The sequence below is a fragment of the Vibrio sp. 1249-1 genome, assembly GCF_033340495.1.
This window is the reverse complement of the sequence record NZ_JAWOWJ010000020.1, coordinates 1-54,090: the sequence shown is the minus strand read 5'-3', so window position 1 is coordinate 54,090 and position 54,090 is coordinate 1. Positions and strand designations below refer to the sequence as shown.

Genomic DNA, 54,090 nt, shown 5'->3' with positions numbered 1-54,090 from the left:
GGTTGAAAGCACCGGTCTTGAAAACCGGCATACGTTAATAGCGTATCTAGGGTTCAAATCCCTATCTCTCCGCCACTATTAAGAAGCCTCGCTAGAAATAGCGAGGCTTTTTTCATTTCCGCACATCTTTATTACTCTATCTGTGCTTGCCAAAAATCAATTCCATATGCGATCTACTTTTCGACAAAGTAATATTGGTATCGGTCTTGGTTGTGACGTTTTGATTTTTGCTAAGAAGTGCAGTTGCCTCTAAAGCTGTTCATCCTCATCACTGCATGCTGTCCCGATAAGGTTGTTGGAGATGCTTTGTTAAGGTGTTGAACCATCTATTGCCTTATCGTTCTCTTAAAGCACTACCATTGCTTCTCTAGCCCCTTTTACTGGATAGACCGAACAAATAAGCATACTCAAATAGCCACTGTTTCACTGATGTATCTTTTTGTTTTGCTCAGTCTAGCGATGCGTGTGCTCTATTGCCTAAATCTAGCTACGTCTTAAAACCATACATCAACAGGCTAAAGTTACGTATTCCTGCATCTTTTAAAATTGTTTTGGATTCTGCTGGAATGACAGGATCAGAGTAGTCAAAAGAGAAGAGTGAAAGTGAAACGATAGTGAGTTGCTAGGAAGTTGGAAATTACTTGGGAACCAATGAATTTGATAAACATATTGATGTAAGGACTAAAGGGTTAATAGCAGGCAATAAAAAAGCCGACAGGTAAGCTGTCGGCTTGGTTAGGTCATCTTAAGTTAGTCATTCTGTACGAGCGTGAGAGCTTTACGAGAGACTTCGTGAGCAGCTTTGGTTAGATTTTGCTTCTCTAGTGTGTCTGCTAGGAATGCATAGTCAGAGACGTCAGAGCGAAGCTTTAAGGCGATCTCAAAGTGATCCTGGGCTTCTTGCCACTTCTCTTGACGGAAATAGAAGTGCGCTAATGCGCTATGGGCAGCGGCGTTATCCGGTTCTTTCTTCACTACTCCCTCTAAGAAGACCACGACAGGGTGGGTATCTGGCAGATTTAGATCTGGCAGTAGTTGATAAAGCTCTGGGGCTGGTTGTTTTTTTAATGCTTCTTTTAGCACGGTAAAGGCTTCTGCATCAGCTTTTCGTGTGATGAGTTCTCGAGCAAAACAGGCAACGAGGTGTGTGTCTTGTTTCACTTTACGTGAGAGGCTATTCCAATGGGAGATTAGCCCTTCGCTACCCTGTTGCTGCGCTACTTCATGGAGTAAGCCGCACTGCGCCTTTTGAATCAGCTCTGCATGTTCTTCGTCCGAGATGAGTTTTGCTTTGGTTAGTTGTGGCAAGAGGTCAATAAGAGGTTGCCACAACTTTAGCTGCATGTACGTTGTTTTCAGCAAGTTCAATACAATAGAGTTACTCGCATACTGACTTTTTAACGATTGCAAGGTATCGAAAGCGGACTCGAACTCGTTGTCGCGGATAAATTGTTTCGCTCGAGTCAGCTCTACTGCGAGATGGGCGTTCTCTTGTTGGCTCGCTAGCTCTAGATAGTGATCTCGTTTTGCTTTATCACCTTGACCTTGTGCGGCTTCAGAGGCAACTAAGTAGCAAAGCAGCGGCATATCGTGATGATTTGCCCAGCGAGTTACTTTTTTCTCAGCACCTTTCCAGTCACCTTCTAGAAGTTTAATAATGCCTTCATTGGTGTATCGGCGGGAATGGCGCATTTTGCGAACACTGAAGTAGTTCCATGTTGTAGAACTAGCATAAACTAACTTCTTAATCAGGTACTCAAGCAGAAAAAGACCTGCGAGTGCTGCGATAACGAAAACCACTAATGTCGTTACGCTCATCTCGATCGTTTTCTCGGCAATGGAGATGAGTACATAGCCTTGCTGACCAGAAAGCTGGGTGCCAACAAATAGTCCTGCGCCTAGTACAACAAATAGGAAAATAAGACGAAACATTACTTATCCTCCATGCCTGTCATCGTTGTGACTTCACGACGTAGGCGTTCACGGATGACATCTGATAGTTGAGACTGACTTTGCAGTTTTGTTGGGTATTCCACTTGAATATTTTGCTGACTTAGCAGGTTAACCGTTTTGTTGAACTCTTTAACGGAATTATCGTCTTGGTTGAAGAAAGCTAATGCCCATTTGTCGGCTGTTTTTAGAGATGTGGTGTAAATTTCACCTTGTTCTTGGTACACCGCTTTTATTGCCGTTTCCAATTTGGCTTTGATGTTTTCTTTCAGGTAAAAGTGTTGCTCAGGAGAAAGCAGTGGAATGACGTTACCATCGCGCGTGCGGAAGGTAATGAAGTTTTCTGAAAAGTCCTTCAAAGAGGTCATTAAGTTATCTTGCCAGTTTGCGATATCTTCAGACACTTCAGTGTTTTCTACGGCTTCAGCTTCAGGTAGCAGTGCATTGGCGAGAGGGAGCTTGTCTACTTGCTGTTGCAGGGCAGTTAAGCGTAGTACCAATCCATCACGGTCAATTAGCGGGATAGTGCGAAGTTTGGTGATATCGTTTGCCATTGCTTTACGTAGTTTGACGAGACTAGGGTCATTCAGCGCTGCAATGCGTTGGTCTGCACTTTCCATCAGTTGAGTCGCGCTTTCTACATCGTGCTCTAAGAACAATTTACGGCCGGCTAATTTGACGAGGTAATCGGCTTCCGCCAATAGCCAGTCGTTTGGTCGACGACCTTTCACATCGGCAACGGCGAGCTGTAAGCTTTCAATGCTCTTCTGTTGCTGTCCAAGTACCACTTCCGCTTTGTGTGTCACGGTTGTTGCTTTCTCGATGGTTTCTTCTTGTACCCGGCTGAGCTCTTGCTTCATGGAAGCTTGAGTGCTTTCTAGCTGACTTTTTAGTTGGGCGATCTGCGCTTGGTAATCGGCTTGCTGTTGATGCAGCTTGTACGCGAGGCCACCACCAAAAATAATCGATAAGATGATAGCGACCGTGCCTAGTTTGACACCGCGTTTACCTTGTTTTTCTTCAAACTCGACTTTGGTTGGCTCTGCTGTTTTTGGGGGCTCGGCCGCTTGTGGTTGCTCTTTTTTAAGGTCCGCATCCTGCTGCGATGTGGTTTTTTCGACTAGCGGTGTCGATGAGGTTTCTTCGGAAAGGTTTTTATCGTTATTTTTTTGGTCGTTATTTTTACTTGTCATGCCTATATCCTGTGTAGCTAGGGCTGGAGAGCCGCCAGTAATTCTTGGTTGGATGCGCTTCCCGTGCATCTCACGCGAGTGAACCCCCTTTGAATTGCGATGTCAGCGATACGCTGACTGGGGATATACAACTCTTGTTGATTAAGCCAAGTCAATTGCTCCGACGTCAATTGGCTGCACAAATAATCCAGTTGTTCACCACTGGTGACAATAATCTGGTTAATTTGTAGGTTTTTCCATAGTGAGATACAGCTTACTGGATCGAATGGGATGAATTCTCTCTTGTAAGTCTCACTATAGTGAACTTTTGCGCCACGCCTCACCAATGCATCTTTGATCAGCTCTCTTCCGCCGTTACCACGAAGGATAAGAACTTGTTGTTGTGCCACATTGTTGAGCTCTGGCAGTCGCAATAAGTGTTCACTATCACTGACTTGGGGATAGTGTACTTTCTGTTGGGTACATTTGCTTAAATAGTGTGCTGTTTTTTGACCAACGGCAAGGTAAATAGCTTGTTTCGGCCATGACATCCCGTTGCTGGCTAAGATTTGCTGTGCACATTGCACTGCATGTCGACTAACAGCGATAACAATTTGAGCTTGATGTAGATGTTTAGAGAGGTGCGTGTCCGTGAGATCGGCGACAATGTCGATCAGAGGATGGTGATATGCGGAAATGCCGTGCCTTTCGAGCAGAGAGCAAAGCGCGTTGCCTTGCTCTCCCGGCCGAGTGACCAACACTGCCATGGTTATTCGTGATCTGCGTACAGCTTAGTTAGGATTTCACGAGCGCCGTTATCTAGCAGCTCATTGGCTAGCTGCACTCCTAATGCTTCGCCGTCTTTACGATGGCCACGAATTTCACCACGCACAATTTCGCTGCCATCTGGTTCGCCAACTAATGCGCGTAGCCAAATGTTGTCGCCGTCTAGCAGGGCATAGCTGCCGATAGGTACCTGACAGCCGCCTTCTAGCGTAAGGTTCATTGCGCGCTCACACAAAACGCGGTCTACGGTGTCTTGGTGGTTAAGTGGCTCAAGCAGCTTAAGCAGTCTTTCATCGTCAAGGCGGCACTCAATACCGACAGCACCTTGCCCTACCGCTGGTAGTGATTGCTCTGGTTCGATAAAGCTACGAATGCGCTCTTCAAGCATCAATCGTTTGAGGCCAGCCGCAGCAAGAATGATTGCATCATACTCACCCGCATCTAACTTACCAAGGCGAGTGCCCACATTACCGCGAAGCTCTTTGATGATGATGTCCGGACGATATTCTTTCAGTTGGCATTGACGGCGCAAACTGCAAGTACCAACCACGGCACCTTGAGGGAGCTCATCAATGTGGCTATAGGTATTAGAGACGAAGGCATCACGAGGATCTTCACGCTCACAAATGGTCACGAGGCCAAGGCCTTCTGGGAAATCGACGGGTACGTCTTTCATTGAGTGAACGGCGAGGTCTGCACGTCCTTCTAGCATCGCGATTTCAAGCTCTTTTACGAACAAGCCTTTGCCGCCAACTTTTGCTAGTGGTGTATCTAAAATCACGTCACCTTTGGTCACCATGGTTACTAACTCGACTTCCAAGCCAGGGTGAGCGGCTTGAAGGGCGTCTTTAACAAAGTAAGCTTGCCATAAAGCAAGAGGGCTTTTTCGAGTTGCAATGCGAATCGGTGTGGATTGTGTCATGATCTTCTCAATGCTGTTTGGATTTGGGTTTATCCTACCATTCTCATCAAGAAATGCTTACTGTTAGTTCGTTATCTCTGAAGGCTATGAATGGAATTACATGACGTTATGAAAATAGTGTGACTGGATTCTCAATTAGACTAAGGACTATTATTAGTAATAGGTAATAAGAGCGAAACTACCGCGCGATTAATTTTGTGACTAAAGTATGGTTTTGTATCCAGAGTGATACGCGGGCGTGAAGCTTTACCCGCACCAATAAAAGTGTTAAATTGATCACGTTTTTAAGCCATTTTGGTTTAAAACGTCAGCAGATTTTCGTGATTGTTCAACCAAGGAATTCCCCTTGCAGGCTTACACCCAAAAAATCATCCAGCGACTAGATAATTTGAATCAGCAGCGAGTTGATCGCGCGCTGGCGCTTATGGATTCGCAAAGCCAGCAAGTCTTCCATTTGATTCCTGCCTTGTTGAATTACAACCATCCTGTAATTCCTGGCTATTATGATGCCGATGTCCCTTTTGGTGTGCATGGGCTTGAACTAAATAGCATTCAGCAACAATTCATAGATGATATTCAACTTGCCATTGGTCAGCCGCTCAAGACGGTAGAAAAGCCCGCTATATTGGGTTTGTACACCATGGGCAGTACCTCCTCGATTGGTCAAAGTACTTCCAGTGATTTGGATATTTGGGTGTGTATCTCACCAGAGATGGATTGTGACGAACGCGAGTTATTGACCAATAAATGCTTACTCATCACGGATTGGGCACAAAGCAAAGGCGTGGAAGCGAACTTTTTCTTAATGGATAAAGAGCGCTTTAGAAGCAATCATTCTGAGGAGATGACAGGTGATAACTGTGGTTCATCTCAGCACTTACTTTTGCTAGATGAATTCTATCGTAGTGCGGTGCGTATTGCCGGACAGCGTTTGTTATGGCAAATCGTGCCGCCAGAAATGGAAGAGTGTTACGACGAGTACGTTTCTCAACTGTGCAGTGATGGTTACATCGACTGTAGTGAATGGATCGACTTTGGTAAATTGAACTGCATTCCTGCTGAAGAATACTTCGGCTCGAACTTGTGGCAGTTATACAAAAGCATCGACTCTCCCTACAAATCGGTATTAAAAGCCATCTTGCTAGAAGCTTACTCGTGGGAATACCCGCATACTCAATTGTTAAGCATCGACACTAAACGTCGTTTCTTTGCCCATGAGCCTGATCTCTATGGCATGGATGCGTACTACTTAATGTTGGAAAAAGTAACCCGTTACTTAGAGCGAATTCAAGACGATACACGTTTGGATTTAGTGCGTCGCTGTTTCTATCTCAAAACCCATGAAAAATTATCTCGTGAGCCGAATGTTGGCTCAGTAGCTTGGCGTCGTGAAGCGCTGAGCGATATGATTGCAAAATGGAATTGGGATGCCAGTGTCGTTGCAGAGCTCGATGACCGCCGTAATTGGAAGGTTGAACAAGTAAAGGTGGTACATCATGCATTGCTGGATGCGTTGATGCAAAGCTACCGTAACTTGATTCAATTTGCGCGTCGTAACGACATCACTTCTGCTATCAGTCCGCAAGACATCAGTATTTTGGCCCGTAAACTTTACGCAGCTTTTGAAGTATTGCCGGGCAAAGTAACGTTACTAAACCCACAGATTTCACCTGATCTGCACGAGCCTGACTTGAGCTTTATCGAAGTGAAAAAAGGGGGGGTAAACAAGTCTGGTTGGTACCTCTATAAACAACCGCTTATTGCGCACCGCATTTTGGGGCAACCATATCTAGAGCATCATGAATACTTGAGTAAGTTGGTTGCTTGGGCATTCTTCAATGGCTTGATTACTGAATCGACTCGTTTACATGCCGTGGTACGTGAAGCGCAGCTAGATATTGATAAGTTTTACCAAATGGTGAGTGACTTACGAAATACTTTTGCGTTGCGTAAGCGTCGTCCATCTATGCAGGCGCTAGCGAGTCCTTGTGAAATAAGCCAGCTTGCGATGTTCATCAACTTCGAAAATGATCCGACGTCTGAACTTTCTGGTCGTTCGTTGAAAGTGGATGTTAAGAACACCGATATTTTTAGCTTTGGTCCAGAACATAAAAATTTAGTCGGCAGTGTTGACCTTGTTTACCGTAACTCTTGGCATGAAGTGCGTACGCTGCATTTCAAAGGGGAAACGGCGATGCTGGATGCACTGAAAACCATTTTGGGCAAAATGCACCAAGATGCGTTGCCACCAGAATCAGTGGATGTGTTCTGCTATGCGAAGAACATGCGTGGTGTGATGCGTAATATGGTTTACCAGCTTTTAGCTGAATGTATCGACTTACGCTTAAAACCAGTAGAGCAAGAGAAACGCCGCCGCTTTAAAGCGATGCGTCTTGGTAACCAGACTTATGGGTTGTTCTTTGAACGTCGTGGTGTGTCGGTGCAGAAGCTAGAAAATTCCATCGATTTCTACCGCAGCATTTCCACTAACAAACTCAAAGGCTCGCCGCTGTTAATGCTCGATCGTGAGCAAGAATATCAAATGCCTGAAGCGGTGGATGGGTTTGCCAGTGAAGGTCTAGTGCAGTTCTTCTTTGAAGATAACGAAGATGGCTTCAATATTTATGTGTTGGATGAGTCAAATCAAGTGGAAGTGTATCACCAATTTAGCGGCTCTAAAGATGAAATGATTTCGTCTGTAAACAGCTTCTACACGTCGGTAAAAGACGATAGTCGCGTCGCGTCTAAGTTTATTAACTTTAACCTGCCTCAGTACTATCAAATTATTCACCCTGAAGAGGGGAATGCGTATATCATTCCTTACCGTAATGACGGTTGTTCACCGAGTCGCCCGACCAAAACTGTGAACGCGTAATTAAACCCGTATCAATAAACAAAAAGAGCACTTCGGTGCTCTTTTTGTTTTGGTGACGATTGACCAGAATTATGCCCAATCAATGGCTTCGCCTGCGTGCTTTTCACATTCTTGCTTCACCATTTCAAATAGCTCCATACCCGTTTTTGAGCAGGTCCATTTACCTTCAATAAGTTTGAAGTGGAAACCACCAGATTTGGACGCTAGCCAGATCTCATGCATCGGCTCTTGGCGATTAATGATGATTTGGCTGCGGTCTTCAAATTCCAATGTCATTACGTTGCCAGTGACTTCGTAATCAATGTCTGCGCCTGAATCATCGATGGATTCTTCGATGATTTGCATCTGCGCATCCACCAGTTGATGAAATTCAGTATCGTTCATCCGTCTATCCTATTGCTTTTCCTGAGTGTGGTGCGATTATAGGGGGCATTGATTCAATAATCACGATATGCGAAATGAAAAAATTAGTTACTGTGTTGTTTGTGATGGTTGCCGCGACCTTAGCGGGGTGTGGTCAGTCTGGCTCACTATACATTCCAGATGACACTCAACAGAATGAGCAATCACAATAAATAACCGCACCTTAGGGTGAAATTAGGGTTCAGCAGTCGAATAAAATAAGGGAAGCGAATTTTGGATTACTTCAACTATCAGGATGATGGCCAGCTTTGGGCCGAAGACGTCCCACTTCAAGCTCTTGCAGAGCAATATGGCACTCCTCTTTACGTATATTCTCGAGCCACGCTAGAGCGCCATTGGAAGGCGTTTGATAGTGCTGTGGGTCAGCATCCTCACCTAGTTTGCTACGCGGTGAAAGCCAACTCAAACTTAGGCGTATTGAACACGCTAGCGCGTTTGGGATCGGGTTTTGACATCGTGTCGGGTGGTGAACTTGAGCGTGTGATTGCCGCAGGCGGTGATCCGAAAAAAGTCGTTTTCTCTGGTGTTGGTAAAACATCGGCAGAGATGAAGCGCGCTCTTGAGCTAGGTATCAAATGTTTCAACGTTGAATCTGAGCCAGAGCTAGAACGTTTGAACAAGGTTGCGGGTGAGCTTGGTGTGATTGCACCAATTTCTCTGCGTATCAATCCAGATGTCGACGCGAAAACACACCCTTACATTTCGACTGGTCTTCGCGACAATAAATTCGGCATTGCGTTTGATCGTGCGCCAGATGTTTATAAATTCGCGCAAAGCCTGCCGAACTTGAATGTGCAAGGCATCGACTGCCACATTGGTTCTCAGCTGACCAATATAGACCCATTTATCGACGCGACAGACCGTTTATTAGCTCTGATTGATGATTTAAAAGCACAAGGCATTAACATTCGTCACCTTGATGTCGGCGGCGGTTTGGGTGTGGTCTATCGTGATGAATTACCACCTCAGCCTTCTGATTACGCCAAAGCGTTACTAGGCCGTCTTGAAAATCACCAAGACTTGGAGCTGATCTTTGAGCCAGGCCGTGCAATTGCTGCGAACGCAGGTATCTTGCTAACGCGTGTTGAGTTTTTAAAACATACTGAGCATAAAAACTTTGCGATTATCGACGCTGCAATGAACGACTTGATGCGTCCTGCGCTATACCAAGCATGGCAAGATATTGTGCCAGTTTCACCGCGAAAGGGTGAAGCTCAGACTTACGACTTGGTTGGTCCTATTTGTGAAACCGGCGACTTCTTGGGTAAAGATCGCGCACTCGTTTTGCAAGAAGGTGATCTACTCGCGGTTCGTTCAGCAGGTGCCTATGGTTTTGTGATGTCTTCGAACTACAATACTCGTACCCGAGCGGCAGAAGTGATGGTGGACGGTAAACAAAGCCACTTAGTTCGCCAGCGTGAGGAGCTGACCAGTTTGTGGCAGCTGGAACAGATTCTACCGGAGTAACACACAACAAATGCATTTCCACTTTTCCAAAATGCACGGTTTGGGCAACGACTTCATGGTCGTCGACTGTATTACCCAGAACGTGTTTTTCTCGCAAGACCTGATCCGCCGCTTGGCGGATCGTCATACTGGCGTTGGTTTTGACCAATTGCTTGTGGTAGAGGCCCCTTACGACCCTGAAACCGACTTCCATTATCGGATTTTTAATGCCGATGGTAGTGAAGTTGAACAGTGTGGTAACGGTGCACGCTGTTTTGCCCGCTTTGTTCGCTTGAAGGGGCTGACCAATAAATACAGCATCAGCGTGAGCACCAAGAAAGGAAAGATGATTCTCAACATCGAAGATGATGGGGAAGTGACGGTCAACATGGGCGTGCCAGAGTTTGAACCGAACAAAATTCCTTTCAAAGCGAAGCAAAAAGAGAAAACTTACATCATGCGAGCAGGCGACAATACCTTGTTTTGTGGTGCTGTGAGCATGGGTAACCCGCACGTAGTGACCGTGGTCGACGATGTGGATACGGCAGAAGTGGAAACTCTCGGTCCGCTGCTTGAGTCGCATGAGCGTTTCCCAGAGCGCGTCAACGCTGGCTTTATGCAGGTGATGAGTCGTGACCATATTCGTCTTCGAGTTTACGAGCGAGGCGCAGGAGAGACACAAGCTTGTGGTAGTGGTGCATGCGCGGCAGTCGCGGTTGGGATTCTGCAGGGCTTGTTGGATGAAAACGTTAAGGTTTCTCTACCTGGTGGTGAATTGCGAATTGCATGGCAAGGTCCTGGCAAGCCGTTGTTTATGACCGGACCTACAACGCATGTATTTGATGGTCAATTGTCTTGCTAGTTGAAGAAAAAGGAAACGGTTTGTCTCAAGTAGAAGCAGATGCCTTAACGGCTGAAGTAGTGGCCGAGTACCTCAAAGATCATCCAGACTTTTTTGTGCAACGTCCGGAGCTTGTGGATCGTTTATCTTTCCCACACTCAGACTTAGGCGCGGTATCTTTGGTGCACATCCAAATGAATCGTCAACGTCAGCGCATTGAAGAGTTAGAGGAAGAGATCACTACACTAATGTCGCTTGCGGCGAACAATGATCGCACCTTTTACGAATTTATGGATTTGCAGGGGCAGATTCTAAAGTGTGGTGACTTTAAACAAGTCATTCATTCTATCGAAGAGAAAGCCAAAGCATTGGGCTTACGTGCGTTTGTTCGATTGTTTAGTCAGTGCGACGCATCGATTCAATTGAGTAAGGAAAGTTATCAACGCTTTGCGACCACTCACTTAAATGGCAAAGATGCGTACTTAGGACGTCTTCGCAAAGTGGATCGTGAAGCTTTGTTTGGCAACATGGAAGTGCCGGAAATGGGGTCCTATGTGGTACTGCCGCTCGTGAAACAGCAAACACTGGGCGTGCTTGCTTTTTCTAGTGAAGATGGCGGCCATTTTCAGCCAGATATGGATACCTTGTTTTTGCGTCACCTATCATTAGTGGTGGCACATCTCGCTCAAACACTGGTATGGCAAAGTTACGATGACGACAACTCCCAACACTCCTCTGCCAAATAGTCTGCAAAAGCCTCTTGAGCGCTTCTATGAATTCTTACGAAGCGAAAAGGGGCTTAGCCTACATACTCAGCGCAATTACAAACAGCAGCTAGAAACAATGGCGCAGCACCTAGCTGAAATGGGGCTCAAAGATTGGTCTCAAGTGGATGCTGGTTGGGTGCGCCAATTAGCAGGTAAGGGTATGCGAGAAGGCATGAAAGCCAGCAGTTTGGCAACGCGACTCTCATCGCTGCGTAGCTTTTTCGATTTCCTTATTCTGCGTGGCGAGATGTCGGCTAACCCAGCCAAAGGGGTTTCAGCACCTCGCAAAAAACGCCCGTTGCCCAAAAACCTCGATGTTGACGAAGTGAGCCAATTACTTGAAGTCAACGAGGACGACCCGTTGGCTGTGCGCGATCGCGCCATGATGGAGCTGATGTACGGCGCCGGTTTACGTTTGGCTGAGTTGGTGGGTGTGGATGTACGTGATGTACAACTGCGTAGTGGTGAGCTTCGTGTTATTGGTAAAGGCGATAAAGAACGTAAAGTGCCGTTCTCTGGGATGGCAACCGAGTGGGTTGGGAAGTGGCTACGCGTTCGTGGTGATTTAGCCGCTCCAGGTGAGCCCGCCTTGTTTGTATCTAAGCTCGGAACGCGTATTTCGCATCGTAGCGTGCAAAAGCGCATGGCTGAATGGGGGCAGAAACAGTCTGTCGCAAGCCATATTAGTCCGCATAAATTGCGTCACTCATTTGCGACACATATGCTCGAATCAAGCAATAACTTACGTGCGGTGCAGGAGCTTTTAGGGCACGAGAACATTTCGACGACCCAAATCTACACGCACTTGGATTTCCAACATTTGGCGCAAGCCTACGACCAAGCCCACCCACGCGCACGCAAAAAGAACGGGGAGTGAGCCGAAGTATGAAATTTTATCGCCGTATCGAGCCTATTAAGGCAATGACCTTTGACCTAGATGATACCCTCTATGACAACTATCCTGTGATCGTTCGCATGGAGCGTGAGTTGCTATCTTGGCTCAAGCACCATCATCCAGCGGTTGCTCATATGAACAAAGCGGATTGGTTTGCTCTCAAACAGCGAGTTGTGCAGCAACAACCCGAGCTGAAGAGCGATGTCACTTTATGGCGTTTAGTGCAACTTCAGCAAGCCTTCTCCCAAGTAGGCTACGACGAAGACGCAGCACATGCCGCCGCGAAAGCCGCAGTAGACGTTGCGTTGGACTGGCGTAGCCGTTTTGAAGTGCCGCAGCAAAGCCTCGATGTACTGGAGGAACTCGCGCAGCACTTCCCGTTGGTGGCAATCACCAACGGTAATGTGGATTTAGACCGCATCGGTCTTACGCCTTATTTCCAACAGGTACTTAAAGCAGGGCCAGATGGATTGGCGAAACCCGCAACCGATATGTTTACTAAAGCGAAGCGATTCTTGGATATTCCTGCGGAGAATATTCTGCATGTCGGTGATCATCTAACCACGGATGTGCATGGTGCAAAGTTGGCTGGTTTTGCAGCCTGTTGGTTTAATGATATGAATAAAAATGTCATTAACCATTCAAAAACACGTACTTTACCTGATATTGAAATCAATAGTTTGCAGCCGTTACTCACACTTTTTTAATTGCTTTCGCATTAATCCATTCTAATCTCATTTTGTGTCTAGAAAAGCAGCGCAAAGCCACGTAAATTATTCTCTATTAAATAAAAATAGTAACGCCACAAGTCGTGGTGAAGATAGTGTTACGGCAGTGGTAGGTCCATGCGAGCTTTTTCAAAACTGGTTCACGATGTCAGTCAACTGAATGACTTTTTAGTCACTTTTCCGACTTCCTCAGATAAACAATATTTAGTACAAATATTGTCGACGCAATCGCGCGAAATTACGACCACACTTGCAGACGCCGTTTTGTCGTCGCTGCCGAATGCTCATGTTATGGGGCATAGTACGCGTAATGTGATTCTGGAAGGGGAGATATTTACCTCTGGTTGCCTAGTGAGTGTGATTGAATTTGAGCAAACCACGCTGACTTCTGCGGTACAAACATACTCTTACTCCCCTGACATTGATGGCGGGGAGCTCAAGCGCTCTCTTCTAATGCAGCATAATTCACAGGTGATCCTCAGCTTTGCTGTGCAAATTGAACGACGTGACTATCCCTTGTTTCAAACCTTCGCCAGTGAAGAAGTAGTGATTTCTGGAGGGTTGGCGCAGAGTATTGACGATGGCTGCTGGGTGCTATATCAAAACCGAGTTTACGATAACGCTGTGGTTGCCGTAGCTTTGCACAGTGATACTTTGAAGCTATGGACTGATGCGTATTCGGAATGGAACCCGATTGGCATGCCACACAAAGTCACTCATGCAAAAGGAACGCGCTTGTATTGTTTAGGTGAGAAGAAAGCGCTGGAAGTATACAAGCGTTACTTGGCGGATGGCCATGACGTGACGCTGAGTCAACTGCTCAGCTTTCCTTTGTATCGAGAAAGCTTAGGGCGAAAGGAAGTTTGTACGGTAACGGAGCTACACGCTGATGGCAGTATGAGCTTCGACAGGCCCTGGTGTCTTGGTGACGAAGTGCAATTTTGCTATAACCATCCCTCGTTAACGCTCGAGCAAGTGCGGCATGGTGTGGTTGAGTTAGCCATGCACCAACCTGAAGTCGTGATGATTTTTAACTGCGCGTCACGGTTAGACTTTATTGACAGCAGCGACGAAGTCCAAGCCTTTAAAGATATTGCGACGACGTTTGGTAGTTACTGTATGGGGGAACTGCATGGTGGTATTGGTCAGCCCGAAATTCTTCATCACAGCCTGACGTATTTAGCGATGCGAGAGGGAGACGAAGTGCAAACATTGAACTTGCCTAAGTCGCCCGTTAGCTCCTCTATTTCACCGTTGTTTAGCTTGATTCGAAATGCGATCGGCGATCTCAACCATATGAACGCGCATATGGGATATCAACTCGATCGCCAAACGCGCAAGTTACAAGAAAGCTATCGACGCGACAGTCGCACGGGGTTACAAAACCGGGTCGCATTGCAAGAGCGGCTGAGTAACATCGATTTGGATGAGCATTTGTTGACTCTAAAGCTACTTAACTTTAGTCATATCAACGAAAAATACGGCTACCGAGTGGGAGATCAATTACTCAAAGATCTCTCAATGCACTTTACGAATCGATTACGAAAGCGTTTCGGCATGCCAACGGCTTTGCAGCTTTATAGTATTGGGGTTGGTGAATGGGCGTTCATATTTAAAGCTGATCAAAGCAGCGAGACCATCAAACAGCACTTTACGCGTTTTGCTGACGCGGTAGAACAAACTAATTTTGAGCCAATTGGCCTACGTGAAATAGATTATCTTTCTATCTCGCTATGCGGCGGCTTAGTGAGTCGTCGAGACTTTCCATCCGCTTCAGTAGATGAGCTCTTACTCAAAGGCATCGAAGCGAGGCGCTCTGGTGTACGCAGTAATACCCATATCTGTAATGCGAAAGATATTGAAGTCAGTGAGGATGTGCGCAAAGAGCAACTTGGATGGCTAAGTTGCGTCAGTAGAGCCATTCTCAAACAGAATATCATCACCTATAGCCAACCGATTGTGCATGCGGGTAGCCACAAATTGGCAAGCCAAGAATGTTTGGTTCGTATTCTGGAAGCCGATGGAACGGTGATTGCGCCAGGGCGTTTTCTGCCAATTATCTCTGATACGCATCTTTACACTCGACTAAGTCGGCACATGATTCATTCTACGTTGCATTACATGCGAGATAAGCAAGGTGACTTTTCTATAAACTTATCGCCGCAAGATTTGCTCAGTGATAAAACTTTAATACTTTTAGAGCATGAAATTAGCCAGCTAAATGACCCAAGGCGAATTGGTTTAGAAGTGCTGGAATCTGAGCAGATCAAAGACTATGGCCGAATGATAGAAGTGTGCAGTCATTTTAGAAGCTTAGGGGCGCGTATCATTGTTGATGACTTTGGGTCCGGCTATTCGAATATCGATGAAATCCTAAAGTTGGAGCCAGAAGTCATAAAGCTCGATGGCAGCTTGATTCGTGATATTGATAAAGACTTAAAACAGCGCAAGATCGCTTCCCAGTTGGTGCGTTTGTGCCAGGTGTTTAACGCGGAGACGGTGGCGGAGTTCGTCCACAATCAGGAGGTGTGTACCATTGCACAAGACATGGGGGTGGATTATTTGCAGGGTTACTATCTTGGCGAGCCGACTCGACTGTTTTAATGATGTTTCACGTGAAACTTCTTGTCGTAAAAAACGCAGCGTAGGCTGCGTTTTTTGTTTGATTCTTCTACTAAGCTTAATGTTTACCGCTTAAGAGCGTGTCCACTCTTTTCAGCTTGGAACAAAGCGAGGTAATGGGCAAAAAAGCGCTGCATTTGTTGTTGGTTGTTTTGTTCTCCAAGTTGCCCGAGCAAATGTGCAGCGACTTCAAACGTGCACAAGTTACCTTGTTGTTGGTTGCGTCGCAGCTGATATTGTGAGTCCGCCGACGCAGACAATCCCATAGTAGGGATACCTTCTAACCAAAGGCTCTTATTGATCATTTTGCGCGCCTCTTGCCAGGTGGCATCCAAAATAATAAACAGCGGAGTTTTGGTTTGTTGCTGGCTTTGGAGTACCACATGTTCGAGTGTGATACTTTCTTCACAGGGGAAGAGCAACACCGGATACCGCGACGGATCAGTTAATAGAGTGAGCAATTCTGCTGGTGGCTGTTTGCGATCCCAGATTACTCGCTCAATGTTGAGTTGGCACTGCTCTAGTAGCTGGCCGGTATTAGTATCACGCTTCAGTTCATTCGGATGCATTAACAGCAGGATGTTGTGCTCACTGTTAAGTTTCGGCATTAGCGAGCACATACAATTGAATTGAAAACCGCAGGTTGGACACGGTTGTGACATTACAGACGAACTCCTTCTCGCACCGGGCTTATCCCATCAGAGAACAGACGCACGCCACTGACTTGGTTCGGCGTTGCCGTTGGCGCCATGCTTGGGTTGAGTGGGTAGCTAACCCCAGTGTATTGCATCACGTGTTGAGCCGCTTTAGCTCCGCCACCGCTGACATTAAAAATCAGATCTCGCCAACCATGAGAGGTTTGTTGGCCGAGCATAATCGGGCTTTGCACTAGTGTAATGCGGCTATTAAATCGCCATTCCTTTTCGTGATGTTCAAATATCAGCAATGTACAGCCTCCGGAACCACACCAATCCAACTGTACCAATAGCTCTTCGTTACCATCGCTGTTGAGGTCGTAAGTTAGCCAACGGTATTGGTTATTGTTGGGGGTGGTTTGATGGATAAAGAAGTAGTTGCGCACCGCGGCATCTACTTTTGAATCAAACTCTGCACTAGAAGGGACGTCAGCACTACCGATGGGGTTGTTGGTGCGTTTTTCGGCTGGTTGCATGATGCCTTCATCACGAACGGTGGCAGGATAAAGGACTAAACCACCATCGGCGATTGGGTATACTAAGTTACCGACTTTTTCTTTGGTCGCTTTGAGCTGATTGCCTTCTCGAGTAAACAGTCGCTCTGACATTAGCCTTTGCTGTTGATGATGCGTCATGACAACTTGAACCTGAGACGGACTTAACTGTTGCCAGTAACCACGCTCGATTAATGGTGCTTGTCCATTGGAGTAACGGTATTTTGTTGTGGCGCTGTGGTCTAGGTTTAAGGTCATTTGTACTTCAAAGCCTTGTGATTGAGTTGAGGTCGCGACATAGGTATTAGCCCAGCCAAGCGTTGCATCGACGTTTGCAGCCATACCACAACCTTGATACGTCTCGCCATCATGTTTTAGTGTTGCTTTCCAGCCATACAAAGAATCGCTCATTGTGTCTGAGCAGAGGTTTTCTGTTAAGTGAAGCTCACCATCTTGTAGTTGATAAGTGCGCTGGCGAGGTTGAAGCTGACTGCTTTTAATCGCTAATTTTGTGGTTTGTTTGCCGATTTGCTGGAATGTTAGTCCATTAGCCTCAAAGCTTGCCGACCAAGAAGGCTCATTACCAAACACGCGAGTTGGTTTGTTTGGTTGCTGACAACGGTTTGGATTTTCCGTTGTGAGGAAGTTCACTTGTTCCACGACAAAGTTAGCATCGAAATCAGCAGAAAACCCATCGATGCCCGGTGGGTTGAGGTGGCCGATAACCTCGCCATACATGGTCTGGTAAGGCTCGTTATTTAACTGAATTGCTCGTTGCATTTGCTGTGGTGATAGTTGCAACCAATATTGCTTGTCGCTGCCACAAGGCATGATGTATTGGCTCTCGTGACCGACGATCACTTTTCCGCGCAGCATAAAAGTTTGAGGTTGAATGGTTTCAGGCTTATCTAAGGTTGCTGGTGGAGAGGTTGGGTTAGCAGCACCAGATTGTGGCGGCTGTGAACTACATGCTTGCAGAACCAGCAGGGTGGCAAGCGCCACTGGGTTTTTCAAAGCCTTCATGTTATATCTTCCTCATTATTGTTACTCAATCGGCATCGGATGGCATTATGGCATATTGGTTATTTAAAACTGAACCAGATACCTTTTCTATTGACACGCTTCGAACCCAAAAGGTTTCATGTTGGGAGGGAGTTCGTAATTATCAGGCGCGCAATATGATGCGTGACCAAGTGAAGGTGGGCGATTTAGTCCTGATTTACCACTCTTCTTGTAAACATGTTGGCGTGGCAGGTATTGCTAAAGTTGTGAGAGAAGCCTATCCCGATCATTTCCAATTCGATCCCGAAAGCGATTATTACGATCCAAAGTCAGACCCAGACAACCCGCGTTGGATTATGGTAGATGTCGAGTTTGTACGTAAAACGGCGCGAGTGATTCCGTTGTCGGTGATGAAAGCGATGCCAGAACTTGAGAACATGCCGTTGGTGAAACGTGGAAATCGCTTGTCGATTATGCCCGTGACAGAAGAAGAATGGGACGCGATTCTTGGCAAAGAGAAGCTGCCAAGTCAGCGATAAAAGAAAAGGGCTGCGAATGTGCAGCCCTTCATTATTTGGAGTATTGAAGCTTACAGCAAGTGTTCTTGTAGGTAGTGTGCAACCGCATCTTCTGCATTGCTGCCAATCACTTCATTATTTGGTAGAGCTTTCATCACTTTTTCGTGTGATGTACCCATAACTAGCCCTTTACCTGCCATCGACAGCATTTCTACGTCATTCATGCCATCACCAAATGCTACGCAGTTTTCTAACGTGAGGTCGAGTTTTTTCGCTACCGCTTCAAGAGCATGACCTTTAGACACGCCAGCGCTCATTACTTCCAAACACCAAGGCGTTGAAAATGCGATGTTCAGCTTATCACCAAACTGCTCACGTAGTTTGTTTTCAAATACGACCAAACGTTCGTGGTCTTCTCCTGGATGCGTGAAGAAAACTTTCGCAATACCGTCAGTTGGGGCGTGGTCTTCATCAAATAAGACGTAAGTGAATTCATCGTGGAAGTCACGTAACGTTTCATCATCCTTGTTCATCAACCAGCTATCATTTTGATACATGTGAATAAGTATTTCTTGATCATGTTTGATCGTGTCGATCACGCCTTGTACCAGTTCCGCAGGGACATTCTCGCTGTACATTAGCTGATCTTCCTGGTCATGCACTCGGGCACCATTCGACGTGATCATATAAGCTGGAATGCCAACTTGGCGACGGATGCTCGCAACGTCTACGTGGTGACGGCCGGTTGCAAAGACAAAGGTATAACCCTTTTCATGCAGCGCTTTTAGCGTCTCTTTTGAGTAAGCACTGAGCTGATGGTTAGGTGCGAGTAACGTGCCATCCAGATCAGAGGCAACGATTTTGGTGATCTCTTTGCAAGGTAGCGATGTGCTCATGAAGTCCTCGTAAACGGTTTGGATAGTGTGGAACAGGTGAATTGCAAACGGAGTACAGCAGACTGACTAGATCGTACTGCTCCGAATGCGGGGGGAACTTGGGCTCGTAGCACTATGCGGTTAAACACAGTGTCAAAGTAGCCAAGTTCAAGCAGTGTACGTCAAAATGAGGATGAAAAAGAGGGTAAATCGATGTGTAGACATTTCCTCTTTAATCTTAGTCGTGAAATGGTCGCCTAGAGTTCTTATTGTGCTTGTTCGTTTGATGGCGATTTAGGGTCATTCATAAAGCGGAAAATCGCATCGAGCGCTTGATTACGATACTTATCGGTCTCGAACAAGATTTCATGCTGTGCGCCTTCGATAGAAAGCAGCTCCGCGTGCGGGTTGGTTTTCCGCAATTTATCAATAAAACGCTTTTGCGCGAGGTTGCTAACAATCCGATCGTTTCCGGCTTGGATTAGGATGACTGGTATTTTGACTTGGCGAGTTAATAAAAAGCACTGCTTAGCGGCCATGAGCCCTTGCCAAACCCAGCGAGTGCTTGGCCCACCGACTTGCAGTTCCGGTTTTTCCGTATATAGGTTTCGGAACCATTGGTAGCGGCCGTAACTTTGGCTAAGTGGGTTATCTTCAAAGGGCTTAGGGAAATAGGCCTGATGTCCTGGTGCATAGCGTGGCAAAGTCGATACCGCTGACATAATTTGTGTGACCGGAATCGCTATTGGTGATAGGTACCATGGCAGGTTAATGCCAAACATGGGGGCACTTAGAATCAAACCAGTAAAAGGGTGTTCTGGGTGAGTTTGCAGGTAACGTGTCGCGATCGCGCCGCCCATAGAGTGCGCGATGATGAAGCATTGTTGATATTCGCTAAGGTCGTGTTTTTTTACGACGATGTCCATATCATCAATATAATCAGTAAAGTCATAGACGTGACCCATATCTGAGTCAGATAATAAACGATCTGATAAACCTTGACCGCGGTGGTCAAAGGAATAGACATCGAAACCTTGGCGGTAGAGATCGTAAAACAGCTCTTGGTATTTCCAGGAAGACTCAATGCGTCCATTTACGATGAGCACGGCTTTTTTATGCTCTGGGTTGGTTAGCTTGCACCAGTAAATGTTCTTTTTCTCAGTCCCTTTAACAAAGCCCTCTTGGCGAGTTTGCCAAAGTGCTGCGATCGGACCACCAATTGCTTGCTCAAATAATGTCTCTTGAGTATAAGTCAAAGGTGAATGGTTAGTCGCCATTAGTTGATTACCTGAAGATACGTTGTTTACGCGATGTATCATCGAAGAATTAGTGAGGAAATGCAATGGATACCCATGTCTGGTTAGCTTATGTAGTAACAGCAATCGTTTTTAGTTTGGCTCCGGGCTCTGGCACGGTGAACTCAATCAGTAATGGTTTGAGTTACGGTACCCGTAAATCACTGGGTGCCATTATTGGCTTACAAATTGGTTTAGTTATCCACATCGCGCTGGTGGGGGCGGGTATTGGTGCGCTTGTCGCGCAGTCAGCAACCGCATTTTCTGTCATTAAATGGGTTGGTGCCGCTTATCTGGTTTGGTTGGGGATTCAGAAATGGCGCGACACATCAAGCTTAGTCGCAGCTGAAAACCACAACGAGATGTCAGGCACGGCGCTGTTGTACAAGGCAGTGTTAATTAACCTCACCAACCCTAAATCGATTGTTTTTCTGGTGGCGTTGTTCCCGCAGTTTATTGACCCGGCAAAAGACCAAATCACGCAACTGTTGGTGCTTGGCGTCACTACAGTCGTGATTGATGCGTGTGTAATGTTGGGTTACACGAGCTTGGCAGCACAAATGGGACGCTTTATTCGCTCCGATAAAATCATGGGAAAAATAAACAAAGTATTCGGTTCAATGTTCATGGGTTGTGGTGCATTATTAGCAGCTGCAAAGTCATAAGCCATTTATAGGTCCTTCTTTAGCATGAATACAACGTATGTCGCTCGCCAGCCGATCTTTAACCGAAAAAGACAGACGCTGGGTTATGAATTGTTGTTTCGAGACGGGGAGAGTAACGCATACCCTTCACATATTGATTCAAATCGAGCGACATACCGACTGATTGTCGAAAACTTCCTATCGCTGGGTACTAACCCAGTAATTGCCTCTTCTAGATGCTTTATTAACTTTCCTCATCAAAGCTTGGTGCGACGTTTGCCGCGCAGTTTGCCGAAAAACAAAATTGTCATCGAAGTGTTGGAAACGTGCCAACCTACGGATGAGCTTCTTGATGCGATTCGTGAGTTTTATCGAGAAGGTTACTTGATCGCTTTGGATGACTTCACCCTAACACCAGAATGGCGTCGTTTTTTGCCATATGTGCATATTGTGAAGCTCGACATTATGGCGATGGGGCTCGAAAAGGCCTGTGAACTGGTCAAAACACACCTTGCCAAACGCGTCAAATACCACTTTTTAGCAGAACGTGTTGAAACCGCAGAAGAGTTTGAGCAAGCGAAAGCGGCTGGCTTTAAATTTTTCCAAGGTTATTTTTTTAGCAAGCCACTCGTCTCGCAGACTAAATACGTCAGTCCTGAGCAAGTGTTGGCATTGCAACTGTTTCGTGAAGTTTGTGCTCCTGAGCCTGACTTTACTCGTATCGAGTCCATCATTACGCAAGATGTCGCGTTGTCATATAAATTATTGCGTTTTGTAAATACGCAAGCGCCGAATTTGGCTGTCGAAATCAGCTCTTTTCGTCAGGCATTGATTTATCTTGGCCAGGATAACCTTAAGCAGTTTGTCTCTTTGGTTGTGGCATCGTATATCTCCAGTAACAAGCCTCGAGAGCTGTATCACCTTTCATTGCAACGAGCTCAATTTTGCCAATTGATGTCGCGCTATCAGCCATTCTCTCACCTCAGCGAGCAAGGTTTCATGGTTGGTTTGCTGTCGATTCTAGATGCGCTGCTGGATCTTTCGGTGGAATCCTTAGTTAGGCAGTTACCGCTTAGTCATTCAGTACAACAAGCGCTATTACATCGCAAAGGGGTTTATGGTGCACTTATTTCCCTCGAAGAGTGCTACGAGCGTGCCGATTGGTCAGGGGTTGAAAAAATCACGATGCAATTGGGGTTGCCTTTAGAGGAAGTGAAGCTCTCCTTAGGTGAAGCGGCTCGCTGGAGTCAAAGCATCGCGACTGCATAATTTCTTGTCTTATCTTTTATCTCTTTGAATCTCTCTCTTTACAATCAAGCTGTTCGTTAGATGTGAAACTTTTATGACGATGGACGGTTTCCTCTTGACGATATATCTTAATTAAATAAACATATACGCATATCCATATATAGGTATGTTCATTATGCTTCCACATCAGTTTTTTAAGCTGTTATCCGATGAAACACGCGTACGTTGTTTAATGCTCGTGGCCCGTGAAGGTGAAACTTGCGTTGGCGATTTGGCGTTTGCTCTACAAGAGAGCCAGCCGAAAGTTTCTCGTCATCTTGCTCAGTTACGATCCAGTGGCATCTTGGTGGATAAACGCCAAGGGCAATGGGTGTATTACGAGTTATCACAGCAATTACCAGGTTGGATGCGAAAGTTAATTGAAGACTTAGTGGCATCAAACTGTTTGAAGCAGGAATACCAAGACGACATCACACGCTTACACGATAAAAGTCGTGAGGCTTGCTGTTAACAGCGAATAGAGATTCAAGGTAGAAGATTAGAGGGTAAAACTATGACAATTAAAGTAGGAATTAATGGCTTTGGCCGAATTGGTCGCTTAGCGCTGCGAGCGGCATTTGATTGGCCAGAATTGGAGTTTGTGTTAATCAACGATGTCGCAGGTGACGCCGCTACGCTTGGTCACTTATTAGAATTCGATTCAGTGCAAGGTCGTTGGCATCATGGAGTTCAGGTCGAAGGCAGTGAGCTCGTCATCAACGGCAAGCGTGTCGCCACGACTCAACAACGCGATATCGATGCGGTGAACTGGTCTGATTGTGATGTTGTGATTGAAGCGACAGGCGTACATCGCAAAACATCATTCCTAAACAAATACCTAGAGCAAGGTGTGAAACGTGTCGTGGTAAGCGCACCTGTGAAAGAAGAAGGTATTGCGAACATTGTGGTGGGCGTGAACGACCATATTTTCGACCCTGAAAAACATCGTATCGTGACAGCAGCTTCGTGTACGACTAACTGTATCGCACCTGTGGTTAAAGTCATTCATGAGAAATTGGGTATCGAACAATCTTCTTTTACGACCATTCACGACCTGACGAATACGCAAACTATTTTGGATGCGCCACACAAAGATCTACGCCGTGCAAGAGCATGCGGCATGAGCCTTATCCCGACCACGACGGGGAGCGCGAAGGCGATTGTCGAAATTTTCCCAGAATTAAAAGACAAAATTAATGGTCATGCGGTTCGCGTACCTCTAGCAAACGCATCGTTAACAGACATCATTTTTGATGTGAAGCGTGATACCACAGCAGAAGAAGTGAATGCACTGTTAAAAGAAGCATCTGAAGGTGATTTGAAAGGCATCCTTGGCTTCGAAGAGCGTCCTTTAGTTTCTATCGATTATAAAGGCGACCAACGTTCAACCATCGTTGATGCGCAATCAACCATGGTTGTGGGTTCTCGTATGGTTAAGATTTACGCTTGGTACGATAACGAAATGGGTTATGCAACGCGCACAGCAGAGCTGGTTCGTAACGTTGGTTTGGCTTAAAAGGGGGTCACAATGTCTCATCCTACATGGCAATTAGATTTGGACTCCGGTGCTTTAATCTTAACACCGTGCCCAGGAACGAAAGGTGTCGATTTGCATGCGTCGTTAGAACAGTTGAAAGAGCAGGGTGTTCAAGCGGTCGTTACTGCATTAGATGATAGTGAATTAGCTGCGAAGAATGTCTCTGCATTGGGTGAAGCCACTCAGCAACTGGGTATGAAATGGTTCCAGATCGAGATTGAAGACGACTGCGCACCAAATGAAGAATTTGCGACGAAGTGGCAACAAGCCAGTCCGGAACTGCACGCGATTCTTGCTCAAGGTGGCAAAGTTGCGATGCATTGCATGGGTGGTTCGGGGCGCACAGGTTTGTTCGCTGCTCACCTACTCCTAGAAAAGGAATGGCAGTTAGAAGATATCGTGCGAGAAGTACAGGCATTGCGCCCTGGTGCATTTACAAAACCTGTGCAAGTTGAGTACATCGAACGCGTGGCTCAAGACGCTTGATCAGCTTAAATAGCTTTTGGTTCATTATGATCCAAAAGCTAAATTCGAGCTTCTTCAGGATACGACTGTTTACAAAAAAAGCCATTAATATTAACTAATACATTGTTTTTAAGGTGTATTTTTCTTTTTATTGATGTTGGGGCATTTTTTGAAAATCACAGCAACATTGTATTGGTCAATGTTGCTGTACAGGTTAGGAAGTATTTAGAACATGATGATCTAAATGCTTCTATCGCTGTACATATGAGGTCAATATGATTTCTCAATTAAGCAAAAGTATTCGTCAGTACATGTTAGTGACGTTTAACTATTGGAACTTTACGGTGACCGATGGCGCACTGCGTATGCTGGTGGTGCTCTATTTTCATGACTTAGGTTATTCCACGTTAGCTATTGCGTCACTGTTTCTTTTCTATGAATTTTTTGGTGTGGTGACAAACCTGGTTGGTGGTTGGTTGGGCGCAAGGTTAGGCCTAAATAAAACCATGAACATTGGTTTAGCGATGCAAGTGTTTGCGTTGCTGATGCTCGCAGTACCAAATGCATGGCTGACCATTCCTTGGGTGATGGCAGCGCAAGCTCTGTCGGGGATTGCCAAAGATCTGAACAAAATGAGTGCTAAGAGCGCGATTAAAACGCTAGTACCAGACGAACAGCAAGGTGCGCTCTACAAATGGGTAGCGATTTTGACTGGCTCGAAGAATGCACTCAAAGGAGCGGGCTTTTTTGTTGGTGGCTTGCTGCTGTCTTGGGTGGGTTTTCAAAACTCGATGTTTATTATGGCGGGTGTACTTACATTAGTGTTTGTTTGCAGCATGATCTGGCTAGAAGCGGACATGGGTAAAGCAAAGAGTAAACCTAAGTTTCGCCAAATATTCTCCAAGTCTGAATCGATAAACATTTTATCCGCAGCACGCATGTTCTTGTTTGGTGCTCGTGATGTGTGGTTTGTCGTTGCTCTGCCTATTTATCTTGGTAGCGTGTTTGGCTGGGATCACTTGTGGGTTGGTAGCTTTCTCGCAGCGTGGGTCATTGCTTATGGGTTTGTGCAAGGCTTTGCGCCGCGTATTACTGGCAAAGCGCAAGGTCGTGTGCCTGATGGTAGTGCAGCATTGGTGTGGGCAGGAATCCTAGCGTTAATTACGGCTGGTATTGCTTATGGTGTGCAAATCGGTTGGCAGCCTGAATTGGTGATTGTGGTAGGTTTGATGATTTTTGGCGCTGTGTTTGCCATTAACTCTTCGCTGCACTCGTACTTGATAGTGAGCTACGCTAAAGGCGATGGCGTCTCGTTGGATGTCGGTTTTTACTACATGGCCAATGCGATGGGACGTTTGATTGGCACGGTATTATCGGGTTGGATCTACCAAGAGGCTGGTCTTGCAGCGTGCTTATGGGTTTCTTTTGCTTTCTTGGCACTGACGACGCTGATTTCAATTAAGTTGCCAAAAGCTAATGTTGCTACTGCGTAACTACCCCCAGTATCGCTATCTGTAGATGGTATAAATGGCTCCAAATCGGAGCCATTTTTGTTTCTTATGCGCCGTTTGCTGTAATCAGATTGTTTCGGTTTGGCATCGAGAGTGAATACTGATGCTTGGTTTTTGGTTCTCGTTAAGTGATTAGAGTGGTGATGAAATCCCCGTTGTAGGTCATTGTTGAGTTAAAAATAAGCAAAAACAGATTGTTAACTATTTCACTGGTTGAGATTTACCCTATGCTATAAACGATAAGCGACTCAAAGTAGGGAAAGGTATGAGAGAAAGGGTTCTGTTTTTTGATTTATTGCGCTGCTTCGCAGCGGTAGCAGTGATCGCCATTCACGTCTTGGCACCGTATCGAAATGAGTTAGGAGTGATTCCATTTGACCAATGGCTGACAGCGGTAGGCGTGAATAGCGTAACCCGCTGGGCAGTGCCAGTTTTTATTTTGATCACCGGAGCGCTAATGCTCAGTGACACTCGACCATTTGACGGTAAGTATTATATCAAAAGGCGTTTGGGCAAAGTTTTAGTTCCATTTCTTATTTGGTCGATGTTTTATGCATACCTTTCAGGCTGGACGTCTCAAGGCTTTGATTTTGAAACCGTAAAAGAGGTATTAAGCAATAGCCCATTCCACGCAACGTATTACCATCTCGGCTTTTTCTATTACTTTATACCACTGTATTTTGTGATTCCGCTGTTTCAATGGATGGTACGCAACGTGGATGACAACGTCTTGTATACCTATCTCGCATTTTGGCTTTTCACCAGCACTCTGTTCTTGTTCAAGATTGATGGCCCTTGGAGTAATCAGATGTGGCTTTATATGGGTTACCTTCCACTGGGGTATGTTTTATTTCAAAAGGTACCTTTGAATCGCTCTATGGTGACCTTATTTGTTGGGCTAGGACTCGTGGCGTTGGCAGTGACCTTTACGATGGTTGTGACAAATAGCTTAGAGGCGGAGAAGTATACGGTTGGGCGCTGGCTCTCTTATAAAACACTGAATGTGATTCTAGCGGCTTCGATGATTTTTATGATCGGGCGTTACTTTGGTGAAGGCTTATCACCAAAAGTACAAAAAGTGGTCAGTGTGATCAGTCAGCACAGCTTGGGGATTTACTTACTTCACCCTATTTTCTTATGGCCGATGAAAGAGTTCGGTTGGTACACAGGACATCCTGCGTGGGTGATTCCAGTCTGGATCGTTCTAAGTGGATCTGGAGCCTTGACGATGAGCTATCTCTTTTCTCGTTCTGCCAAGACTCGTTGGTTACTGCCTTAACGTTTGATAGCGAAGTGAAGGAACTTGTTGCCGCGATAGGTCAATGTTCCCTTATCTCCAGGGTTGAGTGCATGGTAGTAATGCACTCCAATTTGGAATTCACGCTTTGGACCGATAGAACCACGTTGAACGTAAATCCAATACTCTTGATCGTCTTGACCTGGTGGTGCGTTTGGTATGTCTATCGCTTGTTTATCTAAAACCGTTACCTGCGCGCTTTGCTCTGGAGCGTCTTCGCCCACATAGTGCTTACTATAAAAACGGAAAAACACCCACGCGCCCAAGGCAATAAGGGCGAATAGGGCGAAAATAAGTGAGATTGGCATATTAACCTCCAATGTTTTATCGGGTCCCATTCTACAGAACTCGCTGACGAAACGATGAGTTGAGGTAACTTATTCATAATCTAATGAAAGGGATATGAATTTTATTCGGCGCACTTCACGGTTTATCTTAATGGGGACGCGATGAAATTGTTGCTTCATCTGTAAGCTACGTCACTAAAGCTGAACTAAGCAGCTTTCACTTGTCTGGCTATATGAGCTCAAGGGCACAAATTGAAAGTAAAATTGCACTTAACGGCTCGAAAAAGCTCTAAATTTATAGAAGAATAAAAATAATGAACATAGGAAGGGTCTGGTAAGGAGGGTTACGATGTCAGATATTGAAAAAGTAGTCATGCGTACCCGAACGATCGAAAAACTTTTGCGTACTCAGTACCATGCAGAAGGGAAAGGGTTGCACCAACTTATTAATAGTTGTGAAGAACGTTTACCGCATGACGTGATAGCAAAGCTTCGATTCATCGCAACCGTGCGTAACAAAGTGGTGCACGAAGACGATTACAAGCTGGATGATCGTAAAGGCTTTATGGCGGCATGTGATGCTTGTGAAAAAGAGCTGACACCAAGAAGCTCTCGCTTTATTTGGCGTACAGCAATTTTGCTAATGACGTTGATTACGCTGGCAGCTCTTGGTTTTTACTATATGCACTGGGATATTTTGTCTAAGCACATTCAGTAGAGCTATACAGATAAATAAAAAAGGACGCATTTGCGTCCTTTTTTATTTTAAATCATTGGGTTAGTACATCATTGGCAGTGTCATTAAACCCACAACCACTGCAATCATAACCAGCCCTTGTTTTTGAGAAGATGAAATCATAACACTACCCCTTAATCTTTGATGAACTCGATGAATTTAATATAGCACTGTTTTTGGGGTTTGATCAACATATGCTCGTTAATCTTTTCAAAAACCACACTTAACTTGTCTGGTTTTACGTGATTCTGACTAATGAAACTATGTTTTTTGTGCTGTATTTAAAGTGTTCACATTGTTTTATTTCTATCCTTTTTTGTTTTAAGTGTATGATTTTATAATGTTAAATGGTTTGTGATGTTGGCTTTGTAATTGTTTTTTGTTTCGAATGGTATGTTGGGTGTTTATTTTGTCTGTATTTCTCAAAAATTGAGAAAATTAAAAAATGTGCTATGAGGTTGCATCGTCAAATCGAAAGCATGGAGTGAGATTTTCTTACCTTATGAGAAAATATGGGCTTCAAAAGTGTTTAGTGATTTTATGGTTTATGAAGTCCGCACTTTTATCTGTTATTGAAATTATGGTTTTATTTATCATTGACTTACTTTTCTTGTCTGATGTTTTTTTTACTGAATTAAGGTCGGTTTTCTTAGTTTTTACCCCTAGTCATCAGTGGTTTCTCCTCTCTTAGAGCGCTACTAAGACTATTTTCTATTTTGTGTCTGTTATTTATGCTTGTTGCCTGCATTACATACATCCTGGTGGTTTAATCGTCAGTTTGTGAAATGGCGGCTTACCTGGAGCACTTATCTGTTTTTCAGTTAAATAGTTTTAGAAAGCGTTGGTTATTGTGTCGTGTGATTTGATGGGTTCGGCTGATGAGCAAAGCTTGGCCCCAATGTTTAGTGGCATCATTCAGGCTCATCGGCTTTATTATTACGTAGGCTGAGGGTTACAAAATGTTTCGAATCGCTAGCGAGATCCAACTTTCGTAGATTGTGTCTTTACATCAAAACTGGTCTACCTAGACTAGCGGCGAGTTTAAGTAAAAGGTGTATACTGCATGTGGAGTTGGCTGGCGATAGGGCTATCAGGTGTGTATTCCGTGTTGGGAGCAAAGCAAGCTAACCCGACACAATCCCTCGTGTTTAAAATCTTTACTCTGCTACTTCTTCTTGTGTTGGTGTTAACTCAAGGTGCATCCGCAACATATACCTACTGGATTGCGGGTGGGCTTATTGTGTCTATGGTGGCAGATACGCTGCACTCGTTTAAAACTCGTAAGCTAATCTATTTTACGGCTTATCTGGTTGCCCAGGTATGCTACAGCAAGTCATTTTGGGTGCAGCTTAATGGTGAGATTGTCTGGTGGCTGTTGGCCCTGCTGCTTGCAGCGAGTATCGTGGCGTTCTTTTTGTTGCTACCTCAACTCGACTCTCTGGTATTCCCTGTTGTGATCATGGGGATGATGCTGGTTCAACTTGCTTGGGCAGCCGGTGAAGTTTGGTTACAAGTGCCGAGTTACGCCAATGCTATCGGTTTTAGCGGAACCTTAGTTCTGATCTATTCGGCGCTGGCATACGCGATACACGGTTATCGAAAACCGATGAAACACGCCTATTTGTGGGTGAGTGGCAGTTACTTTTTTGCTCATGCCCTCATTGTTGCCTCAATCATTTACTAATTTAAGTCAAAGCAGCTCTTGAGGATTTCAGTAAACTGAACGCATTGTTCTTAATAACTGGAGTCAATAATGAGTGAAATCCATGCTCACGAGCTGCTAAACCTACTTAGAGAAACACCAATGGATCGCGAAGCCCTCACACAGCACTTTGGTGCTAGCGTTCGCTTTCACACCTGTAAACTGAATGATCTAGACTTAGATGCATTACTAGCATTTTTGCTCAAGCGCGACAAAATTCGTGAGCTTGAAGGTAAGTTTGTGGTCAATATGGCGCGAGTTTGCAATCACTAAACGGCGGCTAAGATCGAGGGTGACTATGGTGTTTTCGCCCTCAGTCATATACTCATGTTGTCAGTTTGCTATACACTGGCCGCCATTTTTTAGGTGAGGCCAGAATATGGACATTCTTTCTGCAGCGACCATGCTGTTTCTAATCATGGACCCCCTCGGTAACTTGCCGATTGTGTTGTCTATTCTCAAACATATCGATCCCAAGCGTCGTCGTAAGGTATTGATTCGTGAACTACTGTTTGCCTTACTGATCTTGATGCTGTTTCTGTTTGCAGGACAAAGCATCTTAAGTTTTTTGCATGTCCAGCCAGAAACGCTCAGCATTTCAGGTGGCATTATTCTCTTCATTATTGCGATTAAGATGATTTTCCCGAGTGCTGGCAGCATCACTGGACTGGCAGCAGGCGAGGAGCCCTTTATTGTTCCGATGGCCATTCCTATGATCGCGGGCCCTTCAGTGATTGCAGCCTTGCTTTTACTGTCTTCGCAACATCCAGAGAAAATGTTGGAAATGTCAGCATCAGTCGTAATTGCGTGGGGCGCAACATTTTTTATACTGATGTTTTATGGCTTCTTTAATCGCTTGTTGGGTGAACGTGGCTTGAAGGCGGTAGAACGCTTAATGGGCTTGTTACTGGTGATGATCTCCACTCAAATGTTCTTAGATGGTGTAAAAAGTTACATTGGGTGACGAACGAAACGCAGAAAAAAGCCGCTCACAAGAGCGGCTTTTTCGTATCTGAGCGATTACATCATGTGTTTACGACGAATATCGAGTAGGGCAAAAATACCAAAAATCAGGATTGAATATTTTTCCCAACTGCTCATTTTTATTTTGTCGCCAAATGCACCAATGAAGATGGCCATTTGTAAACCGTGCATGATGAACAAAAAAGCGGTCATGATGTATAGCGCAATCGCGGCATTGCCGGGGAAGGGCATAAAAATATTTAGGATTAATACTAACCAAACAAAGGCGATAGCCGCTTTGGCCAGCATAATTAGTGCTTTCATTTAAGTATCCTTTTAAATCGAGGCGTTATGCGGAGGTACGTTCGTACAGACGATAGCTCACTTGGCCTGCTGTTTTTTCTCGATGTAATTGCCAGTTTTCTGGTAAGTCGGCAATATTGAGTTCTTTTTCTGTTTCAATATAAATCATCGCATCTTCCGCGAGCCAGCCATTTTGTTCTAGCAGAGCCACGGTCTCATCCAATAGACCTTTGCGAAACGGTGGGTCAATAAACACCACATGGTGAGCAGAACCCGGTTGCTTCAAAAAACTCAGTGCGTCGGTATTTACCACTTGGATGTTGTTCGCGTTAAGAGAGGCAACATTCTTTTGTAACTGTTGGAAAGCTTGTGGGTTTAGCTCAACCATGGTCACTTGCTCTGCTTGGCGCGAAGCTGACTCAAATCCCAAGCCGCCAGAGCCAGCAAACAAGTCGAGACATTTTGCCTGTGGTACATCTTGAGCTAACCAGTTAAACAGCGTTTCTTTGACGCGATCGGTCGTGGGGCGTAAGCCTTCAGCATCGTGTACAGGAAGTTTTCTGCCTCTCCATAAGCCACTAATAATGCGAACAAAGCCCGTTGTTGGCTTTTTTTGTGATGAGTTTTGCTGGCGACGTCTTACCATAGATTTTTTGACCGCTAATAAAGTGATACTATATCTAATCGCCCAAGCAATGAGCTTGGAGCTTGGATACAGCCCAGAATATTCAAGATGACAGAGTGTAACACTAATAAGATTAGAATTACCTAATCGGAAAGTTTTCAGAACTTTGTCATTAGCCTTTTTTAGACAGATAATAATCTTGTCAAAAAAGAGTCATTAATAGATAAAAGAACAATCTAGGATAGCCCCAGATGACGGAAAAAAAGAAGCGCGGATTACTTTCGTGGCTAGGTTTTGGTGACGAAGAACAAAGCCCAAAACCAAAAACTGAAGAAACAGTAAAAGAAGAAGCAGTGGAAGCGCCTTCTGAAGAGCAGCAAACCGAAGCGGTTGCTGAGCAAGCGGAAGCAACGCCAGAACTTGAAGAAGAAGAGAAACAATCAGAGGCTGCCCCAGCAGAAGCAGAAGCAGAAGCAGAAGCAGAGGAGCCAGAAGTCGTATCGGCCGCGCCTCGTGTTCAAGAACAAGAAAAGCCAACAGAAAGCTTTTTTGCTCGTCTTAAACGCAGCCTAAGCCGAACAAAAGCAAATATTGGTGCTGGCTTCTTCGGTCTGTTCAGCGGTAAGAAAATCGATGAGGACTTATTTGAAGAGCTAGAAGAGCAACTGCTTATTGCTGATGTGGGCATGAATACCACAACAAAAATTATCAACAACCTGACAGAAAAAGCCACACGTGGCGATCTGAAAGACGGCGAAGCCCTTTATGGTTTGTTGAAAGAAGAAATGGCTGAGATTCTTTCTAAAGTCGAACAGCCACTAGAAATCGATAGCAACAAAACGCCTTACGTCATCTTGATGGTGGGTGTAAATGGCGTGGGTAAAACCACGACCATCGGTAAGCTTGCCAAGCAGTTCCAAACTCAAGGCAAAAAAGTGATGCTTGCAGCGGGAGATACTTTCCGTGCCGCAGCGGTTGAGCAGCTACAAGTGTGGGGTGAACGTAATAATGTTCCTGTGATTGCTCAACATACTGGCGCAGACAGTGCCTCTGTTATCTATGATGCGATTGAAGCGGCAAAAGCACGTGGTGTGGATGTGGTGATTGCTGATACAGCAGGTCGTCTACAGAACAAAGCGAACCTAATGGAAGAGCTGCGTAAGATTGTACGTGTGATGAAGAAAATTGATGACTCTGCACCACATGAGATCATGCTAACGCTTGACGCAGGTACAGGACAAAATGCCATTAGCCAAGCGAAACTTTTCAGTGATGTTGCCCCTCTAACCGGGATTACTTTGACTAAGCTGGATGGTACAGCCAAGGGCGGCGTAATTTTCGCTATCGCTGATCAGTTCGGTATTCCAATTCGTTACATTGGTGTGGGTGAAGGTATCGAAGACTTGCGTCCATTTGAAACTCAAGAGTTTATTGACGCACTGTTTAGTCGTGAAGAATAAAAAGAGTTAGAGGAAATCAACGGTGATCAAATTTCAGCAAGTAAGCAAAGCTTACCGAGGTGGTCGACAAGCACTGCAAAAAGTCGATTTTCACCTGAGGCGCGGTGAAATGGCGTTTTTAGGCGGACATTCCGGGGCTGGTAAAAGTACCTTGCTGAAATTGATCTGCGCGATAGAGCGACCAACCGATGGCAAAATCCATTTTAATGGCCACGACATCACGCGTATTCCAGGCAAAGACATCCCTTTTTTGCGCCGCAATATTGGGATTGTTTTTCAAGATCATCGCCTATTGATGGATCGCAGTGTGTACGACAATGTCGCTCTGCCAATGCGTATCGAATCGATTTCTGAAAACGAAATCAAACGCCGTGTTTCTGCGGCGTTAGATAAAACGGGCTTACTCGATAAAGCTCGTTGTCTACCTAGTCAACTTTCTGGTGGTGAGCAACAGCGCGTCGGTATTGCCCGTGCTGTGGTTAATCGACCAACGTTGCTGGTGGCTGATGAGCCTACGGGTAACCTTGACCCAGAATTATCCAACCGTGTGTTGCGTCTATTCGAAGAATTTAACCGTGCGGGCGTGACAATCTTACTTGCCACGCACGATGTGGGGTTAGTAAACACTCGCCCACAGTATCGTCATTTTGAATTGAACCAAGGCTTCCTAAGTGAGGTAGAAGACTATGGCAGGTAACAAGCACTCCCAAAAGAAGGGGAAAGGCCGCAGTGCCAAGCGTGCGAATACCGATGGTTTTTTCTCTGTCCACGCAAAACAAGCTAAATCCTCTTTTAGCGCCTTATGGCAACGACCACTAGGCAACATTCTGACCCTAGCGGTCATCTCCATGGCACTTGCCATGCCAGCTTGTTTGTATCTATTGGGGAAAAACGTTGCAGGGGCAGCGGAAGATGTCGCTTCTCCTTCACAAGTTAGTGCTTACTTAGTTGAAGGCATGCCGGATGCGCGAGTGATGGTTCTCAAAGATCAAATTGAAACTTGGCCTTTGGTAAAAGAGGTAGAATATATTTCACCGCAACAAGGTCTATCTGATTTAAGCCAATATGCAGGGTTCGACCAAGCTATCAGTCTTTTAAGTGGCTATGCGCTTCCTGGTGTGTTGGTGATTACGCCAGATTCGGAGCTAAAAAGTGATATTCAGTCATTAGCCAAAGACGTTCGAGAGCAACAAGATGTGACCGACGTGAGACTTGACGAAGACTGGCTGGCGCGTCTTGATGCAATCAAAACTCTCGCGAGTATTATTGTCATTACCCTGACAGTGCTGATGCTCGGTGCGGTATTTTTAATCGTTGGCAATACATTGCGATTTAATGTGCTGGCGAATAAAGAAGAGATTCAAACCATGAAACTGATCGGTGCGACGGACAGTTTCATTCTGCGCCCTTACTTGTACACAGGTATGTGGTTTGGCGTGTTAGGTGCCACTATTGCGTGGTTGGTAACGGCTTTAGTGACCATTGTCATGAATAGTGCGGTGGAAGACCTTGCTGCGTTGTACGATAGCCAGTTCCGCCTGATTGGTCTAAGTTGGGATGAATCTTTGTTACTAATCATCATTGGGAGTCTTTTGGGATGTATTGCGGCGCGCTTTTCTGCGCAACGACATTTAAAAGAAATTGAACCAGTTTAAGTGATGGCGGTCTTATTACTTGGATTTTATTAGCACTAGCTAATTTTGAACCCTTGCTTAGACCAAATGTTTATGGATAATTGCTTCCCCTTCTTGAAACTTGTTCATTTTGAGTTCAAGATATCGAAGCTAAATTGCAATGTAATGCTCCAGATCAGAGATTGATGAGGAATTGAATGACAAAAGAAGCGTATCCGATGGCTCTAGTCACGCAAGATAGCCTTGATAGCTATATTCGCTCAGTAAACAGCTACCCAATGCTGACTGCAGACGAAGAGCGTGAGCTGGCAGAACGATTACACTATAAAGGTGAGATTGAGGCTGCAAAAGGTCTAATTCTTTCGCACCTACGATTCGTTGTTCACGTTGCTCGTGGTTACTCTGGCTACGGTTTGCCAATGGCGGATCTTGTGCAAGAGGGTAACATCGGTCTAATGAAAGCCGTTAAGCGTTTTAACCCAGAAGTAGGGGTTCGCTTGGTTTCTTTCGCTGTCCACTGGATCAAAGCAGAGATCCACGAATACGTGCTACGTAACTGGCGTATCGTGAAAATTGCGACCACTAAAGCGCAACGTAAATTGTTCTTCAACCTGCGTAAGTCGAAAAAGCGCTTGGGTTGGTTTAACAACGGTGAAGTGGAAACCGTTGCGCGCGAGTTAGGTGTTGAGCCTTCTGAAGTTCGCGAGATGGAATCACGCTTAGCGGCGGTGGATTCAACCTTTGATATGCCAACTGATGAAGACGACAGTTCAAACGCTTACACAGCGCCGATGCTATACCTAGAAGACAAATCGTCTGATGTGGCCGACAACATTGAAGCCGCCAACTGGGAAATGCATACCAACAATCGCTTGGGTCATGCATTAGCGAGTTTGGATGAGCGTAGTCAGCGCATCGTGCGTTCTCGTTGGTTAGATGATGAGAAAGCAACATTGCAAGACTTAGCTGATGAGTTCGGTGTTTCCGCCGAGCGTATTCGCCAGCTAGAAAAAAATGCAATGAAGAAACTAAAATTGGCCGTGGGTGAATTTTAATTTCCACTGCTAATTGAAAGTAAGATTTTCATAGAAAGCCGAGATCATGTGATCTCGGCTTTTTTATTGTCGATCGAAAATCGATAGCGTTTGCGATCCGGATTTTATGTGCTACCTGTGTATAACTCTGTGAAGTAATTATTTATCAACTGTTCGAAACCCGGACAAAATAAGGGATTCAAGCACTTTTCCATCTGGGGATAGTTATAGATATACACACAGTTAGATCAGGATCATCACTACATATTGTGGATCAAAAGATCCAAATACACTTTATCAACGCAATTCACAGCTTTATCCACAAATGGTTGGAATGTGTACACTTTTGGAAAACCTGATTATCCATGTGTCTAAGTTTGCCGTTGGATAGGTTACAATAGCGGCAGTATACCCAAGCAGCTTCAAATATGGATTTTATGCTGTACCACGGGTGCTGATTAGTACGTTAGGTTCGAGGTTGCTTGGGTATATTAATAAGACAATGAGAAAGTAAATGGATCAGTTTAAGCATATCGATGTACAAGGTGCGCAAGCGCTGCTCGAGCAGGGTGATGCGAAGCTTGTAGATATCCGTGACCCTCAATCGTTTGCCGTTGCGCATGCGGAGTCCGCGTATCATTTAACTAACGATACGATCGTTGCGTTTATGGATGAAGTGGAGTTCGAACAACCTATTCTGGTGATGTGTTACCACGGCATTAGTAGCCAAGGTGCGGCGCAATATTTAGTTAACCAAGGCTTTGAACAGGTGTACAGTGTAGATGGTGGCTTTGAAGCCTGGCATCGAGCAGAACTACCGATAGTGAGAAGTTAATGAAGAGATTGGTAACGTTAAATAATCCACGTATGGCGCAAGCCTTTATTGATTATATGGCCTCTCGCCAAATTGACATCGAAATGATGCCAGAAGGGGATGGGCAATTTGCGCTGTGGTTGACTGATAGCCAGCATGAAATAGAAGCGGAAGCCGAACTTAAGCTGTTCCTTGCTAACCCGTCTGATTCAAAATACAGCGCCGCCTCGTGGGACGTTGCCGATACTCGTAAGAGTACATTTCATTATTCCAGCCCGAGTATCATAAGCATGGTCAAAGCGAAAGCTGGCCCCATGACTTTGCTGATCATGACAGTCTGTATCATCATCTACTTGTTACAAATGTTTGGCTTTGGCAATGGCGTGTTTAAGTTGTTGCACTTCCCGGCTTTTGAGGGGCAACAATGGCAAGTGTGGCGATGGCTAAGTCATGCGTTACTGCACTTTTCAGTAACTCACATCGTGTTTAACTTACTATGGTGGTGGCAGTTGGGTGGCGACATCGAACGTCGTCTCGGTTCCGGTAAGCTATTGCAACTCTTTGTGGTGTCGGCAGCGTTTTCAGGGGCAGGCCAGTTCTATGTTGAAGGGGCTAACTTCGGCGGCTTGTCTGGCGTGGTCTATGCACTGCTTGGTTATTTGTGGATATTGGGTTACCGCTTGCCACATTTAGGCCTTACGCTACCCAAGCCAATCATCGTCTTTATGTTGGTATGGTTAGTTCTTGGTTTTGTGCAGCCATTTATGGCGATTGCAAACACCGCTCACTTAGTTGGGCTACTGTCGGGGATGGCGATTGCGCTGTTTGATTCAGGCAAGATGAAATACCAACAGCAAGCCTAAAGCAGATGAAATGAAAAGACCGCTCAAGAGCGGTCTTTTTTTATGTTCAAAACGGATTTGGGTTTATTGATAAAGGTATTTTGTAAACAACAAATCGGCAATGATGGTTTTACCTGTTTCAGGCAAAAGTGTTTCGTTGAGGGTCGTCACTAAGGTTTTGCGCAGATCTTCTCGGCCAGACAGGGACTTAATCGTATCTTCTGTTTGCTTACCCAGTAATTCAATCACTGCATCGCGAATCAAAGGTTGGTGATGCTCAACAACTGATAAATCTTGTTGACTCATTACCATGATGTCGATGCGCACTTGCACATAACCTAACTTTTTGCCTTTGGTGTAAAAGTTAGTAGTGAGGTCAGGCTCTAGGGTAAAGTATGCCAACTTAGGTCCAGCTTCTTCCGTTTCAGCCCAACTTGGTGCGGCGAATAGTATGGTTAACGCAAAAATAATTTGGGCTATATAACGTTTGTACATATTTCTAACTTTTCTTTCTCTGGATCGCGATATTCGAATCGCTTCAGTCTTGATACAATGGGCCGTCTATAACAAATAACGGAACTTACGGTTACATACATTACTATGGACGGTAAGTTGTTGCTTTATTGTACGCATAAAGCCTCCAATTGAATACTAGTATGAATCAGCCAACATCACTCTATCTTGCTTCTTTATTGGAAGTAGAGTGGCAAAACCCCGAAGAATTCGAATTTCCAAATGAATTTGCCAAGCATTGGCTTGAAGAGCAAGGGTCTTTGTCACGTCGTTTAAAACAGCACTGCCAAGCGTTAACGGTAGAATTGCTACAAAATCAGATCGTCACTGCAGCGACATTAAAACAGGACGAAAGCCAGTTATTGTCCGAACAAGATTGCTTACTGAGAGAGGTAATTTTGTGCGGTGACAATAATCACTGGGTTATTGGGCGGACATTGATTCCTCGTTCAACCTTAGTTGATCAGCAGTATGATTTGGCTCAACAAGGGGATATCCCATTAGGACTAACTGTGTTTAGCGCAGATAACGTTGAGCGGGACTCTTTGCAAATGGGATGGGTAGCCGTACCAGAAGGACGTTTGTTAGCACGACGCTCAAGGTTGTGGATGAATCACAAACCGATGCTAGTCGCCGAGTTATTCTTATCTAATTCACCAGTTTACGCTAAGGAGACAGTGTAAATGTCCGCAGAAAAAGCCAAAGCATATTGGCAACTGATGCGCATGGATCGCCCGATTGGTTCACTGTTACTGATGTGGCCAACGATTTGGGCGCTAATTATCTCAGCCCAAGGGATGCCAAGTTGGGATGTATTCATCGTGTTTGTATTGGGTGTTTTCCTAATGCGTAGTGCGGGGTGCGTGATTAATGATTTTGCAGATCGCAAAGTCGACGGCCATGTAAAGCGTACTAAGCAACGTCCACTGCCATCAGGGAAAGTGACAGCAAAAGAAGCGATTGGATTATTTTTGGTTTTGGGTATCAGCTCGTTTTTGTTAGTGCTGACCATGAACCCGCTGACGATTCAGCTATCCTTCGCTGGCATTGTGTTGGCGTTCATCTATCCATTTATGAAGCGTTACACTCATATTCCACAGCTATTTTTAGGCTTGGCTTTTAGCTGGGCGATTCCAATGGCGTGGGCTGCACAAACTGGGGAATTACCATTGATTGTTTGGTTTTTGTTCCTCATTAACGCTTTGTGGACCATTGCGTACGACACTCAATATGCGATGGTAGACCGAGATGATGATCTAAAGATTGGCATTAAATCGACGGCAATTCTGTTTGGTCGTCATGACAAGCTTATTATTGGTGTGTTGCAACTGATTACACTCGCGATGTTGGTTTGGTTAGGGCAGTTCTACCAATTGGGACAAAGTTACTACTGGACCCTTTTGATTGCAGCGTCGTTGTTTGTTTATCAGCAGCACTTAATTCGTCACCGTGAGCGTGAGTTGTGCTTTAAGGCTTTCCTTAACAACAATTATGTTGGCATGGTGATAGCGATAGGGTTACTGGTCGCATTTTGGTAAGCGAAGAAATAGAAAAAGGCATCCGATTGGATGCCTTTTTTCTTATTGGACGAAGGTAAAACGGTTACGACCGAAGTTGGTGAATACTCTCTTCGATCGTCAGTTTCACTTCTGGATAAAGCAGAGTGAACAGTAGCCGTGCAAATTGCTGCGTTTTCTTCGTGTCACAGTTACCATCGTTATCGAGGTATTTTTGCTGTTTGAGCGTATTGAACATCGCGGTAAACACACCTTTATCGAAGAATTCTGGCGCATTAATACCGTGCAAACGCCCTAGGCGCTGAGCAATATCTTGGCTCTTCTGCTCTAGGTCCGATTTACCGAGTTCAGGGTAAGCAACAAGCAAGTTCATCGCGATAGAGTAGCGTTGCAGCGTTTCAGTTATCGTGCGACCTAACAGAACCAAAGGCTGGTTGTTCGACTGATTGATCTCTAGCTTATCACCATCCAGACTAATCATTTTCTGATCGGCAAATTCATGCAGTGTTTTAACGACCAATTCATCTAACTCGTCTTCTTGGTAACTTAAGAACAGCTCTTTCTTCAAGAATGGGTAGATTTGCGCGACATTCGCTTGAATCTTGGCTACCGAAAGGTTGCGCTGACGAATGAGCATTTGGGCAATTAATGACGGCAGAGCGAACAAGTGGATGATGTTGTTGCGGTAGTAGGTCATCAGGATCGATTGGCTACGGTCCAGCGAAATGATGTCACCCATGCTATCGGTTTCAATCACGAACTTATCAAGCGAAATTGCATGATCGACCAACTCCTCAGCACTTTCGGTAGGGATAGTGGAGGTGCTTGAGTACGGATTATTTTTGAGTAGCTTTAAGTAACACTCGATCTGGTTGATCAGCGAGTCACGAGAAAGTGCACGTTGACGAGAAGCAAGCAGTGCGGTTGCACACAAGGTCAACGCGTTTGCCGCCGCCGCATCATTGATGTGCGTCATCATCTTATTAGCGAGGTCGTTCACCACAGGATTCATCCATTGTGGTTTGTTACCACCCATGCTGTCGATGTCTTTCGTCCACTCAGGAGCATGCTCGTTCAAGTATTGGTTGAGCTGAATTGGCTCACCGAAGTTCACATAGCCCAAACCAAAGTTACGCAGTTTACGCAGAGTACGCAGTACAAGCCCTGCGTTTTCTTTCTCTTTGCGTTTGCCACGCAGCTCTTTCGCGTAAGTGCCTACTTCCATTACGTGCTCGTAACCGATGTAGACCGGCACTAGTGTTACTGGGCGGTTTAGACCACGTAGCATTGCTTGGATGGTCATAGCCAGCATACCCGTTTTCGCTTGCAGTAAGCGACCTGTACGTGAACGACCACCCTCACTGAAGTACTCGACTGAATAGCCTTTGGCAAACAGCTCAGCTAGATACTCACGGAAAATGGTTGAGTACAGTTTGTTGCCTTTAAAACTACGACGAATAAAGAACGCCCCACCACGACGGAAAAGCGGACCGGCCGGGAAGAAGTTCAAGTTAATGCCTGCCGCAATGTGCGGAGGCACCATGCCTTCATGGTATAAAACATAAGACAACAGCAGGTAGTCCATGTGACTACGGTGACACGGAACGTACACAATTTCGTGGCCGTCTTGCGCTAAACGACGCACAGTCGAGGCGTTATTGATGTGCAAACCTTGGTATAGTTTTGTCCATAACCAACTCAGGATGCGGTCGCCGTTTTTCACCAGACTGTAGGAGAAGTCGGCGGCGATTTCATCCATGATGTCGTGGGCTTCTTTACGTGCCTTATCAATCGAGATGTTTTTGATCTTGGCTTCGTCAGCAATCGCCAGTTCAATAGCTGGAGATTTTAGTAAACGAGCAAACAACACTTGGCGTTGTGGCAGGTTTGGGCCTGAAGCAGCCAGTTTCTGGCGTGAGAAGTGGATACGCGCCACGCGAGCCAGTTTGTGCGCAATTGCGCTGTCGGTACCGTGGGAGTCTGCCATATAACGCAGAGATACCACGGGACTAAAGCGAACTAAGCAGTCGCGTCCCGCCGCCATTACCGCTTTGGCTTTTTGCGGACCATTCATCGGTTGAAGGTAAGGCTTTTGGTTCTCTTCTTTACCTGGCTTACGACCCCAAAGCACGGTTGCAGGGATCATTTGAACATCCAACTCACTATCCAGCTTGTGCAGTTCCAGTAAGTCAGTGAACAGAGAGACAGAATCGGTTGGGACATCATTATCGTTGTTCATCACAGTTGGACGCGCAGCGATAAAGACGAAACGGTTCAGCGTTTTGCCATTGATTTCCAGCGGGCTGAGCGGGTCGGGTAGACCAAGGCTCATGGCTTGTTTTTGCAGTGTCAGCAAATCCACGTTCGAGCGGAACGGCAGGGCATATACAATCGGTTTAGTTAGGTCGATGTTCAGATCTTCAATCGGGTTCGACGGGATTGCGGTGCCCTTTACCAGTACCGATAAAGGTAGTTTTAGTAATGAACGTGAAAATGATTGTCCAGAAGACATAAAGTTCACAGCCTCAATAGGTATTCAAACAGGCCTAACCTTATTTCAGTTTCCGCTTTGCATGTCTTCTCTATAAAAAGAGATGAGTACGGCAATAGAAATAAGCCTAGGCGATAAAATTTAAGCGCTGCAAGGATACCAGAAACTGGTCAAACCTTTTAATTTTATTGGCTGTAAATTAGTCGAACCCCTAAGTTATTGCTTTGACTTGATTAACTGAAAAGTCGGTGTTTTAAACGAATAAAGAATGAACTTAATCGGTAAGCTGAAAGCTCCCCACAAATAAATTAAAAAACAACCAATTGGGTTTTCATTTGAGCATTTACTGGATATACTCACAGTTAACTGTATAAAAAGACAGGTGAGACATGAAGCCGTTAACGCCACGCCAACAACAAGTCTTCGATTTGATTAAAAGTAAAATCGATGACACCGGAATGCCACCAACTCGTGCAGAGATTGCGCGTGAGCTTGGCTTCCGCTCTGCGAATGCCGCAGAGGAACACCTAAAAGCGCTTGCTCGTAAGCAAGCAATTGAAATTATTCCAGGCGCTTCTCGTGGGATTCGTATCCTGCTTGAAGACGCAGCCAATGATGAGCAGGGTTTGCCTTTGATTGGTCAAGTCGCAGCGGGTGAGCCAATTCTGGCTCAAGAGCACGTAGAGGCGCACTACCAAGTCGATCCTGCGATGTTCAAACCGCAAGCGGATTTCTTACTTCGTGTAAATGGCGAGAGTATGAAAGACATCGGGATTATGGATGGCGATTTGCTCGCGGTGCATAAAACCCAAGACGTGAGAGACGGTCAAGTTGTCGTTGCGCGTGTTGATGATGATGTGACTGTGAAGCGTTTGGAGCGCAAAGGTTCAACCATATTACTGCATGCTGAGAATGAAGAGTTTGCCCCAATCCAAGTGGACTTAACGTCTCAGCACCTTACGATTGAAGGCTTAGCCGTTGGTATTATTCGCAATACCGATTGGATGTAAGTGTGTTTAAGCAGCCCAGTTGATCTGGGCTGTTTTGTCTTTTCTCTTTTTCTACTTCCTCCAAAAGCTTGCTCATCATCTTGACCTTGTTTGTTTTGACCAATTTATAAGCTTGATAATGTAATTGATATTCATTATCATCTTTATTAATGTCTATGTTTTCTCTCTGGCGCAGGAAATGCCCATGTCTCAGTCTAAACATCAAGTTCCTAACCATTTATTAAAGCCACTGTTATTGCGTAGCCGTGAAAGCATGGTCGACAATGGCTTGGTGTACGATCCGATAGCTGCTAAAGCGTGTTTGAGCTGTAAGATGGCGCCGGATTGTTTGAGTGGTGATATTGCGCAGAAGCAACTGCTGCACGTGACGCTGACTCAGCTTTGTGACCAGCAGGTTAGTCACTTCTTACAGCAGTATCCCGATGCTTGGATAATCAATGTTGGAGCGGGGTTGGATACCCGCTTTTATCGTTTGGATAATGGACGCTGCCATTGGATAGAGCTGGATGTGACGGAAAATTTGGTATGGCGTCAGCGTTTGTTCCACAAAAATGAACGTTATGAACATCGCTGTGGCAGTGTGGATGAAATGTCGTGGCTAGAGACGTTAGCCATTCCAGAGCAAGCACCGGTACTCATTTTATGTGAAATGGCACTGCTCGATTGCACAGAGCGTCAAGTCGCGAAATTTATTCAAACCTTAGGTCGACATTTTGTTTCTGCTGAACTGTGTATGGTGCTGGCAGGAGATTTAACGGAAACCAAGTGGGGACAAAAGCTTGGCTCTGATCGTTATGCTCATGGCTTTGAAGCGCCTGCAGCACAGATATTGCAATGGTTACCATGGGCACAGTGGGTGAAAGCTTTCTCGCCATTCGATAGATTCTGTTCTCGTTGGAAAGCTTGGCAGCGTTGGCTTAATAAGATTCCAATGTTGAAGCATCGCCTCACGCCAGTACTCGTTCATATCAAGTGGTAATTGGCTAGTCGTTAAGCGCTCAGGTACACTCGTCGATCTTACTGATGAGGTGCCTGTGACAAATTCAATCTTCTCTCCTTTATCTAACCCAAAAGTTCATCGCCAAGTCTTAGCTTTAGCGATACCTATGGTGCTGTCGAATATTACTGTTCCATTGCTCGGTTTGGTCGATGCTGCGGTGATTGGTCATCTAGACCACGCTTGGTATTTGGGCGGTGTTGCGTTGGGCAGTACCATGATCAGCGTGACATTTTGGCTGCTTGGTTTTTTGCGTATGTCGACTACTGGGTTGGCGGCGCAGTCCTATGGCGGTGAAGACCGAAAGCAACTTGCCTTAGTGTTCATGCAAGGCTCACTTATGGCGCTGCTGTTTGCGTTAGTCTTCCTTATTGCCCATAACCCGATTGCTGATTTGATCTTTGGCTGGAGTGACGCCAGTGCTGAAGTGAAGCACTACGGCATGCAATATTTCTCTATCCGAGTGTGGAGTGCCCCCGCTGCGCTAATGAACTTTGTGTTGTTGGGATGGTTGCTCGGAACGCAAAATTCCAAAGCACCAATGTGGATGGTGATCATCACTAACGTGACGAATATTGTCCTCGATTTGTTGTTTGTGATTGGTTTGGGGTGGAAAGTAGAAGGCGCTGCACTGGCATCGGTGATTGCTGACTACTCAGGCATGGGTTTTGGTCTCATGTGTGTCTGGAAAACCTGGCGAGAGAGGCAATTACCATCACCTCAAAAGTTGCTAACCAGCACTCAACACGGTTTAGGGCGATTCGTGAAATTGAATCGTGATATTTTCTTACGCTCTTTGTGTCTGCAAGCGGCTTTTAGCTTTATGACGTTCCAAGGCGCGAGCTTTGGTGATGAGGTTGTCGCTGCAAATGCGGTTCTGATGAGCTTCCTGATGATTATCTCGTATGGCATGGATGGCTTTGCTTACGCAATGGAGGCCATGGTCGGGAAGGCGATTGGTGCCAAAGATAGGCAACAATTGAGTGAATCGCTTGTCGGCACTTTCTTTTGGAGTTTGGTTATTTGTTTAGGACTGACCGCGCTCTTTGGTTTGGCGGGATCGCAGTTGATCGCCATGATCACTTCAATTGAGGCGGTACAACAGCAAGCAGCGGTATATCTACCTTGGCTGGTGGTGATGCCACTTGCGTCGATGTGGTGCTTTCTATTGGATGGCATTTTTGTCGGTGCAACCAAAGGCAAAGACATGCGCAATAGTATGTTTGTCGCGACCAGCAGTTTCTTCGTTGTCTTTTACTTATTCGCCGAGTGGGAAAATCACGCGCTGTGGTTTGCAATGACGAGCTTTATGTTGATGCGGGGTATTGGTTTAGGGGTTATCTTTCTCTACCAATGGCACAAGGATACCTTCCTAACACAATGTTGATATAAAAACAGCAGGTCCAAGCCTGCTGTTTTTCTGTCTGCTATCAAGAAGCATAGATTAGAACAAGCGGTTCAAACCATTCAACGCAGCGACACGATACGCTTCGGCCATTGTTGGATAGTTGAAGGTGGTATTGACGAAATACTCGATGGTATTCGCTGAGCCTTTTTGCTCCATAATGGCTTGACCGATGTGGATAATTTCCGCAGCACGTTCGCCAAAGCAGTGAATCCCTAAAATTTCTTTGGTTTCACGATGGAACAATATCTTCAAGCTGCCGATGTCTTTCCCTGCGATCTGTGCACGAGCTAGATGCTTGAACGAAGAGCGTCCTACTTCATACGGTACTTTCGCAGCTGTTAGCTCTTGCTCGGTTTTACCCACAGAGCTAATCTCTGGGATGGTGTAGATACCCGTTGGAATATCATCAATCAGGTAGTTTTCTGCCTGACCTTTCGTAATGGCTTGTGCGACAAATCGCCCTTGGTCATAAGCGGCGCTTGCAAGGCTAGGGTAACCGATGACATCGCCTACAGCGTAAATGTGTTCGATATCGGTTTGGTAGTTACGGTTTACTTTTAGTTGTCCGCGAGAGTCCGCTTCCAGACCCACTGCACCCAAATTCAACTTATCGGTGTTACCTGTTCGACCATTCGCATACAACAAGCAGTCTGCCTTCATCTTCTTGCCAGATTGTAGGTGAATAATCACGCCATCTTCTGTGCCTTCGATTTTTTCATAGGTCTCATCATTACGAATTACTACACCGCTGTTCCAGAAGTGGTAAGACAGCGCATCTGACACTTCGTTATCCAAAAACTCCAACAAGCGGTCGCGGGTATTGATAAGGTCGGTTTTCACTCCAAGGCCGCGGAAGATAGAAGCGTATTCACAACCGATAACGCCCGCACCGTAAATGATGATATGGCGAGGGTCGTGTTTCAGGCTCAAAATGGAATCACTGTCGTAGATGCGCTCATGCAAGAAATCTACGTCGTTAGGCTGATACGGACGAGAACCCGTCGCGATGACAAACTTATCTGCAGAATAGATTTCTTCTGTACCGTCGCTTTGCATCACTGCAATTGAGTAGTTATCGATAAATCGCGCGGTTCCGAACAAAAGTGTGCATGAGTTACGGTCATAAAAGCCCTGACGAAGTCGAGTTTGCTTATCAATGACCGATTTAGCATGACCTAAAATGTCAGAAAATGTTGCATGAACGCTGGTGTTGTTTCGACAAAATAGCGGGTTGCTATTAAATTCGATGATGCGGCTAACGGCATGACGCAGTGCTTTTGATGGAATGGTACCCCAGTGAGTACAACCGCCGCCGACACTGCTTTCTTTCTCGACAATGGCAACATTCAGTCCCGCTTTGGTTAATCCCATTGCAGCCCCTTCTCCGCCAGGGCCACTACCGATTACGATCACGTCATAGTGATTAACATGCGCCATGATGCCTTCCTTGTTATATTTGCTTAACATTGCTTTAGCGCGATTTTAACTCATTTACTCTATTGGTACACGTCATGCCTGTTAGAGAGTGGAAGTGATCACGCAGAATCGACCAAAAGGGTGATTTGGTATGTTGTATGTCTATAAATTGCATCGAGAACATTGCAATTAGATGCATGCCAATAGTAACGTTCTCGGCGCTCAGAGCGAGCGAAGCAACATATCTTTCTCCGTAGGAGCAAATTGCGTTATATTGAGGCTCTTGTACCCTACAGAAAAAGAGCAAGTTAAGAATGAAATCGATGGGAATCCGCGCACAGCAAAAAGAGAAGACACGTCGATCATTGATCGATGCGGCATTTAGTCAATTAAGTGCGGATCGCAGCTTTTCCAGCCTTAGCTTGCGAGAAGTCGCCCGAGAGGCAGGGATTGCACCGACTTCTTTTTACCGTCACTTCAAAGATATGGATGAGCTAGGCTTAACCATGGTTGATGAAGGCGGTTTGCTACTACGTCAACTGATGCGTCAGGCGCGTCAACGTATTGTGAAAGAAGGTAGCGTAATTCGTACCTCGGTCGAAACCTTTATGGAATTCATTGAAAGTAGTCCGAACGTTTTTCGTTTGTTGTTGCGTGAGCGCTCCGGCACTTCTGCTGAATTTCGTACCGCTGTTGCTCGAGAAATCCAGCATTTTGCGGCAGAATTAACCGAGTATTTAATGAGCACCGGCGTGACCAGAGAAGAGGCGTATACTCAAGCAGAAGCGTCTGTGACTTTGGTTTTCAGTTCGGGAGCTGAAGCTTTAGATTTAGATCGACGTGAGCGCGATGAACTCGCCGAGCGATTGATCATGCAATTGCGAATGATAGCCAAAGGGGCCTATTGGTATCGCAAAGAACGTGAACGTAACCGATTAAAAGGCGGGATAGAATAATGTCGAATGGAAATAAATCTGAAAAGAAAACGCTGATTTTGGCACTGGTTGCAGGTATGTGTGGTGATGCTTTGTTGTCATGGTTGACCATGAGTGAAGTGTCTTTTTCAATCTTCCCATTGATTGCACTCGTACTGGCTGTACAAGCTCTTTACCAAGAGTACCTAAATAATCCGGTATCAGAAGATATCCCATTAGTTGGCTTGGCGTGTTTCTTCGTAGGTGCGTTTGGTCACTCTGCGTTTATTAAAGCGCAATACCCAGAAGCAGGCTCAAACTTCTTCGCGATCATGGTTTCAATGATCTTACTCGCATGGATTGGTAAGAAGCTAGGTTTTGTCAGCAAGAAGACTTCTGCGGAATAAGCAAAACGAATCAAATTAAAAAGCGAGCCATTGAGCTCGCTTTTTGTATTTGACGCCGTGGGTTACACTTTGCGTTCCAATAGCACTCCCGCTTCCATGTGGTGGGTATAAGGGAATTGGTCAAACAGAGCAAAACGCGTCACGTTGTGTGTTTCGCATAGAATGTCCAAGTTCTCTTTTAGAGTCTCAGGGTTACAAGAGATGTACATGATGCGCTCGTAACCTTGCACCATCTTACAAGTATCGACATCCATCCCAGCACGTGGTGGATCGACAAAAATCGTGTTGCAGTTGTAGCTCTCCAGATCCACACCTGCATCTTGTAGACGACGGAATTCACGCTTACCTTCGATCGCTTGAGTAAATTCCTCTGCTGATAGACGTAAGATTTGTACGTTATCAATCTTATTGGCGGCGATGTTGTACTGTGCAGATACCACAGATGGCTTCGCTAGCTCAGTTGCCAGTACGCGGTCGAAATTCTGTGCCAACGCCAGCGAGAAGTTACCGTTACCACAGTAAAGCTCTAGTAGGTCGCCAGTGCTTTCTTGGGTACAGTCGACCGCCCATTCCAGCATCTTCTCTGCGACTTTGCCGTTCGGCTGAGTGAAGCTGTTCTCCACTTGTTGGTAGATGTAGCTTTGACCATTTACATCGAGCTTCTCGATCACGTAGTCGCGGTCTAGGACAATCTTCATCTTACGAGCGCGACCAATGATGTTTAGGTTAAAGCCTTCATCATTTAAACGCTGTTTAAGGGCTTTCGCGTTTTCAATCCACTCTTCATCAAGTTGGCGATGGTAAAGGAGTGAAACCAGAATCTCACCACTTAGCGTCGATAGGAAATCCACTTGGAACAGTTTACGACGTAGTGAGTCGTTGTCTTTCATCGCTTCAACCAATAGCGGCATCAGGTCGTTGATCAGACGGCTTGCTGCAGGAAATTGGTCAACACGGTATTTCTCACGAGTTTCTTGGTTGAACATGATGTAGTAAAGATCTTCGCCTTCATGCCAAACACGGAACTCAGCACGCATGCGGTAGTGCTGCTCTGGTGATTCAAACACTTCCAGTTCTGGCATGTTGTATGGCGCGAACATGTCCGTGAGACGTTCGACTTTTTCAGCCAGTTGTTCTTGGTAGCGTTGTGGGTTTACATCAAGAGTAGCCATGATCTTACCTTTTATGGTGCATTCAATTTAAGAGCGCAGATTTTATTCAATCTCAATAGGATGTCCAGTTTTGTACTGGAATTGATTTAAAGATAGTGCGTACAGGCAGAGTAGAAAGCAAAATCAATCAAAACGTTACAACTTCTAAGGGCAATATTGGCTGGACAAATAATCAATAGCTGAATAATATTTGCCTCAAGTTGGTGCTATCTAGCAATCTAGATGGCTGAAATGGGAATCTGGTGTGAATCCAGAACTGACGCGCAGCGGTAAAAGAGAACGAACGCTCATCAGACACTGCATTAGTTTATGTGGGAAGTCGAGCAAGTAGGCGGTACACCCGTGCTCTTGAGTCCGAATACCTGCCAACAACTGAGCCACAGCACTGGACTGTCATGATGACAGGGCTCGGAAGGAATTACGCGATTTAGGACAATACAATGAGAAAATCCGCACTGGCGATCACTTTGGCATCGCTGCTTTCACCTGTCTCTTATCTACAGGCCCAAGAAACCTCCACTGACGAAACCATCGTTGTTACTGCAAACCGTTTTGAGCAAGCCGAAAGCCGTACGTTGGCAGATGTCGAAGTAGTTACACGACAAGACATCGATCGCATTCAAGCGAAAACCCTACCAGATGTATTGCGTCGCCTTACGGGGATTCAAGTTTCACAAAATGGTGGTCGTGGTCAGTTAGCGTCTTTATTTGTTCGTGGAACCAGTTCCGACCAAGTTTTAGTACTGGTTGATGGCGTACGTTTTGCGCGAGCAGCGAAGGGCGCTGTGGACTTTAACCAAATCCCACTTACTTACGTTCAACGTATTGAGTACGTGCGTGGTGCGCGTGCGTCACTTTATGGCTCAGAAGCGATTGGTGGCGTGATCAATATCATCACCATTGCGCGTGCTGACGAAGAAGGAACGAAGTTAAGTGCGGGTTTAGGTAGTTTAGATTATCAAGAATTGAGTGTGGCATCTGGTATTAAAGTCACAGAGAGCGGCCAGCTAAATATCGCGCTTGGTAGTGAAAGTGATGATGGTTATAACGTTCGTCCTGTACCGGGAGTTAATGACGGTGATCGCCATGGCTTTGATACAAAGAATGGTCTGCTAGGTTACGTGCATAACTTCAATGACCAGTGGTCTGCATTTGGTAACCTACGTGCTTACGAAAATGTTTATCAATATGACAGCAGCTACGGCAGTCGCGGTTACTACGAAGCAGAAAAAGATGATCTTTCTGTCACTCTGGGCGGTAAGTATCAGTCTGATAATGTGATGTCAGAACTACAAGTAACGGCACAGAAACAGAAGTCTTGGAACTATGAGCAAGCAAAAGGCAAACACTCAGGTACTGAAGATGAACTTGAGCAGCAAAATGTCCAGTGGACCAACAGTTACTTGCTAAACAACAATACGACGTTTGCTGGTGGTATTGATTGGCGCAACGAGTCTTATAAAGACAAGAGTGCGAATAAAACGTTTGATCGGACCAATGGTGCTCTGTTTGGTATGGCAACCACTAGTATTGATAAAGCAATGCTCGAGGGCAGTGTTCGCCTTGATGATAACGAAGAATACGGTAGTGAGTTCACTTACAGTTTAGCGGCTGGTTACCAGTTTGTACCAGAGTTTGGGGTTAAAGCCTCTTTTGGTACTGCATTTAAGGCTCCAAACCTATATCAACAGTATGACCCAACATACGGTGAGAAAGATCTGAAGCCGGAAGAGTCAGATGCTTGGGAGCTAGCATTCAGCGGTGATGTCCAAGGCGTTTTTTGGTCCGTAACGGGTTATGACTATATAATCACGAATCTTATCGATTACCATCCAACCACATACAAATATTTGAATGTCGATGGTGAAACACATATCCAAGGTGTGGAGCTTGTTGCTGAGTTTGATACAGGGATTGTGCAGCACCAGTTGAGTGCAGATTACAAAGATGCTGAAGACGATAAAGGGCATCAGTTGCAGCGCCGCGCTAAAGAAATGTATAAGTGGAATGCTTTAGTGAGCTTCGATAAAGTGGATTGGTCGGTTAGCTATCAGTACGTCGGTAAGCGTCCAGATGTGGATTACAGCACTTGGCCTTCACAAGATATTACGCTTTCTTCTTACTCGTTGGTTGATACGGCGGTGACTTACTATCCGAATGAGTCGACCTCTATTAGTGCTCGTATCGATAATCTACTTGATGAAGAGTATGAGATGGCAAAAGGTTACCCTGCTGCAGAGCGAGCGTACTATCTCAACGTTGGCTACGAATTCTAATCGTGAATGAGCACAAACCGCCTTCGGGCGGTTTTTAATATTTTGTGGTGGAAAATCGAATGAAGAAACCCAAGCGAGTTGTGATCAGCTGGTCCAGTGGTAAAGATTCGACATTAACGCTTGAGCGCCTTAACGAGAATCCAAATTATCAAGTTGTCGGTTTGTACACGACTTACGTAGGGAAAGAAGTCCCTTTCCAAGCAACTCCGCTTGAAGTCGTACAAATGCAAGCAGACTTACTTGCGCTTCCGCTCATTACTATCGAGCTACCTGAAATCTTTCCAAGTAACGACATTTATCAATCGACCATCGTTAATGCATTACAAAGTAGTGGTCTGAACATAGAAGCTGTCGCATTTGGTGATATGTTTTGTAATGGCATTGCCGATTACCGACGCAGCTATATTGAACCTGTTGGCTGGGAATGCGTCTTTCCTCTATTAGGGGAGAGCAGCGAAAAACTAGCGATGGAAATCATAGAGCGTGGTATTCAAACTATGTTAATCACCATCGACGGAAGAGTTCTCCCTCCAGAATGGTGTGGTCGCTGGTATGACAAAGCCCTAATAGAGTCATTACCAAGTCAAATTGATCCCTGTGGGGAAAATGGTGAATTTCACACATTGGTCACGTCTTCGCCATCTTTTCAAGGACATATCGAGTTGACGAAGCGAAATGTAGAATCTGGAGATAGATTCAGCCATCAAAGATACCATGCTAAAGCATTGCCAAAACAAATCTACGCAGTATGATCGCAACGTTTCTGTTCTTTAGGTAAGACTCGTGCGAGTAGCAAGTAAGAAAAAAGTCCTAGTTTTTGACTCTGGTGTTGGTGGTCTTTCTGTATTCCAAGAGATACATCGCCTATTGCCCCAGCTAGACTACTTATACTTATTCGATAATCAGGCTTACCCTTATGGTGAACTCGATCAGGCTGTACTCGTTTCACGAGTTAACCAACTGGTCTCTTCTTTAGTCGAAGAACACCAAGCCGACATTGTCGTCATTGCTTGCAACACGGCGAGCACCATAGTGCTTCCTTCCTTACGCGAAAATTTATCGATTCCCGTTGTTGGTGTTGTCCCTGCGATTAAACCCGCATCGCTTTTAGCATCAAAAGGGGTAGGGCTGATCGCCACTCCGGCGACAGTAACACGCCAATATACTCACGAGTTAATACGGGACTTTGCGCAAGGCAAACCAGTTGAGCTGGTGGGATCAACTCGCTTGGTAGATATGGCCGAAGAGAAGTTGCGAGGCAACAGCGTTTCTCTCGACGAACTGACAAATATCCTGCTTCCCCTTCGCGATAAAGTCGATGTTGCGGTGCTCGGTTGTACTCACTTCCCTTTAATCAAAGAGGAGATTCATCAAGCTTTGGGTGGGGACGTTACTTTAATTGATTCAGGCGCAGCGATTGCACGTCGAGTAAAAGCATTGCTATTAAGTGATGAAATTGAGGATACAGAAGAGGGAAGTAAGTCGATTTATGCCAGTGCAACTCCTTGGCAGGAAGATGCACTGAACATTTGTTTAAAGAAGCTAGGTTTTAATCCTGTTCAGGTTTACCACCATCCGGATGTTTAGGATCGTTCGCAATTCTCACTTTTAGCGTTCTCTCCATATATTCCTTTTCATTAAGTTTAGCGATAGCTGGCTTGGCATCTGCCGCAGCCATCACTACAAAACCAAACCCTCTTCTTTTTCCAGTACGCTTATCTTTCATTAAGCGTACCGCATAGACCTGTCCATATTCAGCAAACAAATCGCGAACATGACTCTCATTGGCCTTATAAGGAAGGTTGCCGACATACAGCGTTTTAGTTGAAGGATCAGGCTCCGAAGATTGAAGAACAGGTGTTTTGCTAGAAAATGAAAAAAGAAAAGCAGTAGCGATAACACCAATGAGGAAGCTCAAGGCTGGTGGGATGATGAATTGAGAGAAAATGATTCCCCCAACGATGGCCAGCCCAACACATAAAATCAGATTTTTTTTAGACGTCATTTTAATTACTACACATAGTGATAAAGAGATCGATTGTCCATTAACAGAATAGACACATGAATCTTACGTATATGGTTGGTGTTTTTCCAACCAATTGCTGTGATATGTCTCAAATGTGACGAAGAAATATGCAAATATCGCACTTTTGGCTAATTTGTGACCGGTTGGTTTTTTATTTGCAAAAAACACTTGTACTAATTTCTCAACTCCCTATACTGCGCATCCACCGACACGGAGTGAGACGAAAGTCACACAGCGAGTCGGGAAGAGAGAAAATAAATTTGAAAAAATGCTTGACTCTCTCACGGTGTGAAGTAAGATACGCACCCCTAACGACGAGCAACTAAGTTGCTGAAAATGTTAGAAAAGCTCTTTAAAAATAAGAACCTATCAATCTGTGTGGGCACTCGTTGATGATAATCCAATTCGATACTTCGGTATCAAATTAGGTTTCAATGAAACGAAGTGACCATTGAATCTTCGGATTCAGCACAGTCAATTCAAACATTACTTTATG

At 45.3% G+C, this 54,090-nt stretch carries 53 protein-coding genes and 1 riboswitch; of the genes, 36 read left to right on the top strand and 17 right to left on the bottom strand.

Features of this window, described 5'->3' with window-relative positions:
- Positions 1–750: 750 nt before the first annotated feature.
- The 4 genes from R7Z50_RS22175 to hemC are packed head-to-tail and all read right to left on the bottom strand — an operon-like array spanning position 751 to position 4,830.
- Positions 751–1,932, bottom strand: coding sequence for a heme biosynthesis protein HemY (locus R7Z50_RS22175; RefSeq protein ID WP_104975683.1), 1,182 nt, complete (start codon positions 1,930–1,932; stop codon positions 751–753).
- Positions 1,932–3,143 (bottom strand): uroporphyrinogen-III C-methyltransferase, encoded by a 1,212-nt coding sequence (locus R7Z50_RS22170; RefSeq protein ID WP_206971043.1) that lies wholly within the window; start codon positions 3,141–3,143, stop codon positions 1,932–1,934. The genes R7Z50_RS22175 and R7Z50_RS22170 overlap by 1 nt, the downstream gene beginning before the upstream one ends.
- A gap of 17 nt (positions 3,144–3,160) precedes the next feature.
- Complete coding sequence (locus R7Z50_RS22165; protein ID WP_005383386.1) at positions 3,161–3,889, bottom strand: uroporphyrinogen-III synthase; 729 nt, start codon at positions 3,887–3,889, stop codon at positions 3,161–3,163.
- 2 nt (positions 3,890–3,891) lie between these two features.
- Complete coding sequence (gene hemC, locus R7Z50_RS22160) at positions 3,892–4,830, bottom strand: hydroxymethylbilane synthase (protein WP_206971042.1); 939 nt, start codon at positions 4,828–4,830, stop codon at positions 3,892–3,894.
- 346 nt (positions 4,831–5,176) lie between these two features.
- On the opposite strand from hemC, the gene R7Z50_RS22155 reads away from it, so the two are divergent.
- Positions 5,177–7,705 (top strand): class I adenylate cyclase, encoded by a 2,529-nt coding sequence (locus R7Z50_RS22155; protein WP_053350817.1) that lies wholly within the window; start codon positions 5,177–5,179, stop codon positions 7,703–7,705.
- A gap of 69 nt (positions 7,706–7,774) precedes the next feature.
- On the opposite strand, the gene cyaY is transcribed toward R7Z50_RS22155, so the two are convergent.
- Positions 7,775–8,089, bottom strand: a complete 315-nt coding sequence (gene cyaY, locus R7Z50_RS22150) for an iron donor protein CyaY (RefSeq protein WP_005383391.1) — start codon at positions 8,087–8,089, stop codon at positions 7,775–7,777.
- Positions 8,090–8,163: 74 nt separating this feature from the next.
- Here cyaY and lptM point away from each other — a divergent pair, with 74 nt between their 5' ends.
- The 7 genes from lptM (at position 8,164) to R7Z50_RS22115 (ending at position 15,409) form a co-directional block, all read left to right on the top strand.
- Positions 8,164–8,280 carry an LPS translocon maturation chaperone LptM gene (gene lptM / locus R7Z50_RS31605; RefSeq protein ID WP_005378746.1) on the top strand — a complete coding sequence of 39 codons (117 nt, stop codon included), beginning with the start codon at positions 8,164–8,166 and terminating at the stop codon, positions 8,278–8,280.
- Between the two features lie 61 nt (positions 8,281–8,341).
- Positions 8,342–9,595: a diaminopimelate decarboxylase gene (lysA, locus tag R7Z50_RS22140; protein ID WP_033907276.1), complete on the top strand. Its 1,254-nt coding sequence runs from the start codon at positions 8,342–8,344 to the stop codon at positions 9,593–9,595.
- A gap of 10 nt (positions 9,596–9,605) precedes the next feature.
- Positions 9,606–10,436, top strand: coding sequence for a diaminopimelate epimerase (dapF, locus tag R7Z50_RS22135; protein ID WP_005378744.1), 831 nt, complete (start codon positions 9,606–9,608; stop codon positions 10,434–10,436).
- Complete coding sequence (locus R7Z50_RS22130) at positions 10,430–11,161, top strand: DUF484 family protein (RefSeq protein WP_005383398.1); 732 nt, start codon at positions 10,430–10,432, stop codon at positions 11,159–11,161. Before dapF ends, R7Z50_RS22130 begins: the two co-directional genes overlap by 7 nt.
- Positions 11,127–12,059: a tyrosine recombinase XerC gene (gene xerC / locus R7Z50_RS22125; protein ID WP_005378742.1), complete on the top strand. Its 933-nt coding sequence runs from the start codon at positions 11,127–11,129 to the stop codon at positions 12,057–12,059. The genes R7Z50_RS22130 and xerC overlap by 35 nt, the downstream gene beginning before the upstream one ends.
- An 8-nt stretch (positions 12,060–12,067) precedes the next feature.
- Positions 12,068–12,784 (top strand): 5-amino-6-(5-phospho-D-ribitylamino)uracil phosphatase YigB, encoded by a 717-nt coding sequence (gene yigB / locus R7Z50_RS22120; RefSeq protein WP_054575533.1) that lies wholly within the window; start codon positions 12,068–12,070, stop codon positions 12,782–12,784.
- A gap of 138 nt (positions 12,785–12,922) precedes the next feature.
- Positions 12,923–15,409 carry an EAL domain-containing protein gene (locus R7Z50_RS22115; protein ID WP_053307415.1) on the top strand — a complete coding sequence of 829 codons (2,487 nt, stop codon included), beginning with the start codon at positions 12,923–12,925 and terminating at the stop codon, positions 15,407–15,409.
- An 83-nt stretch (positions 15,410–15,492) separates the two neighbouring features.
- On the opposite strand, the gene R7Z50_RS22110 is transcribed toward R7Z50_RS22115, so the two are convergent.
- Together R7Z50_RS22110 and R7Z50_RS22105 are read right to left on the bottom strand one after the other, a co-directional pair.
- Positions 15,493–16,089 (bottom strand): tRNA-uridine aminocarboxypropyltransferase, encoded by a 597-nt coding sequence (locus R7Z50_RS22110; protein WP_176311206.1) that lies wholly within the window; start codon positions 16,087–16,089, stop codon positions 15,493–15,495.
- Positions 16,089–17,639 carry a COG3650 family protein gene (locus R7Z50_RS22105; protein ID WP_206971041.1) on the bottom strand — a complete coding sequence of 517 codons (1,551 nt, stop codon included), beginning with the start codon at positions 17,637–17,639 and terminating at the stop codon, positions 16,089–16,091. Before R7Z50_RS22105 ends, R7Z50_RS22110 begins: the two co-directional genes overlap by 1 nt.
- Positions 17,640–17,686: 47 nt before the next feature.
- Here R7Z50_RS22105 and R7Z50_RS22100 point away from each other — a divergent pair, with 47 nt between their 5' ends.
- On the top strand, positions 17,687–18,157 hold the full coding sequence (locus tag R7Z50_RS22100) for an EVE domain-containing protein (RefSeq protein WP_005378735.1): 471 nt from the start codon (positions 17,687–17,689) through the stop codon (positions 18,155–18,157).
- A 50-nt stretch (positions 18,158–18,207) separates the two neighbouring features.
- Here the strand turns inward: R7Z50_RS22100 and R7Z50_RS22095 are convergent, their stop codons facing one another.
- Together R7Z50_RS22095 and R7Z50_RS22090 are read right to left on the bottom strand one after the other, a co-directional pair.
- Entirely contained in the window at positions 18,208–19,032 is an 825-nt protein-coding gene (locus R7Z50_RS22095) for a Cof-type HAD-IIB family hydrolase (protein WP_017636084.1), read from the bottom strand.
- A gap of 245 nt (positions 19,033–19,277) precedes the next feature.
- Positions 19,278–20,288 (bottom strand): alpha/beta fold hydrolase, encoded by a 1,011-nt coding sequence (locus tag R7Z50_RS22090; protein WP_005378733.1) that lies wholly within the window; start codon positions 20,286–20,288, stop codon positions 19,278–19,280.
- A 65-nt stretch (positions 20,289–20,353) separates the two neighbouring features.
- Between R7Z50_RS22090 and rhtB the strand changes: the two genes are divergently transcribed.
- The 7 genes from rhtB to R7Z50_RS22055 all read left to right on the top strand — a co-directional run bounded on the left by rhtB (position 20,354) and on the right by R7Z50_RS22055 (position 27,029).
- Positions 20,354–20,971, top strand: a complete 618-nt coding sequence (gene rhtB / locus R7Z50_RS22085) for a homoserine/homoserine lactone efflux protein (RefSeq protein ID WP_005378732.1) — start codon at positions 20,354–20,356, stop codon at positions 20,969–20,971.
- A gap of 24 nt (positions 20,972–20,995) precedes the next feature.
- Positions 20,996–22,219, top strand: a complete 1,224-nt coding sequence (locus tag R7Z50_RS22080) for an EAL and HDOD domain-containing protein (RefSeq protein ID WP_206971039.1) — start codon at positions 20,996–20,998, stop codon at positions 22,217–22,219.
- 154 nt (positions 22,220–22,373) lie between these two features.
- Positions 22,374–22,709 (top strand): metalloregulator ArsR/SmtB family transcription factor, encoded by a 336-nt coding sequence (locus tag R7Z50_RS22075; protein WP_005378730.1) that lies wholly within the window; start codon positions 22,374–22,376, stop codon positions 22,707–22,709.
- A 42-nt stretch (positions 22,710–22,751) separates the two neighbouring features.
- On the top strand, positions 22,752–23,753 hold the full coding sequence (locus R7Z50_RS22070) for an ArsJ-associated glyceraldehyde-3-phosphate dehydrogenase (protein WP_005383630.1): 1,002 nt from the start codon (positions 22,752–22,754) through the stop codon (positions 23,751–23,753).
- A gap of 12 nt (positions 23,754–23,765) precedes the next feature.
- Complete coding sequence (locus tag R7Z50_RS22065) at positions 23,766–24,260, top strand: cyclin-dependent kinase inhibitor 3 family protein (protein ID WP_005383629.1); 495 nt, start codon at positions 23,766–23,768, stop codon at positions 24,258–24,260.
- Positions 24,261–24,514: 254 nt separating this feature from the next.
- The gene (gene arsJ / locus R7Z50_RS22060; RefSeq protein ID WP_005378722.1) at positions 24,515–25,732 is read left to right on the top strand and encodes an organoarsenical effux MFS transporter ArsJ; all 1,218 of its coding nucleotides are present in this window, start codon (positions 24,515–24,517) and stop codon (positions 25,730–25,732) included.
- Between the two features lie 283 nt (positions 25,733–26,015).
- Positions 26,016–27,029, top strand: a complete 1,014-nt coding sequence (locus R7Z50_RS22055) for an acyltransferase (protein ID WP_206971037.1) — start codon at positions 26,016–26,018, stop codon at positions 27,027–27,029.
- Here the strand turns inward: R7Z50_RS22055 and R7Z50_RS22050 are convergent.
- On the bottom strand, positions 27,026–27,355 hold the full coding sequence (locus tag R7Z50_RS22050; RefSeq protein WP_005378719.1) for a DUF2500 domain-containing protein: 330 nt from the start codon (positions 27,353–27,355) through the stop codon (positions 27,026–27,028). The genes R7Z50_RS22055 and R7Z50_RS22050 overlap by 4 nt on opposite strands.
- Before the next feature lie 328 nt (positions 27,356–27,683).
- On the opposite strand from R7Z50_RS22050, the gene R7Z50_RS22045 reads away from it, so the two are divergent.
- From R7Z50_RS22045 to R7Z50_RS22030, 4 genes are all read left to right on the top strand, one after another.
- Entirely contained in the window at positions 27,684–28,052 is a 369-nt protein-coding gene (locus tag R7Z50_RS22045; RefSeq protein ID WP_005378717.1) for a hypothetical protein, read from the top strand.
- Positions 28,053–29,133: 1,081 nt separating this feature from the next.
- Positions 29,134–29,754, top strand: a complete 621-nt coding sequence (locus R7Z50_RS22040) for a lysoplasmalogenase (RefSeq protein ID WP_005389670.1) — start codon at positions 29,134–29,136, stop codon at positions 29,752–29,754.
- A gap of 69 nt (positions 29,755–29,823) precedes the next feature.
- Entirely contained in the window at positions 29,824–30,045 is a 222-nt protein-coding gene (locus R7Z50_RS22035; RefSeq protein WP_005378711.1) for a YecH family metal-binding protein, read from the top strand.
- A gap of 106 nt (positions 30,046–30,151) precedes the next feature.
- Complete coding sequence (locus R7Z50_RS22030) at positions 30,152–30,736, top strand: YhgN family NAAT transporter (RefSeq protein ID WP_005389671.1); 585 nt, start codon at positions 30,152–30,154, stop codon at positions 30,734–30,736.
- Positions 30,737–30,792: 56 nt separating this feature from the next.
- Here R7Z50_RS22030 and R7Z50_RS22025 read toward each other — a convergent pair whose 3' ends face one another.
- Entirely contained in the window at positions 30,793–31,059 is a 267-nt protein-coding gene (locus R7Z50_RS22025; RefSeq protein WP_005378704.1) for a DUF1145 domain-containing protein, read from the bottom strand.
- A gap of 25 nt (positions 31,060–31,084) precedes the next feature.
- On the bottom strand, positions 31,085–31,684 hold the full coding sequence (gene rsmD, locus R7Z50_RS22020) for a 16S rRNA (guanine(966)-N(2))-methyltransferase RsmD (protein ID WP_005378702.1): 600 nt from the start codon (positions 31,682–31,684) through the stop codon (positions 31,085–31,087).
- A gap of 230 nt (positions 31,685–31,914) precedes the next feature.
- Here rsmD and ftsY point away from each other — a divergent pair, with 230 nt between their 5' ends.
- From ftsY to glpG, 6 genes are all read left to right on the top strand, one after another.
- Positions 31,915–33,123 carry a signal recognition particle-docking protein FtsY gene (ftsY, locus tag R7Z50_RS22015; protein WP_065645992.1) on the top strand — a complete coding sequence of 403 codons (1,209 nt, stop codon included), beginning with the start codon at positions 31,915–31,917 and terminating at the stop codon, positions 33,121–33,123.
- 22 nt (positions 33,124–33,145) lie between these two features.
- Positions 33,146–33,820 carry a cell division ATP-binding protein FtsE gene (gene ftsE / locus R7Z50_RS22010; protein WP_005378697.1) on the top strand — a complete coding sequence of 225 codons (675 nt, stop codon included), beginning with the start codon at positions 33,146–33,148 and terminating at the stop codon, positions 33,818–33,820.
- Positions 33,810–34,778: a permease-like cell division protein FtsX gene (ftsX, locus tag R7Z50_RS22005; protein WP_005378695.1), complete on the top strand. Its 969-nt coding sequence runs from the start codon at positions 33,810–33,812 to the stop codon at positions 34,776–34,778. Before ftsE ends, ftsX begins: the two co-directional genes overlap by 11 nt.
- Before the next feature lie 176 nt (positions 34,779–34,954).
- Entirely contained in the window at positions 34,955–35,812 is an 858-nt protein-coding gene (gene rpoH / locus R7Z50_RS22000; RefSeq protein ID WP_005378693.1) for an RNA polymerase sigma factor RpoH, read from the top strand.
- Between the two features lie 493 nt (positions 35,813–36,305).
- Positions 36,306–36,626 carry a thiosulfate sulfurtransferase GlpE gene (gene glpE, locus R7Z50_RS21995; RefSeq protein ID WP_005378691.1) on the top strand — a complete coding sequence of 107 codons (321 nt, stop codon included), beginning with the start codon at positions 36,306–36,308 and terminating at the stop codon, positions 36,624–36,626.
- Complete coding sequence (glpG, locus tag R7Z50_RS21990; RefSeq protein ID WP_047103977.1) at positions 36,626–37,468, top strand: rhomboid family intramembrane serine protease GlpG; 843 nt, start codon at positions 36,626–36,628, stop codon at positions 37,466–37,468. Before glpE ends, glpG begins: the two co-directional genes overlap by 1 nt.
- Positions 37,469–37,531: 63 nt before the next feature.
- Here the strand turns inward: glpG and R7Z50_RS21985 are convergent, their stop codons facing one another.
- On the bottom strand, positions 37,532–37,942 hold the full coding sequence (locus R7Z50_RS21985) for a flagellar basal body-associated protein FliL (protein WP_005378687.1): 411 nt from the start codon (positions 37,940–37,942) through the stop codon (positions 37,532–37,534).
- 161 nt (positions 37,943–38,103) lie between these two features.
- Between R7Z50_RS21985 and R7Z50_RS21980 the strand changes: the two genes are divergently transcribed.
- Both R7Z50_RS21980 and ubiA read left to right on the top strand, forming a co-directional pair.
- Positions 38,104–38,643: a chorismate lyase gene (locus tag R7Z50_RS21980; protein ID WP_262629497.1), complete on the top strand. Its 540-nt coding sequence runs from the start codon at positions 38,104–38,106 to the stop codon at positions 38,641–38,643.
- Entirely contained in the window at positions 38,644–39,498 is an 855-nt protein-coding gene (gene ubiA / locus R7Z50_RS21975; protein WP_005378684.1) for a 4-hydroxybenzoate octaprenyltransferase, read from the top strand.
- Positions 39,499–39,562: 64 nt separating this feature from the next.
- On the opposite strand, the gene plsB is transcribed toward ubiA, so the two are convergent.
- Positions 39,563–41,989, bottom strand: coding sequence for a glycerol-3-phosphate 1-O-acyltransferase PlsB (gene plsB / locus R7Z50_RS21970; RefSeq protein ID WP_104975675.1), 2,427 nt, complete (start codon positions 41,987–41,989; stop codon positions 39,563–39,565).
- 368 nt (positions 41,990–42,357) lie between these two features.
- On the opposite strand from plsB, the gene lexA reads away from it, so the two are divergent.
- From lexA to dinF, 3 genes are all read left to right on the top strand, one after another.
- Positions 42,358–42,978: a transcriptional repressor LexA gene (gene lexA, locus R7Z50_RS21965; RefSeq protein WP_005378682.1), complete on the top strand. Its 621-nt coding sequence runs from the start codon at positions 42,358–42,360 to the stop codon at positions 42,976–42,978.
- 184 nt (positions 42,979–43,162) lie between these two features.
- Positions 43,163–43,957 (top strand): class I SAM-dependent methyltransferase, encoded by a 795-nt coding sequence (locus R7Z50_RS21960; protein WP_005378679.1) that lies wholly within the window; start codon positions 43,163–43,165, stop codon positions 43,955–43,957.
- A 55-nt stretch (positions 43,958–44,012) separates the two neighbouring features.
- Complete coding sequence (dinF, locus tag R7Z50_RS21955; RefSeq protein ID WP_182039476.1) at positions 44,013–45,362, top strand: MATE family efflux transporter DinF; 1,350 nt, start codon at positions 44,013–44,015, stop codon at positions 45,360–45,362.
- A 57-nt stretch (positions 45,363–45,419) separates the two neighbouring features.
- Here the strand turns inward: dinF and sthA are convergent, their stop codons facing one another.
- Positions 45,420–46,850, bottom strand: coding sequence for a Si-specific NAD(P)(+) transhydrogenase (gene sthA, locus R7Z50_RS21950; protein WP_005389689.1), 1,431 nt, complete (start codon positions 46,848–46,850; stop codon positions 45,420–45,422).
- A 263-nt stretch (positions 46,851–47,113) separates the two neighbouring features.
- Here sthA and fabR point away from each other — a divergent pair, with 263 nt between their 5' ends.
- Both fabR and R7Z50_RS21940 read left to right on the top strand, forming a co-directional pair.
- The gene (gene fabR / locus R7Z50_RS21945) at positions 47,114–47,755 is read left to right on the top strand and encodes an HTH-type transcriptional repressor FabR (protein ID WP_005378632.1); all 642 of its coding nucleotides are present in this window, start codon (positions 47,114–47,116) and stop codon (positions 47,753–47,755) included.
- On the top strand, positions 47,755–48,120 hold the full coding sequence (locus R7Z50_RS21940; protein WP_005378634.1) for a YijD family membrane protein: 366 nt from the start codon (positions 47,755–47,757) through the stop codon (positions 48,118–48,120). Before fabR ends, R7Z50_RS21940 begins: the two co-directional genes overlap by 1 nt.
- 62 nt (positions 48,121–48,182) lie before the next feature.
- Here the strand turns inward: R7Z50_RS21940 and trmA are convergent, their stop codons facing one another.
- Complete coding sequence (trmA, locus tag R7Z50_RS21935) at positions 48,183–49,292, bottom strand: tRNA (uridine(54)-C5)-methyltransferase TrmA (protein ID WP_206971034.1); 1,110 nt, start codon at positions 49,290–49,292, stop codon at positions 48,183–48,185.
- Positions 49,293–49,476: 184 nt separating this feature from the next.
- Positions 49,477–49,677: riboswitch (cobalamin riboswitch) on the top strand.
- Positions 49,678–49,732: 55 nt separating this feature from the next.
- Between trmA and btuB the strand changes: the two genes are divergently transcribed.
- Genes btuB through murI form a run of 3 tightly spaced genes read left to right on the top strand, consistent with a single transcriptional unit; the run spans position 49,733 to position 53,155 of the window.
- Positions 49,733–51,568 (top strand): TonB-dependent vitamin B12 receptor, encoded by a 1,836-nt coding sequence (gene btuB / locus R7Z50_RS21930; RefSeq protein WP_206955045.1) that lies wholly within the window; start codon positions 49,733–49,735, stop codon positions 51,566–51,568.
- A gap of 59 nt (positions 51,569–51,627) precedes the next feature.
- The gene (locus R7Z50_RS21925) at positions 51,628–52,320 is read left to right on the top strand and encodes an ATPase (protein ID WP_017636068.1); all 693 of its coding nucleotides are present in this window, start codon (positions 51,628–51,630) and stop codon (positions 52,318–52,320) included.
- A 31-nt stretch (positions 52,321–52,351) separates the two neighbouring features.
- Positions 52,352–53,155, top strand: a complete 804-nt coding sequence (gene murI, locus R7Z50_RS21920) for a glutamate racemase (RefSeq protein WP_017636067.1) — start codon at positions 52,352–52,354, stop codon at positions 53,153–53,155.
- Here murI and R7Z50_RS21915 read toward each other — a convergent pair.
- The gene (locus R7Z50_RS21915) at positions 53,118–53,573 is read right to left on the bottom strand and encodes an RNA-binding protein (protein ID WP_017821270.1); all 456 of its coding nucleotides are present in this window, start codon (positions 53,571–53,573) and stop codon (positions 53,118–53,120) included. The two genes, murI and R7Z50_RS21915, sit on opposite strands and share 38 nt — an antisense overlap.
- Between the last annotated feature and the right edge of the window lie 517 nt (positions 53,574–54,090).

Bases quoted from the DNA above. Each gene is read 5' to 3' on its own strand.
- R7Z50_RS22175 (WP_104975683.1), bottom strand. From the start codon at position 1,932: ATGTTTCGTCTTATTTTCCTATTTGTTGTACTAGGCGCAGGACTATTT.
- R7Z50_RS22170 (WP_206971043.1), bottom strand. From the start codon at position 3,143: ATGACAAGTAAAAATAACGACCAAAAAAATAACGATAAAAACCTTTCC.
- R7Z50_RS22165 (WP_005383386.1), bottom strand. From the start codon at position 3,889: ATGGCAGTGTTGGTCACTCGGCCGGGAGAGCAAGGCAACGCGCTTTGC.
- hemC (WP_206971042.1), bottom strand. From the start codon at position 4,830: ATGACACAATCCACACCGATTCGCATTGCAACTCGAAAAAGCCCTCTT.
- cyaY (WP_005383391.1), bottom strand. From the start codon at position 8,089: ATGAACGATACTGAATTTCATCAACTGGTGGATGCGCAGATGCAAATC.
- lptM (WP_005378746.1), top strand. From the start codon at position 8,164: ATGAAAAAATTAGTTACTGTGTTGTTTGTGATGGTTGCCGCGACCTTA.
- dapF (WP_005378744.1), top strand. From the start codon at position 9,606: ATGCATTTCCACTTTTCCAAAATGCACGGTTTGGGCAACGACTTCATG.
- xerC (WP_005378742.1), top strand. From the start codon at position 11,127: ATGACGACAACTCCCAACACTCCTCTGCCAAATAGTCTGCAAAAGCCT.
- yigB (WP_054575533.1), top strand. From the start codon at position 12,068: ATGAAATTTTATCGCCGTATCGAGCCTATTAAGGCAATGACCTTTGAC.
- R7Z50_RS22115 (WP_053307415.1), top strand. From the start codon at position 12,923: ATGCGAGCTTTTTCAAAACTGGTTCACGATGTCAGTCAACTGAATGAC.
- R7Z50_RS22110 (WP_176311206.1), bottom strand. From the start codon at position 16,089: ATGTCACAACCGTGTCCAACCTGCGGTTTTCAATTCAATTGTATGTGC.
- R7Z50_RS22105 (WP_206971041.1), bottom strand. From the start codon at position 17,639: ATGAAGGCTTTGAAAAACCCAGTGGCGCTTGCCACCCTGCTGGTTCTG.
- R7Z50_RS22100 (WP_005378735.1), top strand. From the start codon at position 17,687: ATGGCATATTGGTTATTTAAAACTGAACCAGATACCTTTTCTATTGAC.
- R7Z50_RS22095 (WP_017636084.1), bottom strand. From the start codon at position 19,032: ATGAGCACATCGCTACCTTGCAAAGAGATCACCAAAATCGTTGCCTCT.
- R7Z50_RS22090 (WP_005378733.1), bottom strand. From the start codon at position 20,288: ATGGCGACTAACCATTCACCTTTGACTTATACTCAAGAGACATTATTT.
- rhtB (WP_005378732.1), top strand. From the start codon at position 20,354: ATGGATACCCATGTCTGGTTAGCTTATGTAGTAACAGCAATCGTTTTT.
- R7Z50_RS22080 (WP_206971039.1), top strand. From the start codon at position 20,996: ATGAATACAACGTATGTCGCTCGCCAGCCGATCTTTAACCGAAAAAGA.
- R7Z50_RS22075 (WP_005378730.1), top strand. From the start codon at position 22,374: ATGCTTCCACATCAGTTTTTTAAGCTGTTATCCGATGAAACACGCGTA.
- R7Z50_RS22070 (WP_005383630.1), top strand. From the start codon at position 22,752: ATGACAATTAAAGTAGGAATTAATGGCTTTGGCCGAATTGGTCGCTTA.
- R7Z50_RS22065 (WP_005383629.1), top strand. From the start codon at position 23,766: ATGTCTCATCCTACATGGCAATTAGATTTGGACTCCGGTGCTTTAATC.
- arsJ (WP_005378722.1), top strand. From the start codon at position 24,515: ATGATTTCTCAATTAAGCAAAAGTATTCGTCAGTACATGTTAGTGACG.
- R7Z50_RS22055 (WP_206971037.1), top strand. From the start codon at position 26,016: ATGAGAGAAAGGGTTCTGTTTTTTGATTTATTGCGCTGCTTCGCAGCG.
- R7Z50_RS22050 (WP_005378719.1), bottom strand. From the start codon at position 27,355: ATGCCAATCTCACTTATTTTCGCCCTATTCGCCCTTATTGCCTTGGGC.
- R7Z50_RS22045 (WP_005378717.1), top strand. From the start codon at position 27,684: ATGTCAGATATTGAAAAAGTAGTCATGCGTACCCGAACGATCGAAAAA.
- R7Z50_RS22040 (WP_005389670.1), top strand. From the start codon at position 29,134: ATGTGGAGTTGGCTGGCGATAGGGCTATCAGGTGTGTATTCCGTGTTG.
- R7Z50_RS22035 (WP_005378711.1), top strand. From the start codon at position 29,824: ATGAGTGAAATCCATGCTCACGAGCTGCTAAACCTACTTAGAGAAACA.
- R7Z50_RS22030 (WP_005389671.1), top strand. From the start codon at position 30,152: ATGGACATTCTTTCTGCAGCGACCATGCTGTTTCTAATCATGGACCCC.
- R7Z50_RS22025 (WP_005378704.1), bottom strand. From the start codon at position 31,059: ATGAAAGCACTAATTATGCTGGCCAAAGCGGCTATCGCCTTTGTTTGG.
- rsmD (WP_005378702.1), bottom strand. From the start codon at position 31,684: ATGGTAAGACGTCGCCAGCAAAACTCATCACAAAAAAAGCCAACAACG.
- ftsY (WP_065645992.1), top strand. From the start codon at position 31,915: ATGACGGAAAAAAAGAAGCGCGGATTACTTTCGTGGCTAGGTTTTGGT.
- ftsX (WP_005378695.1), top strand. From the start codon at position 33,810: ATGGCAGGTAACAAGCACTCCCAAAAGAAGGGGAAAGGCCGCAGTGCC.
- rpoH (WP_005378693.1), top strand. From the start codon at position 34,955: ATGACAAAAGAAGCGTATCCGATGGCTCTAGTCACGCAAGATAGCCTT.
- glpE (WP_005378691.1), top strand. From the start codon at position 36,306: ATGGATCAGTTTAAGCATATCGATGTACAAGGTGCGCAAGCGCTGCTC.
- glpG (WP_047103977.1), top strand. From the start codon at position 36,626: ATGAAGAGATTGGTAACGTTAAATAATCCACGTATGGCGCAAGCCTTT.
- R7Z50_RS21985 (WP_005378687.1), bottom strand. From the start codon at position 37,942: ATGTACAAACGTTATATAGCCCAAATTATTTTTGCGTTAACCATACTA.
- R7Z50_RS21980 (WP_262629497.1), top strand. From the start codon at position 38,104: ATGAATCAGCCAACATCACTCTATCTTGCTTCTTTATTGGAAGTAGAG.
- ubiA (WP_005378684.1), top strand. From the start codon at position 38,644: ATGTCCGCAGAAAAAGCCAAAGCATATTGGCAACTGATGCGCATGGAT.
- plsB (WP_104975675.1), bottom strand. From the start codon at position 41,989: ATGTCTTCTGGACAATCATTTTCACGTTCATTACTAAAACTACCTTTA.
- lexA (WP_005378682.1), top strand. From the start codon at position 42,358: ATGAAGCCGTTAACGCCACGCCAACAACAAGTCTTCGATTTGATTAAA.
- R7Z50_RS21960 (WP_005378679.1), top strand. From the start codon at position 43,163: ATGTCTCAGTCTAAACATCAAGTTCCTAACCATTTATTAAAGCCACTG.
- sthA (WP_005389689.1), bottom strand. From the start codon at position 46,850: ATGTTAAGCAAATATAACAAGGAAGGCATCATGGCGCATGTTAATCAC.
- fabR (WP_005378632.1), top strand. From the start codon at position 47,114: ATGAAATCGATGGGAATCCGCGCACAGCAAAAAGAGAAGACACGTCGA.
- R7Z50_RS21940 (WP_005378634.1), top strand. From the start codon at position 47,755: ATGTCGAATGGAAATAAATCTGAAAAGAAAACGCTGATTTTGGCACTG.
- trmA (WP_206971034.1), bottom strand. From the start codon at position 49,292: ATGGCTACTCTTGATGTAAACCCACAACGCTACCAAGAACAACTGGCT.
- btuB (WP_206955045.1), top strand. From the start codon at position 49,733: ATGAGAAAATCCGCACTGGCGATCACTTTGGCATCGCTGCTTTCACCT.
- R7Z50_RS21925 (WP_017636068.1), top strand. From the start codon at position 51,628: ATGAAGAAACCCAAGCGAGTTGTGATCAGCTGGTCCAGTGGTAAAGAT.
- R7Z50_RS21915 (WP_017821270.1), bottom strand. From the start codon at position 53,573: ATGACGTCTAAAAAAAATCTGATTTTATGTGTTGGGCTGGCCATCGTT.